The 56,461-nt window shown below is 70.6% G+C and carries 51 protein-coding genes (1 of these 51 cut by a window edge); 25 read left to right on the top strand and 26 right to left on the bottom strand.

The features are described from left to right. The 6 genes from ITJ56_RS18160 to ITJ56_RS00230 form a co-directional block, all read right to left on the bottom strand. Nucleotides 1–285: the 5' portion of a hypothetical protein gene (locus ITJ56_RS18160; RefSeq protein ID WP_228516879.1), read on the bottom strand. 21 nt of this gene lie to the left of the window's left edge; only the first 285 of its 306 coding nucleotides appear in the window; its start codon is at nucleotides 283–285; its stop codon lies off the left edge, out of view. Next, a complete protein-coding gene (locus ITJ56_RS18155) occupies nucleotides 282–671 on the bottom strand; it encodes a SipW-dependent-type signal peptide-containing protein (protein WP_228516878.1) in 390 nt (129 codons plus the stop codon). Before ITJ56_RS18155 ends, ITJ56_RS18160 begins: the two co-directional genes overlap by 4 nt. 123 nt (nucleotides 672–794) lie before the next feature. Then, complete coding sequence (locus ITJ56_RS00245) at nucleotides 795–1,643, bottom strand: carbohydrate ABC transporter permease (RefSeq protein ID WP_194626305.1); 849 nt, start codon at nucleotides 1,641–1,643, stop codon at nucleotides 795–797. Further along, nucleotides 1,643–2,458 carry a sugar ABC transporter permease gene (locus tag ITJ56_RS00240; RefSeq protein ID WP_323749674.1) on the bottom strand — a complete coding sequence of 272 codons (816 nt, stop codon included), beginning with the start codon at nucleotides 2,456–2,458 and terminating at the stop codon, nucleotides 1,643–1,645. Before ITJ56_RS00240 ends, ITJ56_RS00245 begins: the two co-directional genes overlap by 1 nt. Nucleotides 2,459–2,607: 149 nt before the next feature. Then, entirely contained in the window at nucleotides 2,608–3,927 is a 1,320-nt protein-coding gene (locus ITJ56_RS00235) for an ABC transporter substrate-binding protein (RefSeq protein ID WP_194626301.1), read from the bottom strand. Nucleotides 3,928–4,160: 233 nt separating this feature from the next. After that, a complete protein-coding gene (locus ITJ56_RS00230) occupies nucleotides 4,161–5,177 on the bottom strand; it encodes a LacI family DNA-binding transcriptional regulator (protein ID WP_228516877.1) in 1,017 nt (338 codons plus the stop codon). A gap of 202 nt (nucleotides 5,178–5,379) precedes the next feature. On the opposite strand from ITJ56_RS00230, the gene ITJ56_RS00225 reads away from it, so the two are divergent. Genes ITJ56_RS00225 through ITJ56_RS00205 form a run of 5 tightly spaced genes read left to right on the top strand, consistent with a single transcriptional unit; the run spans nucleotide 5,380 to nucleotide 10,417 of the window. Beyond that, nucleotides 5,380–6,615 carry a sugar ABC transporter substrate-binding protein gene (locus ITJ56_RS00225; RefSeq protein ID WP_194626299.1) on the top strand — a complete coding sequence of 412 codons (1,236 nt, stop codon included), beginning with the start codon at nucleotides 5,380–5,382 and terminating at the stop codon, nucleotides 6,613–6,615. Between the two features lie 2 nt (nucleotides 6,616–6,617). Further along, nucleotides 6,618–7,583, top strand: a complete 966-nt coding sequence (locus ITJ56_RS00220; protein WP_194626296.1) for a carbohydrate ABC transporter permease — start codon at nucleotides 6,618–6,620, stop codon at nucleotides 7,581–7,583. Beyond that, nucleotides 7,576–8,451, top strand: a complete 876-nt coding sequence (locus ITJ56_RS00215; RefSeq protein ID WP_194626294.1) for a carbohydrate ABC transporter permease — start codon at nucleotides 7,576–7,578, stop codon at nucleotides 8,449–8,451. The genes ITJ56_RS00220 and ITJ56_RS00215 overlap by 8 nt, the downstream gene beginning before the upstream one ends. 32 nt (nucleotides 8,452–8,483) lie before the next feature. Continuing rightward, complete coding sequence (locus ITJ56_RS00210; protein ID WP_194626291.1) at nucleotides 8,484–9,317, top strand: ThuA domain-containing protein; 834 nt, start codon at nucleotides 8,484–8,486, stop codon at nucleotides 9,315–9,317. Between the two features lie 5 nt (nucleotides 9,318–9,322). After that, nucleotides 9,323–10,417: a Gfo/Idh/MocA family protein gene (locus ITJ56_RS00205; RefSeq protein ID WP_194627399.1), complete on the top strand. Its 1,095-nt coding sequence runs from the start codon at nucleotides 9,323–9,325 to the stop codon at nucleotides 10,415–10,417. A gap of 72 nt (nucleotides 10,418–10,489) precedes the next feature. Here the strand turns inward: ITJ56_RS00205 and opgC are convergent, their stop codons facing one another. The 3 genes from opgC to ITJ56_RS00190 are packed head-to-tail and all read right to left on the bottom strand — an operon-like array spanning nucleotide 10,490 to nucleotide 15,407. Continuing rightward, the gene (gene opgC / locus ITJ56_RS00200; protein ID WP_228516952.1) at nucleotides 10,490–12,976 is read right to left on the bottom strand and encodes an OpgC domain-containing protein; all 2,487 of its coding nucleotides are present in this window, start codon (nucleotides 12,974–12,976) and stop codon (nucleotides 10,490–10,492) included. After that, nucleotides 12,976–13,386 (bottom strand): ATP-binding protein, encoded by a 411-nt coding sequence (locus ITJ56_RS00195; RefSeq protein ID WP_194626287.1) that lies wholly within the window; start codon nucleotides 13,384–13,386, stop codon nucleotides 12,976–12,978. Before ITJ56_RS00195 ends, opgC begins: the two co-directional genes overlap by 1 nt. Further along, on the bottom strand, nucleotides 13,383–15,407 hold the full coding sequence (locus ITJ56_RS00190) for a glycosyltransferase (RefSeq protein ID WP_416354740.1): 2,025 nt from the start codon (nucleotides 15,405–15,407) through the stop codon (nucleotides 13,383–13,385). Before ITJ56_RS00190 ends, ITJ56_RS00195 begins: the two co-directional genes overlap by 4 nt. Before the next feature lie 269 nt (nucleotides 15,408–15,676). On the opposite strand from ITJ56_RS00190, the gene ITJ56_RS00185 reads away from it, so the two are divergent. Continuing rightward, nucleotides 15,677–16,606, top strand: a complete 930-nt coding sequence (locus ITJ56_RS00185; RefSeq protein ID WP_194626285.1) for an NAD-dependent epimerase/dehydratase family protein — start codon at nucleotides 15,677–15,679, stop codon at nucleotides 16,604–16,606. Nucleotides 16,607–16,659: 53 nt separating this feature from the next. Here ITJ56_RS00185 and ITJ56_RS00180 read toward each other — a convergent pair whose 3' ends face one another. The 5 genes from ITJ56_RS00180 to ITJ56_RS00160 all read right to left on the bottom strand — a co-directional run bounded on the left by ITJ56_RS00180 (nucleotide 16,660) and on the right by ITJ56_RS00160 (nucleotide 24,389). Further along, a complete protein-coding gene (locus tag ITJ56_RS00180) occupies nucleotides 16,660–18,009 on the bottom strand; it encodes a fibronectin type III domain-containing protein (protein WP_194626284.1) in 1,350 nt (449 codons plus the stop codon). A gap of 125 nt (nucleotides 18,010–18,134) precedes the next feature. Then, nucleotides 18,135–21,257 (bottom strand): glycoside hydrolase family 38 C-terminal domain-containing protein, encoded by a 3,123-nt coding sequence (locus tag ITJ56_RS00175; protein ID WP_194626282.1) that lies wholly within the window; start codon nucleotides 21,255–21,257, stop codon nucleotides 18,135–18,137. Nucleotides 21,258–21,337: 80 nt separating this feature from the next. Then, entirely contained in the window at nucleotides 21,338–22,156 is an 819-nt protein-coding gene (locus ITJ56_RS00170; RefSeq protein WP_194626280.1) for a carbohydrate ABC transporter permease, read from the bottom strand. Between the two features lie 14 nt (nucleotides 22,157–22,170). Next, on the bottom strand, nucleotides 22,171–23,121 hold the full coding sequence (locus tag ITJ56_RS00165; protein WP_194626278.1) for a carbohydrate ABC transporter permease: 951 nt from the start codon (nucleotides 23,119–23,121) through the stop codon (nucleotides 22,171–22,173). Beyond that, complete coding sequence (locus tag ITJ56_RS00160) at nucleotides 23,118–24,389, bottom strand: ABC transporter substrate-binding protein (RefSeq protein WP_194626276.1); 1,272 nt, start codon at nucleotides 24,387–24,389, stop codon at nucleotides 23,118–23,120. The genes ITJ56_RS00165 and ITJ56_RS00160 overlap by 4 nt, the downstream gene beginning before the upstream one ends. A 126-nt stretch (nucleotides 24,390–24,515) precedes the next feature. Between ITJ56_RS00160 and ITJ56_RS00155 the strand changes: the two genes are divergently transcribed. Both ITJ56_RS00155 and ITJ56_RS00150 read left to right on the top strand, forming a co-directional pair. After that, on the top strand, nucleotides 24,516–25,562 hold the full coding sequence (locus ITJ56_RS00155) for a LacI family DNA-binding transcriptional regulator (RefSeq protein WP_194626275.1): 1,047 nt from the start codon (nucleotides 24,516–24,518) through the stop codon (nucleotides 25,560–25,562). A gap of 130 nt (nucleotides 25,563–25,692) precedes the next feature. Continuing rightward, the gene (locus ITJ56_RS00150) at nucleotides 25,693–27,474 is read left to right on the top strand and encodes a class I mannose-6-phosphate isomerase (protein ID WP_194626273.1); all 1,782 of its coding nucleotides are present in this window, start codon (nucleotides 25,693–25,695) and stop codon (nucleotides 27,472–27,474) included. 76 nt (nucleotides 27,475–27,550) lie between these two features. Here the strand turns inward: ITJ56_RS00150 and ITJ56_RS00145 are convergent, their stop codons facing one another. The 4 genes from ITJ56_RS00145 to ITJ56_RS00130 all read right to left on the bottom strand — a co-directional run bounded on the left by ITJ56_RS00145 (nucleotide 27,551) and on the right by ITJ56_RS00130 (nucleotide 31,264). Beyond that, nucleotides 27,551–28,474, bottom strand: a complete 924-nt coding sequence (locus ITJ56_RS00145; RefSeq protein WP_194626272.1) for an ROK family protein — start codon at nucleotides 28,472–28,474, stop codon at nucleotides 27,551–27,553. Nucleotides 28,475–28,512: 38 nt separating this feature from the next. Continuing rightward, nucleotides 28,513–28,665: a hypothetical protein gene (locus ITJ56_RS00140; RefSeq protein WP_194626270.1), complete on the bottom strand. Its 153-nt coding sequence runs from the start codon at nucleotides 28,663–28,665 to the stop codon at nucleotides 28,513–28,515. 217 nt (nucleotides 28,666–28,882) lie between these two features. After that, entirely contained in the window at nucleotides 28,883–30,709 is a 1,827-nt protein-coding gene (locus ITJ56_RS00135) for a DEAD/DEAH box helicase (RefSeq protein WP_194626268.1), read from the bottom strand. Between the two features lie 90 nt (nucleotides 30,710–30,799). Next, entirely contained in the window at nucleotides 30,800–31,264 is a 465-nt protein-coding gene (locus tag ITJ56_RS00130) for a MarR family winged helix-turn-helix transcriptional regulator (RefSeq protein ID WP_194626266.1), read from the bottom strand. 95 nt (nucleotides 31,265–31,359) lie between these two features. On the opposite strand from ITJ56_RS00130, the gene ITJ56_RS00125 reads away from it, so the two are divergent. Further along, the gene (locus ITJ56_RS00125; protein ID WP_194626264.1) at nucleotides 31,360–33,549 is read left to right on the top strand and encodes an MDR family MFS transporter; all 2,190 of its coding nucleotides are present in this window, start codon (nucleotides 31,360–31,362) and stop codon (nucleotides 33,547–33,549) included. A gap of 82 nt (nucleotides 33,550–33,631) precedes the next feature. Further along, nucleotides 33,632–34,234, top strand: a complete 603-nt coding sequence (locus ITJ56_RS00120; RefSeq protein ID WP_194626262.1) for a TetR/AcrR family transcriptional regulator — start codon at nucleotides 33,632–33,634, stop codon at nucleotides 34,232–34,234. A 296-nt stretch (nucleotides 34,235–34,530) separates the two neighbouring features. Here the strand turns inward: ITJ56_RS00120 and ITJ56_RS00115 are convergent, their stop codons facing one another. Next, nucleotides 34,531–35,289 (bottom strand): SDR family NAD(P)-dependent oxidoreductase, encoded by a 759-nt coding sequence (locus ITJ56_RS00115; RefSeq protein WP_194626260.1) that lies wholly within the window; start codon nucleotides 35,287–35,289, stop codon nucleotides 34,531–34,533. 67 nt (nucleotides 35,290–35,356) lie between these two features. Here ITJ56_RS00115 and ITJ56_RS00110 point away from each other — a divergent pair, with 67 nt between their 5' ends. After that, nucleotides 35,357–35,947, top strand: coding sequence for a TetR family transcriptional regulator (locus tag ITJ56_RS00110; RefSeq protein ID WP_194626258.1), 591 nt, complete (start codon nucleotides 35,357–35,359; stop codon nucleotides 35,945–35,947). Nucleotides 35,948–36,020: 73 nt separating this feature from the next. Here ITJ56_RS00110 and ITJ56_RS00105 read toward each other — a convergent pair whose 3' ends face one another. Further along, entirely contained in the window at nucleotides 36,021–36,962 is a 942-nt protein-coding gene (locus tag ITJ56_RS00105; RefSeq protein ID WP_194626256.1) for an aldo/keto reductase, read from the bottom strand. Between the two features lie 107 nt (nucleotides 36,963–37,069). Between ITJ56_RS00105 and ITJ56_RS00100 the strand changes: the two genes are divergently transcribed. After that, nucleotides 37,070–37,678 carry a TetR/AcrR family transcriptional regulator gene (locus ITJ56_RS00100; RefSeq protein ID WP_194626254.1) on the top strand — a complete coding sequence of 203 codons (609 nt, stop codon included), beginning with the start codon at nucleotides 37,070–37,072 and terminating at the stop codon, nucleotides 37,676–37,678. An 85-nt stretch (nucleotides 37,679–37,763) separates the two neighbouring features. Here the strand turns inward: ITJ56_RS00100 and ITJ56_RS00095 are convergent, their stop codons facing one another. Further along, nucleotides 37,764–38,033: a hypothetical protein gene (locus ITJ56_RS00095; RefSeq protein ID WP_194626252.1), complete on the bottom strand. Its 270-nt coding sequence runs from the start codon at nucleotides 38,031–38,033 to the stop codon at nucleotides 37,764–37,766. Between the two features lie 99 nt (nucleotides 38,034–38,132). On the opposite strand from ITJ56_RS00095, the gene ITJ56_RS00090 reads away from it, so the two are divergent. Further along, nucleotides 38,133–39,008, top strand: coding sequence for a DUF808 family protein (locus ITJ56_RS00090; RefSeq protein WP_194626251.1), 876 nt, complete (start codon nucleotides 38,133–38,135; stop codon nucleotides 39,006–39,008). A 95-nt stretch (nucleotides 39,009–39,103) separates the two neighbouring features. Here ITJ56_RS00090 and ITJ56_RS00085 read toward each other — a convergent pair whose 3' ends face one another. Then, entirely contained in the window at nucleotides 39,104–39,985 is an 882-nt protein-coding gene (locus tag ITJ56_RS00085) for an NAD-dependent epimerase/dehydratase family protein (protein ID WP_194626250.1), read from the bottom strand. 85 nt (nucleotides 39,986–40,070) lie between these two features. Here ITJ56_RS00085 and ITJ56_RS00080 point away from each other — a divergent pair, with 85 nt between their 5' ends. From ITJ56_RS00080 to ITJ56_RS00070, 3 genes are all read left to right on the top strand, one after another. Further along, on the top strand, nucleotides 40,071–40,649 hold the full coding sequence (locus ITJ56_RS00080) for a TetR/AcrR family transcriptional regulator (protein ID WP_194626248.1): 579 nt from the start codon (nucleotides 40,071–40,073) through the stop codon (nucleotides 40,647–40,649). 48 nt (nucleotides 40,650–40,697) lie between these two features. Beyond that, nucleotides 40,698–41,132, top strand: a complete 435-nt coding sequence (locus ITJ56_RS00075; protein ID WP_194626246.1) for a VOC family protein — start codon at nucleotides 40,698–40,700, stop codon at nucleotides 41,130–41,132. 61 nt (nucleotides 41,133–41,193) lie between these two features. Beyond that, nucleotides 41,194–42,591 carry an FAD-binding oxidoreductase gene (locus ITJ56_RS00070; RefSeq protein ID WP_194626244.1) on the top strand — a complete coding sequence of 466 codons (1,398 nt, stop codon included), beginning with the start codon at nucleotides 41,194–41,196 and terminating at the stop codon, nucleotides 42,589–42,591. A 120-nt stretch (nucleotides 42,592–42,711) separates the two neighbouring features. On the opposite strand, the gene ITJ56_RS00065 is transcribed toward ITJ56_RS00070, so the two are convergent. After that, a complete protein-coding gene (locus ITJ56_RS00065; protein WP_194626242.1) occupies nucleotides 42,712–42,978 on the bottom strand; it encodes a hypothetical protein in 267 nt (88 codons plus the stop codon). 216 nt (nucleotides 42,979–43,194) lie between these two features. Between ITJ56_RS00065 and ITJ56_RS00060 the strand changes: the two genes are divergently transcribed. Beyond that, complete coding sequence (locus ITJ56_RS00060; protein ID WP_194626240.1) at nucleotides 43,195–43,875, top strand: hypothetical protein; 681 nt, start codon at nucleotides 43,195–43,197, stop codon at nucleotides 43,873–43,875. Between the two features lie 96 nt (nucleotides 43,876–43,971). Then, entirely contained in the window at nucleotides 43,972–46,395 is a 2,424-nt protein-coding gene (locus ITJ56_RS00055) for an excinuclease ABC subunit UvrA (protein WP_194626237.1), read from the top strand. A gap of 86 nt (nucleotides 46,396–46,481) precedes the next feature. Here the strand turns inward: ITJ56_RS00055 and ITJ56_RS00050 are convergent, their stop codons facing one another. The 3 genes from ITJ56_RS00050 to ITJ56_RS00040 form a co-directional block, all read right to left on the bottom strand. Continuing rightward, nucleotides 46,482–46,637: a hypothetical protein gene (locus ITJ56_RS00050; RefSeq protein WP_155896774.1), complete on the bottom strand. Its 156-nt coding sequence runs from the start codon at nucleotides 46,635–46,637 to the stop codon at nucleotides 46,482–46,484. Nucleotides 46,638–46,872: 235 nt separating this feature from the next. After that, the gene (gene mtnN / locus ITJ56_RS00045; RefSeq protein ID WP_194626235.1) at nucleotides 46,873–47,583 is read right to left on the bottom strand and encodes a 5'-methylthioadenosine/S-adenosylhomocysteine nucleosidase; all 711 of its coding nucleotides are present in this window, start codon (nucleotides 47,581–47,583) and stop codon (nucleotides 46,873–46,875) included. A gap of 57 nt (nucleotides 47,584–47,640) precedes the next feature. Next, the gene (locus ITJ56_RS00040) at nucleotides 47,641–48,570 is read right to left on the bottom strand and encodes a serine hydrolase domain-containing protein (protein ID WP_194626233.1); all 930 of its coding nucleotides are present in this window, start codon (nucleotides 48,568–48,570) and stop codon (nucleotides 47,641–47,643) included. Nucleotides 48,571–48,636: 66 nt separating this feature from the next. On the opposite strand from ITJ56_RS00040, the gene ITJ56_RS00035 reads away from it, so the two are divergent. The 7 genes from ITJ56_RS00035 to ITJ56_RS00005 all read left to right on the top strand — a co-directional run bounded on the left by ITJ56_RS00035 (nucleotide 48,637) and on the right by ITJ56_RS00005 (nucleotide 55,868). Beyond that, nucleotides 48,637–48,969, top strand: coding sequence for a hypothetical protein (locus ITJ56_RS00035; RefSeq protein ID WP_194626231.1), 333 nt, complete (start codon nucleotides 48,637–48,639; stop codon nucleotides 48,967–48,969). 56 nt (nucleotides 48,970–49,025) lie between these two features. Continuing rightward, nucleotides 49,026–49,862 (top strand): GNAT family N-acetyltransferase, encoded by an 837-nt coding sequence (locus ITJ56_RS00030; protein WP_194626229.1) that lies wholly within the window; start codon nucleotides 49,026–49,028, stop codon nucleotides 49,860–49,862. A gap of 132 nt (nucleotides 49,863–49,994) precedes the next feature. Further along, nucleotides 49,995–51,089, top strand: coding sequence for a fatty acid desaturase family protein (locus ITJ56_RS00025; protein ID WP_194626227.1), 1,095 nt, complete (start codon nucleotides 49,995–49,997; stop codon nucleotides 51,087–51,089). Between the two features lie 543 nt (nucleotides 51,090–51,632). After that, complete coding sequence (locus ITJ56_RS00020; protein ID WP_194626225.1) at nucleotides 51,633–53,045, top strand: sugar porter family MFS transporter; 1,413 nt, start codon at nucleotides 51,633–51,635, stop codon at nucleotides 53,043–53,045. Nucleotides 53,046–53,086: 41 nt separating this feature from the next. Further along, on the top strand, nucleotides 53,087–53,860 hold the full coding sequence (locus ITJ56_RS00015) for a DeoR/GlpR family DNA-binding transcription regulator (protein ID WP_194626223.1): 774 nt from the start codon (nucleotides 53,087–53,089) through the stop codon (nucleotides 53,858–53,860). A gap of 41 nt (nucleotides 53,861–53,901) precedes the next feature. Further along, nucleotides 53,902–54,951: an SIS domain-containing protein gene (locus ITJ56_RS00010; RefSeq protein ID WP_194626221.1), complete on the top strand. Its 1,050-nt coding sequence runs from the start codon at nucleotides 53,902–53,904 to the stop codon at nucleotides 54,949–54,951. Nucleotides 54,952–54,971: 20 nt separating this feature from the next. Further along, entirely contained in the window at nucleotides 54,972–55,868 is an 897-nt protein-coding gene (locus tag ITJ56_RS00005; protein WP_194626219.1) for an ROK family protein, read from the top strand. Nucleotides 55,869–56,461: the final 593 nt, after the last annotated feature.

The raw sequence follows: 56,461 nt of genomic DNA, 5'->3' as shown, positions 1-56,461 counted from the left end.
CTGCCACGCGGGAGCCGCGGTCCGGCCCTGCAGCGCGTCGATCGTCGTGCCCGACGGCAGCGTGGGCGACCGTGGCAGCGACACCTCGAAGCAGTAGACCTGCGTCGACCCGGCGGCCGCGGCGAGCGGCTGCGCGGCGGAGCCGGCGGTCGTCGCGAGCGGGCCGTCCGCGACGACGTTCGCGGGAGTGGCGAACGCGGTCGCGTCGCACGCGGCGGCCGTGCTCGTCGTCGCGGCCACCCGGACGCGCAGGGCGTTCCAGAGCAGGTCGTCGTCGTCCGTCACCGTGACGGTGGACGCCGGCACCGCGGCCCGGAGGGCGAGGTCGCCCGCGATCGAGTCTGCGGTGGTGCGGAGCGCGACGGGGCGTAGGTGGCGGTCCCAGGCGAGAGCGCCAGCGCGTCGATGGTGAACCGGAGCGCCTGGCCCGGGTTCGTCGCGTCCGATCCGAAGTCACCAGTGGCGAAGGGCGCCGTGACGTTCTGCTCGACGTCGAACCCCGAGGTGCCGACGGCCGGCCCACCCGAGTCGGTGCCGCCGAACACCCACTCGGTGTCCGTCCACGAGGCGAGTGTGTAGCCGGCGCCCCCGATGACGAGGACCCCTCCGGCTGCGAGGGCGAGGGCTCGGTTCCGGCGGCGGGCGCGCGGACGTGCTGTGGTGTCAGCCATTGACGTGTCTCCTGATCCGAGACGCCGGTCGGTTGGGACGACGGCCGGGGTGGTTGGGCCCGGCCGTCGTCACCGGCGTCTGACCTGATCCTCGCGGAATCTTCCTGAGGAATCAACAAGGTGTCAGCCCTTGACTGCTCCCGAGGTGAGGCCCGACACGATCGAGCGACGGAACACCAGCACCAGGATGACGATCGGCACCGTCGCCGCGACGCTCGCTGCGAAGATCTGCGCGAACGGCACCGTGAACTGCGTCCCGAAGAGCGCGATGCCGACCGGGATCGTCCGGAACGAGTTCTCGCTGTTGAACGTCAGTGCCATCAGGAACTCGCTCCACGAGGCCGTGAACGTGAAGACGCCGACCGTGAACAGGCCCGGCTTCGCCATCGGCAGGATCACCGAGAGCACCGTGCGCCAGGCCCCGGCGCCGTCGATCTCCGACGCCTCCTCGATCGTGGACGGGATCCCCTGCAGGTAGTTCCGCATGATCCAGATGGCGAACGGCAGGTTGAACGCGACGTACGGCACGATCAGACCCGGGTACGAGTTGAGCAGGCCGAGGTTGCGCTCGAGCAGGTACAGCGGCGTCAGGACCGCGATCGCCGGGAACACCGAGAGCATGAGCAGCGAGGTCATGATCGCCGTGCGGCCACGGATCCACCGACCGGCCAGTGCGTACCCGGCCAGGAACGCCAGGGCGAGCACGATCACGGTCGTCGACACCGACACGATCACGCTGTTCACCATGTACCGGCCGAGCGCGTTGTCGCGGAAGGCCACCACGAAGTTGTCGAGGGTGAACGACCGCGGCCAGACGGTGGGCGGTGACTGCCCGATCTCGGCCGCCGGCTTGAGCGACGTCGTCACGAGCCAGTACAGCGGCAGTGCGGTGAGCACCGCGATCACGACACCGCTGACGTTGACGGTGTTGATCCACTTCCGCCAGCCCTTGCGGACACGGTGACGGGGCATCAGTCGTCCCCTCCCTTCGCCTGGTTCCGGAACGCCCGGAGGAACAGCAGACACCCGGCCGCGACGATGATCGCGGTGGAGGTCGCGATCGCCGCGCCCGGTCCGATGTTGATGTCCTGGAAGAGCACCTTGTAGCCCATGATCGCGAGCGACTGGGTGGCGGTCCCCGGTCCGCCGTTCGTCAGCACGAACGGCAGGTCGAAGACCCCGAACGCCTGCAGGATGCGGAACAGCACCGCGATCGTCAGGGTCGGGGTGAGCTGCGGGAGCACCACGCGCCAGAACGTCTGCCAGGTGCTCGCACCGTCGAGCTCGGCGGCCTCGTAGTGGTCCTCCGAGATCTGCACCAGGCCGGCGAGCAGGATGATCGCGACGAACGGCGTGGTCTTCCAGATGTCCGCGACCATCAGCCCGGTGATCGCGGGGACCGGTTCGCCGAGGATCACCGGGGCGTCCCCGAACAGGCCGAAGAACCACGTCGCGACGCCGTAGGTGCTGTCGTAGATGTACTTCCACAGCTGCGCGTTGACGATGGTGACGAGCGACCACGGGATGAGCATGAGCGCGAGCATCCAGCCGCGGGTGGCCCCGAGCCGCTCGAGCACCAGGGCGACGAGCATGCCGAGCACGAGCTCGATCGAGACCGTCACGACCGTGTAGAGCACGGTGAACCCGAGCGCCCGGTACCAGTCGGCGCTCTGCAGCAGGGCTGCGTAGTTGTCGAGCCCGAACGACTGGATGGTGAAGCCCTCGTAGCCGACCTCGACGTCCGCGAAGCTCAGGACCACCGAGTACACGACCGGGAAGATCGTCACCGCCGCCACCACCAGGAGCGCCGGGGCCGCGAAGCCCCACGCTCCCCGCGCGCGGATGCGATCGAGTCGTGACCGCCCCGTCGGCCGGGGCGGCGGAGCGACGCGCCCCGCGCCTCCAGGCCGTGTCGGTCGTGTGGCCGTGCCGGCGCTCACAGCGCTGCCCCCTGCAGGGCCAGCGAGATGGCGGAGGCCATCGCACTCGTACCGCCGTCGACGGACGCCTGTCCGCCGAGGATGCTGTTGCCGTTCTGGTACACGCCCTGCGAGACCTTCGGGTAGTACGCCGTCGACGTCGGGCGGGGCACGAGCGTGATGCCGGCCGCCGTGTCGTACGTGGGCCGCTCCTGCCGCTTCGCGTCCTCGCTGACCAGGCTCGCGGACCGGGCCGGCAGGACGCCGCCCTCACGCGTCAGGAACTGCTGCGCGGGCTCGCTCGACATCCAGCTGGCGAAGGTCAGCGCCGCCGCGGGCTGCTGGGTGTGCGGGTTGATGTAGTTCCCCCACCCGCCGATCGTCGAGTGGTGCTCGTCCATGCCGTCGAACGTCGGCCGGGCTGCGAGACCGACCTTGCCGGCGACCTGGCTGTCCGGCCCGTTCGCGATCCCCCAGGCGTACGACCAGTTGCGGAGGAACGCTGCGCGCCCGCCCGAGAAGGCGTCGTTCGTGTCCTGTTCCTGGTAGGTCAGGGTGGCGCGTGGGGACGCACCCGACGTCACGAGCGAGCGCATGAACTCGAACGCGCGCCGCGTCTCCGAGCTCGTGGTCGCAGGCGCCGTCAGGTCGTCGTTGAGCAGTGACCCGCCGGCATCGGCGACGAACTCGGTGACGTTGCAGGTCAGGCCCTCGTAGACGTCCCCCTGGAACGCGAACCCGTAGCTGACGTCACCCGTGTCGACGAGCTTCGCGGCGGTCTCGCGGACCTCTTCCCACGACCCCGGCACCTGCAGGGAGTGCTTGGCGAGCAGGTCCTTCCGGTACAGGAAGAAGGACTCGTCGATGTAGAGCGGGAACATGTAGTAGGTCCCGTCGACGCTCGCCGCCGACCGGAGGCCCTCCGGGAACTGCTCGAAGAAGTCCTCGCCGACGAGCTGGTTCACCGGGGTCGCGAGCTTGTTCTTCGCGAACTGCCCGGGCCAGGCGACGTCGCCGAGGTACACGTCCGGCGTGCTGCTGCCCGCGGCGATCTGCGTCGTCAGGCTCGTCCGGTTCGTGTCGGTGTCGCTCGGCGCGCTGACGATGCGCACCCGGATGTTCGGGTGCTCCTTCTGGAACTCCGCGATGAGTCGGCGGCGCAGGTCGCCGCCGTCCTTCGACGCAACCTGGCCCGCCCACCAGCTGATCGTCGCCTCGCCCTCCGGCGGTTCGGTGGGCCAGTCCTCGACCCGCGTGCGCTCGGGTCGGGTGGAGCAACCGGCGAGCAGCAGCACCCCCGCTCCCCCGAGCAGGAACATCCTCCGGTCGATGGCCATCCGTCCTCCTCGACGTGTGGTGCTGCGAACCTGTGCATCCACACAACCAGGCGGAGCCTGGTCTGTCCGCCAGGCGGCGGTGGTGGCGGACCGCGTCGCCGTCGCGAAAGCGACACCCTGCCACGGAACGTCAGCGGGGATCTGTCGCTTTCGCGGGTGGGCTCGTGGGGCCGCGGGGCGGCGGCCTGGAGGCCCGTGGCGGGGTCGACCCGTGCCTCCAGGCCGGCAGGTGGTCAGGCGGGGGCGGGGGCCGTGGAGTCGGCCAGGTGCAGCGCGCACGGGATGAGGGTGTGCGTGCGCTCGGTGGTGGTGCCCTCGAGGCGGTCGACCAGTGACTCCACCGCCAGGCGTCCGAGCGCCGGGCCGGGGGCGTTCAAGGTCGTGAGCACCGGCTCGGTCGCGGCACCGGCCCCGTCGGACGAGACGATGGCGATGACCGAGACGTCCTCGGGCACCCGTCGCCCGGCCGCGGTCAGCCCGCTCACCAGGCCGAAGTTCGAGTCGTCCTTCATGATGATCGCCGCGGTGACGTCCGGGTCGCGGTCGAGCAGGTCGCGTGCCGCCTGCCGGCCGCCCTCGGCCGAGGCCCCGGCGGCGACGACCGTGCCCGTCAACCCGCGGCGGACCGTGGACGCGCGGAACGCCGCCTCGGACCGGACCTTCGGGCCGTAGTCCGCCATCGCCGTGCCGTCGAGGTCCTCGACCACGAGCCCGATCCGACGGTGCCCGAGCCCGGCCAGGTGGTCGAGGGCGTCCTCGACGGTGCGCTCGAAGTCGATGTCCACGAAGGAGATGTCGAACGGGTCGGCGGTCCTGCCGATGGACACGAACGGGACGTCCAGGTCGACGAGCCGCTCGATCCGCGGGTCGTGCATGGTGACCTCCATCACGACGACGCCGTCGGCGAGACCGCCGGAGATGAGCTCCTCGACGTCGTCGGCCGTGGTCGCCGCAGGCCAGAGCACCAGGTGGTACCCGAGCTCCGAGGCACGGCTCGCGGCGTTCGTGAAGAACTGCATCGCCGTCTGCCCCAGGCGGTGCTCGAGGACCGGGAACAGCAGTGCCAGGATCCGGCTCCGGCGCGATGCGAGCGCCCGCGCGACCACGTTGTTGCGGTAGCCGAGCTCGCGCATCGCCGTCCGCACGCGTGCCCGGGTGTCCTCCGCCACGCGCTTGTTGCCGTTGACCACGAACGAGACCGTCGCGATCGAGACCCCCGCGCGGTCGGCGACCTGCTGCATCGTCGCCATGCCGACTCCCGTTCGTGTGCTCCGCTCACTGTAGCGCGGTCGTTGCGCAGAAATGTTCGTCTAAGCGCTTTACTGTCGAAGCGCTTAGATGCTAGCTTCACAGCACTCGGGACGCGACGGAGCGGTTCTGGTCCGGTCGTCCCCGATCCACGAGCGACACGTTCGACTCGTGTCCGGCAACCATCCAGAGAAGAGCGAAGCAATGAAGCCTCGACACCGCAGGACGCCTCAGGTCCTCACCGCGGTCGCCATGCTGGCGGCCGTCCCCCTCGTCCTCGGCGGCTGTTCCGGGGGCTCGTCCGCGAGCTCCGGCGGCAAGGTGGACTCCATCACCGTGCTCGACTACTACAACCAGGGCAACGACAAGAAGGTCATCGGCGAGTACCTCGACAAGTGCGGCGCCGAGAACGACGTCACCATCAAGCGCAGCCTGGTGCCCGGCGCGTCCCTCATCCAGAAGGTCCTGCAGCAGGCGTCGTCGAAGACCCTGCCGGACGTCCTGATGCTCGACAACCCCGACCTGCAGCAGATCGCCGAGACCGGAGCGCTGTCACCGCTCTCCGACTACGACATCTCGACCGACGGCTACGCGAAGGGCGTGCTGCAGGCAGGTACGTACGAGGACAAGGTGTACGGGCTCGCCCCCACCGTGAACACGATCGCGCTCGTCTACAACAAGAAGGTGCTGTCCGACGCCGGCGTCACCCCGCCGAAGACGTGGGACGAGCTGGAGGCCGCCGCGGCGAAGCTCACCGAGGGCGACCAGTACGGGTTCGCCGTCGACGCGAACGCCACGTACGAGGGCACCTGGCAGTTCCTGCCCTTCATGTGGTCGAACGGTGGCGACGAGAAGGACATCGCGACGCCGGAGACCGAAGAGGCACTGTCGCTCTGGAAGAACCTGGTCGACGACGGCTCGATGTCGAAGAGCGTCGTGAACTGGACCCAGGCCGACGTGAACGACCAGTTCATGGCGGGCAAGGCCGCGATGATGATCAACGGCCCGTGGCAGATCCCCGGTCTGAAGGAGTCGAAGGTCGACTACGGCATCGCGCAGATCCCCGTGCAGTCCGCCAGCGACACTGCCGTGGCCCCGCTCGGTGGCGAGGTCTGGACCGTCCCGAACACCGGTGACAAGGCGAAGCAGGAGGTCGCCGCGAAGATCGTCGACTGCATGAACAGTGACGAGAACCAGCTCGCGATGGCGAAGCTCCGCTACACGATCCCGTCGAAGACGGCGGTCGCGCAGCAGTTCGGCGAGGACGTCCCCGAGGAGCAGGTGTTCGTCGACCTGGTCGCCGACGCCCGCGCCCGCACCGGCGAGCTCGGCGCGGACTGGCCCAAGGCCGCGACGAAGATCTACACGGCCGTGCAGTCGGCGCTGACCGGCCAGGACTCCCCGGCGGACGCCCTGAAGAACGCCCAGTCGAGCAACTGAGCATGACGAGCACCGCGACCCCCGTCGCCCCACGGCGGGCCGCCGGGGACGGAGCACCCGCTCCGTCCCGGCGGCCCCGCCCGGGCCGCTCCCTGCGCTTCGAACGGATCGCCCAGCTGCTGTTCCTGCTGCCGGCCGTCCTGTTCCTGCTGCTGTTCTTCGGCTACCCGGTGGTCAAGAACATCGTCATGAGCTTCCAGGCGTACACGACGTCGACGTTCTACACGGGCGAGGCACCGTGGGTCGGCCTGTCGAACTACGTCTCGGTCGTCTCGTCCCAGCTGTTCGGCACGGCCCTGCTCAACACCGCGCTGTTCACGATCGGGTCGATCGTCGGCCAGTTCGTGCTCGGGCTGCTGCTCGCCCTGTTCTTCCGGCGGAACTTCCCGCTGTCCGGGCTCCTGCGCTCCCTGCTCCTGCTGCCCTGGCTGCTGCCGCTCATCGTCTCCAGCGCCGTCTGGAAGTGGATGCTCGACCAGGACTCCGGCGTCGTGAACCAGTTCCTGAACATCTTCGGCATCGCGTCCGTCCCGTGGCTGACCAGCCCCGCGGTCGCGCTCATCACCGTCATCGCGGTGAACATCTGGATCGGGATCCCGTTCAACACGACGATCCTGTACGGCGGCCTGCAGGACATCCCCACCGAGCTGTACGAGGCCGCGGCACTCGACGGAGCGACGGGGTGGAAGGCATTCTGGGCGATCACGTGGCCGATGCTGCGGCCGGTCGTGAGCGTCACCCTCGTGCTCGGCGTCGTCTACACGATCAAGGTGCTCGACATCATCCTCGGGTTGACGAACGGTGGGCCGGCGAACGCCACCCAGACCATCGCGACACAGTCCTACGACCTGTCGTTCAAGCAGTTCGACTTCGGGCAGGGTGCGGCACTGAGCAACATCCTCATCGTGATCTCGGCCCTGTTCGCGATCGTCTACCTCCATCTCAACAGGAAGGCCGTCGATGACTGACAGCGCCGCCCTCCGGACCCGCGCGGTCGTCACCCGTGGCGCCCGACGCCCCGTCCGCCCCACCAGCGCGAAGCAGTGGGTGCTCTCCGGCATCGGGATCCTGATCCTCGCCGTGATGCTGTTCCCCGTCTACTGGATGATCAACATCTCACTGCAGCCGGCCGGCTCTGCGATCGAGGCCGCCTGGTTCCCGTTCCACGCGCAGCTCGGCGGCTACGCCCAGGCGATCGCCGACCAGGGCGGTGCCCTGGTGACGAGCCTGGTGATCGCGCTCGGCAGTGTCGTGGTCAGCCTGATCATCGCGACGCCGGCGTCGTACGCGCTCGCCCAGTTCAAGGTCAAGGGCATCAACGCGGTGCTGTTCGGCATCCTCATCTCGCAGATGATCCCGGGCATCGTCGTCGCGAACGCCCTGTACGCCGCGTACAACGACCTCGGCCTGCTCAACACGGTGCCGGGGCTGATCCTGGCCGACAGCACCGCCGGCGTGCCCTTCGCGATCCTCATCATGCGGGCGTTCATGCAGAACATCCCGCCGTCGATCATCGAGGCCGCGAAGGTCGACGGGGCCGGCAACTTCCGGGCCTTCCGGTCGGTCGTCGTGCCGATCAGTGCCAACGCCCTGATCACCGCCGGGCTGTTCACGTTCCTGTTCACCTGGAGCGACTTCCTGTTCGCCCTGACCCTCACCACCACCGAGGACGTCCGGCCGATCACGCTCGGCATCTACAACTACATCGGCACGTTCACCGCCGACTGGTCGACCGTCATGGCCGCCGCGGTGATGGCGTCGATCCCCGCCATCGTGCTGCTGCTCGTGGCACAGAAGTTCATCGCCGCCGGGGCCACCGGCGGTGCCGTCAAGTGACCGGGTCCCACCACCCCCGAAAGGCGCACACCATGACCACCACCCCGCTCCGCATCACCGTTTGGGGCGAGAACGTCCACGAACAGGTCGAGCAGCACGTCGCCGAGCGCTACCCGGACGGCATGCACGGCGCGATCGCCGACGGCATCCGCGAGCACCTGCCCGAGGCCGTCGTCCGGACCGCCACGATGCAGGAACCCGAGCACGGCCTCACCGACGAGGTCCTGGCGAACACCGATGTCCTCACCTGGTGGGGGCACGCCGCGCACCAGGACGTCGACGACGCCGTCGTGGACCGGGTGCACAAGCACGTGCTCTCCGGGATGGGACTGCTCGTGCTGCACTCCGGCCACTGGTCGAAGATCTTCGGCAAGCTGATGGGCACCACGTGCACCCTGCGCTGGCGGAGCGAGCACGACCAGGAGCTCGTCTGGACGGTCAACCCGCAGCACCCGATCACCCGCGGCGTGCCGAACCCCATCGTCATCCCCGAGCAGGAGATGTACGGCGAGTACTTCGACGTCCCGACGCCCGACGAGCTCGTGTTCATCTCGGGCTTCACCGGCGGCGAGGTGTTCCGGAGCGGCATGACGTACCGCCGCGGCCTCGGGAAGATCTTCTACTTCTCCCCCGGTGACCAGGACTTCCCCGTCTACCACCACCCGGACGTCCGCCGCGTGATCGCGAACGGCGCCGAGTGGGCCCGTCCGGAGCGCGAGCGGGAGATCCCGACGCTCCGCCGCTACGACCTGGGCGAGTACTTCGACGGTCAGCACTACCGCGGCCCGTTCGACGACGCCGAGCCCGCTGCCGAGCCCGCGACCGACGCCGAGCCGGCGATCGAACGCGACGGGGCACAGGCGTGAGTCCCTTGCGCGTCATCCAGGTCGGCGCCGGCGGGATGGGCCGGGCCTGGCTCGCCACCGTCGCCGCCGACCCCGGGGTCGAACTCGTCGGCATCGTCGACCTCGACCTCGACGCCGCCCGCGCCGGAGCCGAGGTCGCCGGTGACCCGTCGATCCCGGTCGGCACGGACCTGACCGTCCTGGCCGCGGAGACCGGTGCCGAGGCCGTCCTCGACATCACCGTGCCGGTCGCCCACCACCCCGTCACGCTGCAGGCGCTCCGTGCCGGGCTCCCCGTGCTCGGCGAGAAGCCTGCCGCGCAGACCGTCGCCGAGGCACTCTCGCTCGCCGCCGCCGCCCAGGCCACCGGCAAGCTGTTCATGGTGTCGCAATCGCGCCGCTACAACGACCAGCTGGTCGCGTTCCGGCAGCACGTCCGCGACCTCGGCACCGTCGGCGGCCTGAGCACGCGTTTCGCGAAGGCCCCGCACTTCGGCGGCTTCCGCGAGGAGATGGACGACGTCCTGCTGCTCGACATGGCGATCCACGCCTTCGACTCCGCCCGCTACGTGCTTGAGCGCGACCCGGTGTCGGTGTACTGCGAGTCGTGGAACCCCTCGTGGTCCTGGTACCGGGGCGATGCGGCGGCTGCGGCGGTGTTCACCTTCGAGGACGGCGTCCGCTACGTCTACGACGGCTCGTGGTGCGCGCCGGGCGCGGAGACCTCGTGGAACGGCGACTGGCGGGCATCCGGCGCGGCCGGCACCGCACTCTGGGACGGTGACCACGATCCGTCGAGCGACCTCGACGGCACACCGGGCACTCCGTCGGCGGCGCCGTCGGTCGGGCACGAGATCGCCGGGGCGCTGACCTCCTTCGTCCGCGCGGTCCGCTCCGGCGGGACACCGGACGGCGAGGTGCACGGCAACGTGATGAGCCTGACGATGGTCGACGCGGCGATCGCGTCGGCCAGGAGCGGCCGCCGGATCGTCATCGACGAGGTCCTCGAGCAGGCCCACCGGGACGCCCTGGCCGCCGAACGGGACGAGGCGATCCGCGACCGCCTTGCCTCGTGGAACTCGGTCCGCGGTGCGCTGAGCGAGCGCCTGCCCGCGTCCTGAGAGGCGACCGCAGAGCGGACGGGAGGCCCGTGGCGACACCGCCACGGGCCTCCCGTCCGCTCGTGCGCGCGATCAGCGCGGGATGACCGAGAACAGGAACTTCTTGCGGACCATGTACCAGGCCAGCAGGATCAGCGCCGTGTGCACGACGAAGCCGATCCAGAAGTCGCCCCAGGGGACGCCGGGGATCGACGCGATCGCCAGGGCGAAGAACACCTGCCAGACGAAGACGTACAGGCTCGCCTGCCCGAGCGGGATCCAGAGCCAGCCGATGGCCGCGGCGATGGGCTTCCAGAACACCGTGAGGATCGCGTAGGACACGATCGCGAAGAACGCGATGTCGACCAGACGGCCCCACTGCAGGTCCACCCGCTGGTACGCCGTGTTGTACAGCGACTGGTACATCGATTCCGGGAACGGCACCGGGGTGAACCCGAAGTGGTCCCCCGCCCAGACGTAGACCAGGAACGCCGCGTACCCGCCGACCGCGATGCCGACCAGGACCTTGCCGAGGCGCCCGGTGAGCGCGCCGACGATCTGCCGCCGGTAGTAGCCGAGCACGAGCCCGTGGGTGAACACGACCTGCCAGGTGAACAGGGGGAACACCGCCTCGAACTGGGAGTTCAGCGGGCGGAAGTCGGGGTTGAGCGCCTGGAACACGTACAGCGCCCAGCTCACGGCGAGCAGCGCCCACCAGAAGCCGCGGCGGATCACCCAGACGAGCGCCGGGATGAACAGGCTCAGCACCACGAACAGGCCCATGATGTTGAACGGCCACGGGCCCATCTCGAGCAACAGGAACTGCCGGATGGCGTACCAGGGCGGTGGGTACGCGAGCAGCTGCATAGCGTTCGGGTACAGGTCGTAGACGCGTCCCTCGGCGTCGACGCCGCCGATGCCGGTGCCCCGGTCGGTGAACGTCGTGATGGCGTCGGTGTTCAGGAACGGCACGAAGCTCAGCGCGAAGACGACCGCGATGACCACGAGCGTGACGACGTACTGCTTCCGCGCGCGCTTCCACGCCCCGATCGCCGCCGCCCACTCGCCGAACTTCTTCACCGCGAACGGGTACGTCATGCCGAGCACCATGCCGGACAGGAACACGAACATCTCGGCACCGGTGATCGCGCCGACGGCGTGCAGGGTGATGTACGAGTACGGTCCGCCGATCTCGATGTGCGTGATCACCACGGCGAGGATGATGAACCCGCGGAACAGGTCGAGCCGCAGGTCACGGCCGGGCTTGCCGTCGTCGGGGTAGCGCCAGCTCGGCAGGAGCCGGCCGAACACCCCGCTCAGCAGGAACACGATCGCCAGGCCGGCGGCCAGCCAGACGATCCACGCCATCTGGTCGCCACCGGTCTCGTACTCCTGGGAGATCGCGGCGTTGCCCTGCTGCACGGTCACGCGATCGGTGACCGGGCCGAAGGCGAAGTCCCCGGACCGTTCGAGGTCGCTGCGGAAGGCCTCGGCGACGCCCGGTTCCGCGGTGAGTCGCCAGTCGGCCACACGGTTGCCCGCCTCGGGCTCGCGTCGCTCCGCCTCGAGCACGGTGATGCCCTGGATCAGCGGACGCTCCTGCACGGCGGCGAGCACCTGCCGCCACCAGCTCCGCTTGACCTCGAGCTCGGCATCGCCCTGGAGCTCTCGGTTGTACAGGGCACCGGTGTCGAGCAGCATCGGGCGGTCGTCGGCCGCGGCGAACCGGTCGTAGAACGTGCCCGACTGCGGTTGGTCGTAGCCCCAGTCCTCGTCGAACCGGGCCTCGACCTCGCCGCTCCGGGTGAGCGGCACGGCGCGACCGGCGGCCTCGGTCGGGTCGCCTTTGCCGTACGAGAACATCGACAGCCCGACCCAGTCGACGGCCTCGGCGCCCGGCCAGTAGGGGCCGTACGGGTCGTCGGCGCCGGTGAGCTGCCCGTCGCCGTTCGTGTCCGCCTTCGCGACGTCGACCGCCGACAGGTTCCGCAACCGCCCGGCGGACTCACCGAACGGGTACCCGGCACCGTACCCGGGCGACCAGACCATGAGCGCGTCCGACGTCCCCGCGTGCACGGTGGTGCCGAGCGCGCGGAACGCCCGGACGAACTCGGTGGGCTGCTGGCCCCAGCGGACCCACGTGCCGTTCATCTGCGGGGCGAACCGGACGAGCACCTGCGTGTCGTACTGGTCGTGCAGGTCCTCGAACACCGTGTTCGCGGCGCGGGCGTCCGCGGTGTCGAGCGACCCCAGCGACCGGTCGGGCTCGAGGCTCACGACGAGCACCGCGCCCTGCGTCGCCGCCGCACGCGCCGAGCGGAGGAGCTCCTGCTCGGCGGTCCGGTCGAGCGGGTAGTCGACGGAGACCCCGTACATCGAGGGGGTCGCGCCGAGCCGACCCTCGTAGCCTTCGGGCGAGTCACTGGCCCAGTCGAGGTCGGGGCCGAACCAGGTCGTGCCCTCGTCCGGCTGCACGGCGGCGGCCGGGTGCACCGAGGCCGCGGACGCCGGCAGGGCGCCACCGAGCAGGAGCGTGGCGATGGTGACGAGGAGCGCAACCGCTCGGGCCACCGGGTGCATCACCGGTCGCACGCAAGGATCCAGACGTTGTGGCCGGACTCGTGCAGGTGCTCGAGCCGATCGAGCGCGGCGATGGCGAGTGCGAGGCCGCGCCCGCTCTCCTGTTCCACGTCGGCCATGGTCACCGCACTCAGGTCGATGTCGGCGGGCATGCCGTTGTCGGTGAGCACCGCCGTCAGGGCCTGCTCGGTGGCGTCGAGGTGCACGCTGTAGCGACGGCCGGTCCCCCGGTCGGCGCGGACGGTGTGCTCGACGATGTTCGCGGCCACCTCGGCGAGCGCGGTCTCCAGCGCGAAGCGGAGCCGCACGTCGTCGATGCCGAGGCTGTCCCACCACGCAGCGAAGCGGTCCTGCACCTCGTCGAGGGAGTCGGGCGTCGCGGCGACCTCGAACGTGGTCTCGGTGCTCACAGGGGTCCTCCGGCCGTGCTCGACTCGTGATCGGACTGGGCCGGGGTGGCCGGGCCGCGGTACCGTACGGCCCGGATCACGATGCTGAAGATGAACAGGTCGAAGATGACCCACGCGGTGTTCACGAGCGGCGCGATCCCCTCGGCCTGGCCGGTCAGGTAGCGGATGCCGATCATGACCAGGGCGGCGACCAGGGCGCCCATCGCGTAGAGCTGCGGCTTCACGAGGTCCCAACGCGGCTTCTGCTCGGTCTGGTCGCGCACCTTCGGGGTGACGCGGAAGCCGAGCGGCTTGCCCCGGAAGACGTTCTCGAAGGCGCTGGTCACCGCCTCGATCCAGACCGGGAACAGGGCGAGCGAGTACTGCTGCCCGCGCCAGGTCGGTCTGCCGGCGGCCACCACCCAGAACAGCAGCTGGTTGAACACCAGGAACGGGATGAGCCGGGCGAAGAAGTCGACGCTGTAGGCCTGCACGGGGACCACCCCGAACGACAGGCAGAGCACGGGTGCGGCGATGTAGACGATCGCGGCGAACCCGGACAGGTAGCTCCACATCGTCGAGAAGTACATGAGCCGCTGCCCCCACGACAGGCCCTTCTGCACCAGGGGGTTCTCGCGGAAGAACACCTGCATGGTGCCCTGCGCCCAGCGGAGGCGCTGCACGAGCATCGTCGGCAGGTCCTCCGGTGCCAGACCCGTCGCCAGGATCTCGTCGTGGTACGCGGACTTCCAGCCGAGGCCGTGCAGGCGCATCGCCGTGGCCATGTCCTCGGTCACCGAGATGGTGGCCAGCGGCATGATCGGCTGGGCCTCGTCGTCGCGGTTCACGTCGAGTGCGCGGGCGAGGACCGCGATCGACTCGATGGCCGCGACCGGCGAGGCGTCGCGGCGCCCGAGCACGTCGAGCGCGGCGTCGTCGAGGCCGGCGAAGGTGTTGGCGTCGGTGGACATCGCCGCGAGCTCCTGCAGGTCGTTCCGCACCGACTCGAGGTCGGCGGCGGCGAACCGGAACGCGATGGCATCGATCCCGCGCTGGAACGCGTAGGTGACGTCGCCGAGCGGCTCGCCCGCGCGGACCTGGTCGCGGGCGCGGTCGACGACGGCCTCGGCCTCGTCGAGGGCTCCGAGGATGCGCGCATCGCTCTCGGTCTCGCGGGAGCGGGCGAGGAGTGTGCGCGAGGTGGCGATGGTGCGCTGCACGGACGCCTCGACCTCGGCGACGTAGCGGGAGATCCCGAGCTGCATGAGAGCCTCGCGGCGCAGGATCGCGTTCGACCCGCAGAAGAACGCGGCGTTCCAGCCGTCCTTCGACTGCTGGATGGGGCCGTAGAACAGCGGCGCCTGGCTGCCGAGGGGGTCGTCGTCCGGCACGTTCTCGAACCACTGCGGCGTCTGCACGAGCGCCATCTGCGGGTCCTTGAAGTAGCCGAGCGTGCGGTCCAGGATCGCCGGGTCCGGCACCTGGTCGGCGTCGAGGATGAGCAGGAACTCGCCCTGGGTCGCGAGCAGGGCGTTGTTGAGGTTGCCCGCCTTGGCGTGCCGGGGCCGGTCGACCCAGTCGGCACCGCGGGTGATCACCCCGATGCCGAGCGCGTCGGCCGCCGCGCGCATCTCGGGGCGGTTGCCGTCGTCGAGGATCCACGTCGTGTGCGGGTGGGTGATCGCCTTGGCCGCGCGGGCGGTGCGTTCGACGAGGTCGACCGGCTCGTTGTAGGTCGTGATGAACACGTCCACGGTCACGTCGGCGGACGGCTTCGCCGGTGGTTCGCCGCGTTCCCGCAGGCGCCACGCGCCCATGGCGAAGAGCAGCGAGTCGATGACGCTGTACGTCTCGGCCAGGATCAAGGGCACGGCGATCCACCACGAGTGCCAGTTCACCGAGGCTGCCCAGCGCCAGACGATGTAGTCGATGCCGGCGAGGGACGCGAGGAGCGCCACCGTCCGGACCGTGACGAGCCGTCGGCGGGCGGTCCCGGTGGTCAGGCGGCGGCGGTCCTGTCGGCTGACGTCGAGCGCGGTCACCGGGAGTCCCGGTCCGCGGCGTCGCCGGACGTGCTGCGTCGCAAGCGTTCCTCCTGATCCGCTGTACGGGGCGCCGCTCCGGTCGTTGGTCGCGACCACGGCGTAGTGACCTGTCTACCCCAGCCACGGGCCTCCTGTCAGTCCCCTGCCCCGATCTGGGGACGGACGGGACCGCACGGGACGGCGCGCTCGCGTTCCCGCCGACGGCAGGGCATGCTGCTGCCGGGGGACCGGTGGTCGCCCGGCCCGGACCGACGGAAGCAGGACCCATGTCGCAGCACCACCTCGTGATCGGCGCCGGCCCGGTGGGCCGCCACGTCGCCGCCCTGCTCGCGGAGCGCGGCGAGCGGGTCACGGTGGCCACCCGCTCGGGTCGCGACACCGGCCTGGAGGCTGTTGGTCACGTCGCCCTCGACGCCTCCGACGCCGACGCGCTCACCCGTGCAGCCGACGGCGCCGCGGTCCTCTACAACTGCGCGAACCCCGGCACCTACCCGGAGTGGGAGCGGGCGTGGCCACCGCTGGCCGCCTCGCTGCTCACCGCGGCCGAACGGACCGGTGCGGTGTACGCGATCACCGGCAACCTGTACCCGTACGGCCCGGTCACCGGCCCGATGCACCCGGGCCTGCCCGACGCCGCGACCGACCACAAGGGCGTGCTCCGTGCCCGGCTCTGGGCTGATGCCCTCGCGGCGCACCAAGCCGGTCGGATCCGCTCGGTGGAGGTCCGCGGGTCGGACTACGTCGGCCCGGGCATCGGCGCCAACGGGCACGTCACCCGGGTGCTGCCGGCGGCCCTGCGCGGGAAGCCCGTGACGATGATCGGCCGGACCGACCTGCCGCACACGTTCACCGACGTGCTCGACGTCGCACGCACCCTGGTCACGACGGCGGAGGACGACTCGGCGCACGGCCGGACGTGGATGGTGCCGAGCAACGCACCGCGCACCCAGCAGCAGGCGGTGACCGAGGTGCTCGCGGCCGCCGGCAAGTCCCCGGTGCGGGTGCGTCGCCTGGGCGTCGGAGCGGTGCGTGCCCTCGGGCTCGTGTCACCGATGCTGCGCGAACTCGCCGACCTGGGGTACCAGTGGACGGCCCCCTACGTGGTCGACGACACCGAGACCCGTTCCCGTTTCGGCCTCGAGCCCACCCCGTGGGACGAGGTGTGTCGGAGGACGGTCGCCGGCCTGACCGCGTGAGGACGGGGCGGGACGCACCGTTGCGTCCCGCCCCGCCCTGCTCGTGCCGCGGCTCAGGACACCAGGAGCCGCGAGTACTGCGCCGACGAGAGCTGCTCGGCGGCGCCGCCGTCGGCACCCACTCGCCACAGCCCGGGCGTCGGACCGCCGTCGATGACGACGAACACGTCGCCGGCTTCGTCCGCGGCACCCACGAATGCACCGCGGCCGTTCGCGGTCGCGCCGCTCATCGTGTGCTCGGTGAGCGTCCCCGCGGCATCGCGGGTGACCAGGTGCGTCAGGGTCTGGTCGACGTGGCAGCCGGCCGGGCTCCCCTCGCTGGCCGCCGGGCACCACTCCGCTGACTGCAGTTGCGAGAAGTGGGTCGAGTTCACCGCGGCGTACTGGTAGGCGGTGCGGGGCTCGAACAGCGTGATCGTCGTCGACTTCGCGGCGATCGCGTACCAGCCGGAGTACCCGGATCCGCCGAACGCCTGGTAGCTGACGTAGAGCGTGCCCCGGCCGTCGGCGAGCAGGCCGTTCAGGTACCCGAGCCCGCTGCCGTTCGGTGCGATGACCGTGCGCTTGGTCACGGTGCCCGCCGGGCTGGCCGTGTACACCGAGCCACCACGGTTCGTGCTCGAGTACGTCGAGACCGTCCCGTCGCGGCCGACCGCCCAGAGCGTGCGCGTCGCGGAGCTCTCGGACGGTGCGAAGGTGACCACGGTGGCGACCGCGCCGCCGCGCACGGACAGCTTCTGCACCGCCCCGGACACGGAGTCGAGCCAGTACAGGTTGCCCTCGGCGTCGGAGCGCAGGTCCGCGGTCAGGTGCAGGCCGGTCGCGATGGTCTCGGCCGCTCCGCCGTCGGCCGGGTGCAGCACGATCGCGGTGCGGTCCACAGAGGGGGTGAAGACGTCACCGTCGCCGTTGGCCGTGAACCCGTCGCCGTCGGTCGCGACCGTGGTGGCCTCGTCCGTGCCCGCCGTCGAGAAGCGGACGACGTCACCGGAACCGTCGAGCGCGAACAGCGACTGCGTGGTCTCGGGCGCGGGGGCGGGGGGCGTGGTGTACCGCAGGGTGATCGTCCGCCCGGTCCCCCGCTTGCCGACGGCGCGCACCGAGAACCGGTAGGTCGCCGCGGGCGTGAGCTCGTCGAAGCGATCGGAGCGTGCACGAGCGTGGAGCCGGTCGACCTGACGGTCGTGTCGGTTCGCGACGGCGGCCATGGAGACCTTCCAGCCGGCGACCTTCGCGCCGCGCTTCGGGCTCCGCCAGGTCAGGATGGCTCCGTCGGAGTCCGCGGTGACCCGGACGGATGTCGGTGCTCCCGGCACCGACGAGGAGGCGTGCGCCGTCGCCGGCGCTGCACCTCCGAAGACGAGCGCCGCGGCGGCCACCACGGTGACGAGTGCTCGGTACACGATCGATCCCCTGCTCTCTCCGCGGCTCCCTGCGTCACGGCTTCCGCCATCACAGCACCGTGTGGATTCGAGGGGAATGCATGCAGCCAGGATGTGCGGTTCTCCGCATGCTCACGCCGAGGGCCTCACCGCCGGGTCACGCGCACCGCGACGGCCTCGTAGGGAGCCAGCCCGAGGCGCAGGGTGCCGCCGTCCAGATCGACCATCCCCCGCGCCGGATCGCCCAGGTAGGTGGTGCGTTCCGCGGACGAGAAGTCGACCGCGGCGTGCAGGGACAGTTCGACCGCTTCGCTGGTGACCGACTGCAACCGGATGATCGATTCCCGTTCGTGCCCGCCGGCCACGACGGACACGAGTCGGACACGGTCGTCGTCGAGGGTGAGCAGGTCCCCCGATGGGGCTCCCGGCTGGCGTCCCGACGCCGGTACCGCGCTGAGCGGCCGGACGAGGTCGGCGGTCGTCCTGAGGGCGACGGCTTCGACCGACTGCTCCGGGACGGTCCGGACCCCGACGGCGTACTCGAAGGTGGCAGTGAAGCCCTGCTCGATCGGGAAGTTCGTGTCCCAAACGTTGTTGTGGAGCCACGAGTAGACCGTCGCCGAGCGTGTCGGGCTCGTGCTGGCCGGGAACGGGGCGTAGGGCAACGAGATCGTTCCGGGGTGGACCAGGGGAGCGTCCTTCGTGACCCACACGACGGCGTCCCCATGGTCCTCCAGGCTGACCCAGTTGCGGATCGCGCGCATGTGCTGCGGTGCCCCCGGGATGTGCGGCAGGCCGTCGCCGGTCACGCCGCCGGATACCTCGTAGCGGACCACGGGCTCGTCGGCGGCGAACGGGAACGCGAAGAACGCGCTCTCCTTCGTGCGGGTGGCCGGCTTCTCGAGCCGGTTCGCGATGCGCAGGCGCGGTTCACCGTGCCGGAGGCGCAGGGTCACGGTGACCGCGTCGACGCCTGCCGCCGCGAACCGGTACACCAGCCGCTCCTCGACGGCGTCCGACACTCGTTCGACGAGGACGGCCGGCCCGCCCGTGGTGCGGGAGGCGAGCAGCTCGAGGCGGTCCGAGCTCCACAGCTTGTTCGAGAGGTGGTTCACCCCCGCCCCCGACGACCCGTACTCGTCGTAGACGTAGGCGTTGAAGCCCGCTGCCGTCTGCTGTTCCACGATCTCGCGCCCCGTCGCCAGCTCGACGATCGACTGGATCGTCGATGCGCGAGGGTCGACGACCACCCGAAGGTACTCGTTCTGCAGGGTGAACAGCTCGGACATCGGGGTCGCCAGGACGTCGTGCTGACGGGGCGGCTCCGGCGCGTTCTGACCGGGGAACACGTCGAGGCGGACGAATCCGAACGCCGGCACGTCGACCAGCTGCGTGCTGACCCACCGGCCGGACTCGCGGTGCAGGACGTTCGACTGTGCTTCCTCGACGACCGCGAGCTCCCGGCCATCCCGCCCGTCGCGCAGGACGACGTGGGCGTCGAGCGGCACCGACGACTCCTTGAGGAGGAACCGGACGATGCCGGTACGGGGAGCACCGGAGGCGTTGGCGACGACGATCGACGTGACGGCGTCCGCCGGCGCCGACACCGCGTCGGCGAGGTAGACCAGGGCGTGCTCCTCGAAGTCACGACCGCGCTGGTGTGCGGTCAGGGCCTGTGCGACCTTCCACTGCCACTGCCGCTCGCCGGAGTCGTAGCCCTCGTCGCCGTGCGTCCAGGAGTTGCTCGCGCCCCAGGTGTGCTCGTTGAACATCGAGATGGCGTCGTACGCGGCGTCCGAATCCGCCTGCTCCGTCGGCACGGCCTGTCCCCCGAGCCAGGCTGCCGCTTGGCTGAAGGACCGGGCGTCACTGACCGTCGCCTGCGCTTCCCGGGTCAGCGCGAGCGGCACCGCGGCGGAGCCGACCCCCTCGACCCACCAGTCGCCCCAGTCCCCCTCGACGGTGGTGAGTTCGTCGCCGTGTCGGGCCTCCGCCTCGGCGAAGAAGTCCTCGTTGGTCGACACACGGAGTGTCGGCGAGGTCCAGGTGTCGTTCCAGCGGCGCACGAGCTCGGAGAGGTGCAGACGAGCCGGACCGTTGTCGCCCATGAAGCCCTGTGTGCGGAGGTGCAGGACGTCCCACGGGTAGCCCGGTCGCCCTTCGGCCTGTTCGCCGTGTGCGCCGAACACACCGGGCGGGAACGGGTACCCGCGGGTGGCGAGTGCGGTCAGGTAGGCGGGCAGGTAGGTCTCCGCCGTCTCGTACGACTCGGTGAGCCCGACCATCGGACCTTCCATGTAGGCGAGCCCGTGCGGGCTGTCGGTCATCCAGACGACGACCGAGTTGCCGGCGGGCGTGCGCCAGCGGAACATGCGCGGCAGGTCCAGCGCGCCGTTCTGGTGCGGCATCGACCGGCCAGCCCAGTTGTGGGCGACGGCGAGGTAGCGCACGCCGACCTCGTGGAGCGCGTCCGGGAGACCAGCCACCTGTCCCGGGACGTCCGTCTGCATCGCCGTGGTGAAGTCGATGCCGTACCGGTCGCGGATGCGCCGCGCCTCGCGGAACAGTTCGTGCAGCTCCTCGGTCGAACACGTGTCGGTGTGCAGGTTGTACGGCATCGCGCTGAGCCCGATCGAGCCTTCGTGCACGAGTCGGACGAACTCCTCGACCTTGGCGGCGGGGCGGTGCCGTTCCCAGTCCGCGAAAGCCCAGAGCGCCTCGACGTTCCACCGGAAGCGCGATGCTTCGGGCCACTCGCGTGTGGCGGCCGCCAGCTCGACGGCGGAGTCGAGGTAGGACCGCTGCGACGAGATCACGGTGGTCTGCGGGTCCGTGTACCCGAAGTCGAAGTGCGAGTGGTGCACGACGTGCACCGACCACCGGCGCTGGGGCAGCAGCGTGAACGGAACGGTCTCGGTGCCGGCGCCCGGCACGGCGAGCGTGACCGCTGTCGGCTCCTCGACGCTGCGGACCAGCAGGCGGATCGAGGTGGGGTCAGGGGCCGGGGCGCGGTTGACGACCCGGTCCCCCTCGTCGTCGACGAGCGTCACCGGACCCGCACCCGCGGCCGCCGCGGCCTGCTCGTCGTCGAACAGGAGCCGGACGCTCTGGACCGGCGAGCCGTCACGCTCGGTCTGCAGCGGTTCCGGGACCACCCGGACCCGGCTGCCGCCGATCGTCGCGGTGGCGACGGCGGCGCGCTCGAGGAGGCCGGCACGGGCTTCCAGGTGGGACCAGGGCTGGGCGGAGACGAGGGCGGGTTCGGTCATCGGAGGGATCCCCTTCGGTGTGGAGGTCAGGTGTGTCGAGCGGGACGGTGCGGGTTCGGGTGTCGAGCGGACGGTGCGGGTCAGGCGGTCGGGTTCAGTCCCCGGGCGAAGAACCGCTGGAACGCGAAGAACACGATGATCGTCGGGAGCGACGCAACGAGCGCCCCGGCGAGCGCGACCGGCGGGCCGTAGGTCGAGTAGTTGCCCGTGAGGTCGGCGAGCGTCGCCATCACCGGGCGGATGTTCGGGCTGGACGAGAGCGTCAGGCCGAAGAGCAGGTCGTTCCAGATCCAGGTGAACTGGAAGACGAACGCGGCGAGTAGTGCACTGGTCGACAGGGGGAGGTGGACCTGGAAGAACATCCGGCCCCACCCCGCTCCGTCCAGGGCGGCCGCTTCGCGGACCTCCACGGGAAGCCCCGTCATGTGCCCGCGGACGACGAAGAACGCGAACGGGATCGTCAGCGCGATGTACACGAGCAGCATGCCGTACTGCGTGTCGAACAGCGACGCAGCCGCGAACCCGGTGAACAGCGGTGACAGGAACGCCTGCAGCGGCAGGATCGTGCCGATGTAGATCACCCAGAACCAGAGGGTCGGGCGCTTCACCGGCATGATCGTCACCGCGAACGACGCCAACGCTGCGATGAACACCGCGGCACCGGCGCCGACGACGGAGTAGATGAGACTGTTCAGCATGCCCTGACCGACGTTCGCGTTCTGGAACGCGATGACGATGTTGTCGAAGAGGGACCACGACGTCGGCCACCAGGACGGTGTACCGGAGTAGTCGGCACCAGCGGTGAACGCGTTGACGACGAGCAGGTAGGACGGGATCAGCCAGATCAGGGACACCGCCGTCAACACGACGGCGAGGATGCGGCGGGAGGTTTTGGTCATCGCGGGCTCCAGCGCTATTCGGTCGGACGGAGTTGACGGCGGAGGTAGGCCCACGAGGCGACCACGACCACGACGGTGAGGAACACGGCGACCGCCGCACCCGCGCCGTAGCGGGAGAGCGTGAACGTCTCGCGGTACATGGTGAGCGCGAGCGTCTCGGACGCGGTGCCCGGGCCGCCGTTGGTGAGCAGCAGCACCTGGTCGAAGACCTTCAGGCTGCCCACGATCGAGATCCCCACGACGACCACGGTCATCGGGCGGAGCTGTGGGAACGTGACCGACCAGAACAGCCGCCAGCCGGAGGCGCCGTCGATCTGGGCGGCTTCGAGCGTGTTCGGCGGGATCGACTGCAGCCCGACGAGGAACAGGATCACGCACGCTCCGGTGGCCTGCCAGGTCGTGGCGATGATCATCATCACGGTGTTGAGCGGCCACTGCAGCAACCACTGCGACACCAGCGGGTCGAGACCGACCTGGCGCAGCAGGGTGTCGAGGCCGCCGTCCGTGGTGAGCATGAACGTCCAGACGACGGCGGTCGCGGATCCGGAGATGGCGTACGGCAGCACGATCGCGAACCGGGCGAGCCCGCCCAGCCGCAGCTTCCAAGTGCCGACCGCGATCGCGAGGCCGATCGCGACCGGCAGCAGCAGTGTGCCGACGACCCACATGAAGGTGTTCAGCACCGACTGCCCGAACGCCGGGTCGGCGAACATCGCCCGGTAGTTCTCGAGCCCCACCCAGCTCCGTGTGAAGCCGTTGTCGTTGAAGAAACTGCGGTAGATCGTGAACGCGAAGGGGACGACGAGCAGCAGGACGACGAGCACGACGGACGGGGCGAGGAACAGTCCCCCGGTCAGGCGGGCGCGCAGTGGCGTCCGACGCGGCTCGGCGGGGCGGCGCTGTCGCGGTGCAGAGCCGCCCGGGTCGACGGCGGCCTCGGGCACGGGCGGTTGTGTGAGCGTCATGCGGCGTTCCAGATCTTCCACTCGGTCCGGGCGCGGTCTTCCATCGACCGCAGGGTGGCGGCGCCGTTGCCCTTCGACGGGTTCACCATGAAGGCGCCGAGGTCGGCGACGTTCCCCTCGACGAGCGGTGTCGGGGAGGCTTCCCAGTAGCGCGTCAACTCGATGGGCTTGGTGGCGGCGATGTCCTTCGCCAGGTCCTTCACCAGGTCGGACTTCGGCAGCGCGTGCGGGTTCGGGCTCGTGTCGCCGAGGAACCCGACCCATGCGGTCTGCACGTCGGTCGCGAGCCAGTTCTCGGCGACCTCGACGGCGGCGCGGTGCCGGTGCGCCTTGACGGGGACCGAGAGCGACCCGCTCTCGACGACGACCGCCGGGTCGGTCGATCCCCGCGGCGGGACCCGGAAGAACCCGATGTCGTCGTCCGTGAGCCCGGCGGCGAGCAGGGTGTTCGCGAACCATGTGCCGTAGAGCATCATGCCGAACTGCCCCTTGCTGACCAGGCCGGGCAGGTCGTTCGACGTCACGTCCGGGGCCGAGAAGAACCCGTCGGCGTACATACCCGACCACAGGTCCATCGCCTGCACCGCGGGGTCCTCGGTGTAGCTCGCCCCGTTGGTGGTGACGGCCTTGTAGTAGTCCGGGTCGATCGACGCGAGGAGCTGCATGAACCAGATCTCGGCCTCCCACGTCGTGGCACCGGGCGACAGGAACGGGGTGATGCCGGCGTCCTTGAGCTGCTGAGCGGCGTCCATGACCCCGTCGAAGGTGGTCGGCACGTCGATGCCGTTCTGCGCGAACGCCTTCTTGCTGTAGAACACGGCGTAGTAGCTCTTGTAGAGGGGGACGCCGAAGGCCCTGCCCCGGTAGCTGAACGACTCCCGCTGCGCCGGGTCCACCCACCCGCGTTCGGTGACAGCGTCCCACACCGGGTTGAGGTCGGTGAGGATGTCAGCGCGCGCGATGTCCTGCAGCCGGTACCCGTTGGTCCACTTGATCAGGTCCGTCGTGCTGTCGGTCTGCGCCGTCATGCGGATGACCTGCCCGTAGTTCGCGACGCTCGCCACCGAGCGCGACGTGATCCGGTACCCGATGCGCTCGGCGAGCACGGCCGAGGCCGCGGTGTACCCGGGGCCCCACGTCGGGTTGTCGCTGTTGAGCGTGACGGTTCCGGCAGCGGACGGCTTCGTGTCGGAGCCCCGTGCGCACGCAGCGAGCGCCGTCGCCAACAGGCCACCGCCACCGACCGCGAGCGCGGTACGACGGGTCACGGCTGACCCTCGAGAGATCGGATCGGGCATCGTTCGTTCCATTCGCCAGTGAATTGATAACGTTACCAAGCAGAGCATACACACCGGATCCCCGTTCGCAAGGGGTCCGTCCGGTACAACTGACACATGGAGTCAGCCGAGGATCAGGGACTGGACGCGACTCCGACCCGCCGCGCCGCACTGACGGTCAAGGACATCGCGCGCGCCGCCGAGGTCAGCCCGATGACCGTCTCCCGGGTCCTGTCCGGCGGCAAGAACGTCCGCCCGGCGCTGCGCGAACACGTCGAGCAGGTGATCGCCGACCTGGGGTACCACCGCAACGAGAACGCGCGGAGCCTCCGCCCCGGGCAGCGCTCGGGGCTCGTCGGCGTGCTCATCACGAACATCGGGAACCCGTACTACGCCGGCGTGGTGCAGGGGATCGAGCAGGTCGTCGGCGCCACCGGACGCCGCATCCTGGTCGCCACGACGAACGAGGACGGCGACCTCGAGCGACAGCTGCTGTCCGACTTCCTCGGCCGCCAGGTGGAGGGGCTCATCGTGGTGCCCGTCGGGCAGGACGGCGAGCGCTTCGCGGCCGCACGACGCAATGACGTCCCCCTGGTGCTCGCGTCACGGACGGTTGCCTCCGTGGCCGCCGACGCCGTCCTCATCGACGACGTCCGCGGCGCACACGAAGCAACGACACTCATGCTCGAGGCCGGACATCGACGGATCGCCTTCCTCGGCAACAAGGTGTCGGTCTCGACCGGACAGCGACGTCTGCGCGGCTTCCGTGGCGCGTTCGCAGACCACGGGTCGGTGCCGGACGAGGACCTCGTCGTCCTCGGACTGCAGGACACCGCGACCGCCGAGACCGCGATGCGGGAGCTACTCGGCACCCCGGACCGCCCCACTGCGGTGTTCGCCGCGAACAACCGGATCAGCATCGGTGCCATCCGGGCTATCGCGAAGGCCACTGCCGATGGGTCGCTCGAGACGCCGCCGCACCTGTCCGCGTTCGACTCGTTCGACTTCGCCGACATGGCGCCGATCCCGCTGTCCGTGATCGACCACGACCCGTCAGAGCTCGGCAGGGTCGCCGCACGGATGCTGCTGTCCAGGATGGACGGATCGGCCGACGGTGCAGCACCACGACTCGTGGAGCTCCCCGTGCACCTCGTCCACCACTGACCGAGTCGACCCACGTCGCAGTCCTGCCGGACCGCCCCCCGCGCGGGAGGCCCGGGTTGCGTTCTCCGATCAGGTCGGCCATAGTGTGGTCACGTTGCCTTGGTAACGTTATCAGGACGAAAGGGGTCCCATGTCCACCCTCTTGCCCCCCGGCGTGACGGCCGGCCAGTACGACAAGACGCCGGTGATCGATCTCCCACCAGGACATCCGGTCTGGTCCGGTACGGAGGCGTGGGAGCACCTGGCGTCGTTGCTCACCGACCCGGCACCGACCGCCCTCGCCGTCGACACCTACCCGGGCAGCGACCTCGACGGTCTGCGCCGCGAACTCGCCGCAGCAGCACCGGACGCCCTCCTCATCGACGTCGAGGATGCCGCCGCGCTCCCGAACGCACTCATCGAGGAGCGCATCGCCGCCAACCTGACGGACGACCGGGTGTTCGGCGTCCTCGGACACCAGGTGCTCGCCGACTTCTACGACGGCGACCACCTCGCCGCCGTCGCCGACCGCGTCCGGGCCGCCGACGGCCCGGTCGTGGTCTACGGGTGGGGGGCCACGCTCGTTCCCGTCGACTTCGACACCGTCGTGCTCGCCGACCTGGCCCGCTGGGAGATCCAGCGCCGCCAGCGAGCCGGTGCGCCGAACTGGCGCGCGGACAACGGCGACGAGGACCAGCTGCGCAAGGTCAAGCGGGGGTACTTCGTCGAGTGGCGCGTCGCCGACCGGCACAAGCGCACCCTGTTCGACCGGATCGACCTGCTGCTCGACGCGAACGGTTCGATGGCCGAGGCCAAGCTCATCGAGGGCCGGACCTTCACGGATGGTCTCGAGACGGCGAGCGGGCGTCCGTTCCGGGTCGTGCCGTTCTTCGACCCCGGGGTGTGGGGCGGCCAGTGGATGAAGGACGTCCTCGAGATCGGGGACGCCGACAACTACGCCTGGTGCTTCGACTGCGTTCCGGAGGAGAACAGCCTGCTGTTCCGCATCGGCGAGACCGTCGTCGAGCTCCCTGCCCTCGACCTGGTCTTCCGGCACCCTCGCGAGCTGCTCGGACGGAAGACCTTCGCCCGCTTCGGTGCCGAGTTCCCGATCCGCTTCGACTTCCTGGACACCATGTCCGGGGGCAACCTCTCGCTGCAGGTGCATCCCCTGACCGACTACATGCAGAACGTGTTCGGGATGCCGTACACGCAGGACGAGAGCTACTACATGCTCGACGCGACCGATGACGCAGTGGTGTACCTGGGCCTCCGTGACGACGCCGACCCCGAGGTCGTGCGGTCAGCGCTCCGGTCCGCCTCGAGCGGCGAGGCCCCGTTCGCAGCCGACCAGTACGTGAACACCTTCCCCGCTGCCAAGCACGACCACTTCCTCATCCCCGCCGGCACCGTGCACTGCTCGGGCGCCGACTCGATGGTGCTCGAGATCTCGGCCACGCCGTACATCTTCACCTTCAAGATGTGGGACTGGGGCCGACTCGGACTGGACGGCGTGCCGCGGCCCGTCCACCTGGACCACGCGTTCGAGAACATCCAGTGGGACCGCCGGACGGACTTCGCGCGTGAGCAGCTCGTCAACCAGGTGACGGAGGTCGCGCGCGGGGACGGCTGGGTCGAGGAGCGCACCGGCCTGCACGAACTCGAGTTCATCGAGGTCCGGCGGCACTGGTTCGAGAGCGCGGTCCCGCACGACACCGACGGCACCGTCAACGTCCTCAACCTGGTCGAGGGCGCCGAAGCCGTCGTGGAGAGCCCCGACGGGAGCTTCGAGCCGTTCGTCGTGCACTACGCAGAGACGTTCATCGTCCCGGCGAGTGTCGGTCCCTACACGATCCGGCCGTGGGGGCGCGGCGAGGGACAGCGGCTCGGCACCGTGAAGGCGTCCGTCCGTGGGACCGGTCTCAGCGACTGACGCCGCGACCGCACGGACGAGGACGCCGTCACCAGCATCCGGTGACGGCGTCCTCGTCCGTGCGCGGCACGACAGGTCATGCCTCCGCTCCCCCGCGTTCCCACCGGACGGCCGCGCCGAGCAGCGGCGCGCGTGCCCCGAGGGCCGCGGGCACGACGGAGACCACGGGGCCCGCGACCCGGAGGCCGTCACGCACGGGCGTCCCGATGACGTCCCAGGACCGAGCGATCGAGCCACCCACGACCACGGCGTCGGCACCGAAGCCGTGCACCCACGGTCCGAGTGCCGTGCCGAGCGCGTGCAGGGCGGTGTGGACGACCTCGACGGCGACGGCGTCCTCGCTGCGAGCGAGCGCACAGATCTCCTCGACCGAACGATCCTGCCCCGTGCGGTCGCGGAACGCCCGACGGAGGGCCGGTGTCGACATGGTGTCCTCGAGCGGGTCTCCGTCGATCGCCAGCCGGTGCACCTCGCCGTGCGGCGGGACCGATGCGCCGGACACGACCTCGACGCCGTCCTCGAGGAACGCCGAGCCGACCCCGGTGCCCAGGGTGATGCAGACCATCCGGCGGGTGCGCCTCCCCGCGCCGACCGCCCATTCCCCGAGGGCGTAGGCCACTGCGTCGTTGCAGAACCGGACGTCCGCCGGTACCACGCCGAGTCGTCCGGCGAAGGCCGCACGCAGATCGACGCCGGCGAGCGACGCGAACTTGTCGACGCCGGCGAACGACCCCGTGCCGGCGCCGTAGTCGAACGGGCCGGGCATCGCGACCACCCAGCCACGGACCGCCCCCGCGCGAGCGCCGGCAAGCAGGTCCGTGATCGCGCGGCCAGGTGCGGTGAGCTGCTCGAGCAGGACCTCGAGCGGAGCGTGCGGATCGACGACCGCGGCCCGCTCAGTCAACGGCCGCCGAGCCTCGACGCCTGCCGCCCCTGTTGCGGACGCGAGCGCCACGGAGTCGACGACCGCAGCCGTGACGTGACTCCCACCGACGTCCATGACGCCGACGGGAGCTCGTCCGGTCCGGAGCGCCCCGGTCAACTCACCTGGCCGAGCCGGTCGGTCGTCCACCCGAGGATCGCGAACACCTGCACCACGACGGCCTGGTCGAGCATCGCAGCGTCTCGGTTGCTCCGCCACGTCGCGGCGGCGCACTGCTCGATCGCTGCGCGGTACGAGGGGTCGTGCACCGTGGGTGTGGAACGTGCTCGTAGAGAGCTGAGCATCGTTGCTCCCTTCTTGTTGGTATCGTTACCATAAGGCAAGAACGACCAGGACACCAGTGCCCGCCGTGACGTGCGGAACGAGGTCGCGCCGGGACGCGAGCCCTCCACCGACAGGAGGCCCGTTGCCAGCTGGCAACGGGCATCCCGATCGAGAGGGGCCGTCTCTCGGACGCGGGTCGCGTCAGGAACGCGGCGTGCGCTCCGGACGGTCGTCGCGGTCACCGCGCGGGGCGCGGTCGCGGTCCTCGTACCGGCGGCCGCCGCCACGGCGGTCCGGCTTGATCTCGATGAGCTTGCCGCTGATCCGCGTGTCGGTCAGGCGGTCCAGCACGCCGCTGTCCATGTCGGCCGGCAGTTCCACGATGGAGAAGTCCGGCTGGATGCGGATCGCGCCGAAGTCATCGCGGCGCAGACCGCCCTCGTTCGCGAGCGCACCGACGATCTGTCGCGGCTCGACACGGTGACGGCGACCGACCTCGATGCGGTAAGCGGTCATCGGCTGCGAACGGCGCGGGGCGCGGTCGCGGTCGCCGCCACGGTCACTCCGCGGGGCGCGGTCATCGCGCCCGCCGCGGTCATCGCGTCCGCCACGGTCGTCGCGCTCGCCACGGCGGGCATCGCGTTCCATCTGCGTGCGGAGCGCGTCGTCGGCCGCGGTCAGGAGCAGCGGTGAGTCCCCCTGCGCCACGACGGCCAGGGCAGCAGCGACGTCGTCCGAGGGGACGTCGTGGTGCTCGACGTAGTGCGCGATGACGTCGCGGAAGGCGGCGATGCGGCCCTGGTCCTCGAGCGCCGCGGTGATCGCGTCGTCGAACCGGGTCAGGCGCGTCTCGTTGACGTCATCGATGGTCGGCAGCTGCATCTGGGTGAGCGGCTGCTTGGTGTGCCGTTCGATCGCCGACAGCAGGCGACGCTCGCGCGGGGTGACGAAGCTGATCGAGTCACCCGAGCGGCCGGCACGACCGGTGCGGCCGATGCGGTGCACGTAGGACTCGATGTCGACCGGGATGTCGAAGTTCACGACGTGGGTGATGCGGTCGACGTCGAGGCCACGGGCGGCGACGTCGGTGGCGACCAGGATGTCGAGCTTGCCCGACTTCAGCTGGTTGACCGTGCGCTCACGCTGGGCCTGCGCGACGTCACCGCTGATCGCGGCGGCGGCGTACCCGCGGGCACGGAGCTTCTCGGCCAGGGTCTCGGTCTCGCTCTTGGTGCGGACGAAGATGATCATGCCCTCGAAGTCCTCGACCTCGAGGATGCGGGTGAGCGCGTCGACCTTCTGCGGGTACGAGACCATCAGGTAGCGCTGCGTGATGTTCGCGGCGGTCTTCGTCTTGGTCTTGACGGTGATCTCGGCCGGGTCGGTCAGGTACTGCTGCGAGATGCGACGGATCTGCGAGGGCATCGTCGCCGAGAACAGCGCGACCTGCTTGTCGTCCGGGGTGTCGGCGAGGATCGTCTCGACGTCCTCGGCGAAGCCCATCTTGAGCATCTCGTCGGCCTCGTCGAGCACCAGGTACTTCAGCTCGGACAGGTCGAGCGTGCCCTTCGCCAGGTGGTCCATGATGCGGCCGGGGGTGCCGACGATGACGTCGACGCCGCGGCGCAGGGCGGACAGCTGGACGCCGTACGCCTGGCCGCCGTAGACCGGCAGGACGTGGACGTTCTTCATGTGCGACGCGAACTGCTCGAACGCCTCGCAGACCTGCAGGGCGAGCTCGCGCGTCGGGGACAGCACGAGCGCCTGCGGCTTCTTGCTGCCGGACTCCATGCGGGACAGGATCGGCAGTGCGAAGGCCGCCGTCTTGCCGGTTCCGGTCTGCGCGAGGCCGACGACGTCGCGGCCGGCCAGCAGGGTGGGGATGGTGGCTTCCTGGATGGCGGAAGGGGTCTCGTAGCCGATGTCCTTGACGGCCTTGAGCACAGCATCGCTCAGGCCGAGGTCGGCGAACGTCACCACGGGCCCGTCGTCGAGGGTCTCAGTGGTGGGGGTGGTGTCCGTGCTCATACCACCAACGGTATCTCGAATGCGCGCTCCGCAGGGACGGGAGGCCCGTGGCGGGCGCCGCCACGGGCCTCCCGGCTCCCCCTGGTCACGTCACGGACGCGTGGCGCCGATCCCGAGGACCGCGTCAGCCCGGTCGTTCAACCGCGTGAGCATCTCGGCGAGCGAGCACAGCTCGTCCGAGGCGAACTCCTCGGTGAGGTCGTCGAAGACCTCGGCGCCGGCGGCGTCGAGCTGGTCGAGCAGGCGCCGACCGGCCGGGGCGAGCGACACGAGGGTGGCGCGGCCGTCTGCGGGATCCGGCGACCCGACCAGGTGCTCGGCCTCGATCAGCGAGGCGACCCGGCGGCTGATCACCGGGCGGGACAGCCCCGTCGCGTCGGCGATCGCGGTCGCGCGGACCGGGCCGTGGCCGGCGACGGCTCGCAGGATCACGCGGGCGGTCGGGTCGAGCCCACCCTGCGACTCGATGAGCGAGGAGCGCAGGGTCTGCCGGACCCACAGCCGGTCGAGCTGGGATCGCAGGAGTCGCTCCGCTGCACGCCGGTCGTCGGTCACGGGCTCAGCGTAGTGGCACATTTAGTTGCTTGCCGGAAGCAACAGATGTATCGTTGCGCGGTCTGCAAAGTTTCACAGCCCGAAAAAGGAGTTCGATGACCGCCACCGCACCCGTCCCGGTGCAGCACGGCCGGCACACCGCCGAGGCCCCCGCGGCCTCCGGAGACGCTGGCCAGCAGCCGCTGATGACCCACCGTCAGATCCTCCTGGTGATCTACGGCCTGATGGCGGGCATGTTCCTGTCCTCGCTCGGCCAGACGGTGTTCGGCACGGCGATCCGCACGATCGGCGACGACCTGCACGGCCTCGACCAGCAGGCCTGGGTGACGACCGCGTACCTCATCACCTCGACGATCGCGACGCCGATCTACGGCAAGCTCTCCGACATCTTCGGCCGTCGCCCGCTCTACATCTTCGGCATCGTCGTGTTCATCCTCGGCGCCGTCCTGTCGTCGATGTCCACCTCGATGCTCATGCTCGCCGCCTTCCGCGCGGTGCAGGGCATCGGTGCGGGCGCGCTGATGTCGCTGCCGCTCGCGATCATGGGCGACATCCTCGCGCCGCGTGAGCGTGCCAAGTACCAGGGGTACTTCCTCGCCGTGTTCGGCATCTCGTCCGTCATCGGCCCGCTGATCGGTGGTCTGCTCGCCGGTTCCTCCGAGATCCTGTGGATCACCGGGTGGCGCTGGGTGCTGCTCATCAACGTGCCGATCGGCATCGCGGCCCTCCTCATGGTGATCGTCTTCCTGCACCTTCCGAAGGTGCACGGCGCCGACGACGCGAAGCCGAAGGTCGACTGGTGGGGCGCGACCTCGGTCATCGTCACCCTCGTGCCGCTCCTGCTCGTGGCCGAACAGGGCCGCATCTGGGGTTGGGGCTCCCCCGGCGCCATCGCCTGCTACGTCGTCGGTGTCGTCGGCCTGATCGCGCTGCTGCTCATCGAGTCGAAGATGGGCGACGCGGCGATCATCCCGCTCAAGCTGTTCCGTTCCGGCACGTTCTCGATGGCGACGGTCATCGGGTTCCTCGTCGGCTTCGCGATGTTCGGCGCGATGCTCACGATCCCGCTCTACCTGCAGATCGTCGTCGGGCTGACCCCGACCGAGTCCGGCTTCGCGACCCTGCCGCTCGTCGGTGGCCTGATGATCGCCTCGATCACCTCCGGGCAGATCGTCGCCCGCGTCGGCCGCTACCGGATCTTCCCGGTCATCGGCACCGCGCTCGTCTCCGCCGGCTACGTCGTGCTGACCTTCATGTCGATCGACAAGCCGCTGTGGTTCCTGATGATCGGCATGTTCCTCATCGGGCTCGGCCTCGGCTCGGTCATGCAGTCGCTGACCCTGGCGTCGCAGGGGTCCGTCCAGGCCCGTGACATGGGCGTCGCCACGTCGTCCGCCACGTTCTTCCGCCAGATCGGCGGCACGCTCGGCACCGCCGTCCTGCTGTCCATCCTGTTCTCGGTGATGCCGGCGAACATCCTGCACGCGACCGCGAACGAGAAGGACCTCGGCCCGGCGCTCGACGCCGCGCTGAACCCCACCGTCGCCAGCGCGAAGGCGAACCAGGGCGCGATGGACAAGATCTGGACGCCCGTCGTCACTCCGCTCACGAAGACCGTGCAGTCGCAGCTCGACGCCGCCTCGACGAAGGCGAAGCAGGCCGCCGACGCCGCGGTCACCGAGCAGGTCACCGCGGCCGTGCAGCAGCAGGTCGCCGCCGGTGCGGTGCCGACCGCCGCGGCGCAGACGGTCATCGACCAGCAGGTCGCCGCGGCGACGCCGGCGGCCGAGCAGTCCGCGCTCGAGCAGGTCGCCGACCAGGCGCACGCCAGCGTGCAGGACGGCACCGTGTCCGTCGACTGGTCGAACGCCGCGCAGCGCTCGTACTGGGTCGACGAGCTCACCCCGGAGCTGGCGAAGAAGATCGACGACGGCAGCTCCACGAGTGACAGCGCCACCAGCACGAACGACACCTCGTTCCTGACCGGTGCCGACAGCCGTCTGACCCGACCGTTCATGGCGGGCTTCAACGCCTCGTCCGTGACGATCTACTGGGTCGGTCTCGGCGTCATCCTGCTCGCGTTCGTGCTGACCTGGTTCTTCCGGGTGCCGCCGCTGCGCCAGCGTTCCGCCCTGCAGGAGCGTGCCGACCTGTCCGCCGAGGCACAGCTCGAGGCCGAGGCCGGTCTCGCCGCCGCCGAAGCGGGCTCCTTCACCGGGCCGATGACCGGGTCGGTACCGACCGGATCCACATCGACCGGATCAACGCCGACGCGACGTCGGTGACCGACCAGGCCGTCCGCGCCGTGCCCCCTTTCCGGCACGGGCGGCCCACCACCCCCACGACCTGACACCCCCAGGAGCACACGTGCCCACCACCGCAGCACCGCCGGTCCCCGAGACCCCGGGGTCCACTGCCCCGTGCACGCTGCGGGAGCGGAAGAAGCAGCAGACCCGGCAGGCCCTCCACGACGCCGCGCTGACCCTGGTGTCCGCGCACGGCCTTGACGGCGTCACGGTCGAGCAGATCTGCGCCGACGCCGACGTCTCCCCCCGCACCTTCTTCAACTACTTCTCGTCGAAGGCGCACGCGGCGCTCGGACTCGACTCGGTCGAGGTCCCGGAGCGCTCCGCGGCCTGGTTCACCGAGGCTGACGGCGCCCTGGTCGACGACCTGTGCACCCTGGTCGCGGCGACCGTGCCGCTCTCGCAGGACCGCCGCAGGATGAAGGAACTGCTCGTGCTGCGGCCCGAGATGTCGTCGATGGTGATGCAGTGGATGGCCGAGTCCCGCCAGTCCCTGCTCAGCGTCGTCGGCACGCGCACCGACGCGCAGACCGCCCGCACCGCCGTGACCCTGGTGATGTCGGCGCTCAGCGAGGTCGCGCACCGCGACACCGTGCGCAGCAACGACGAGCTCGCGGACCGGCTCCGGGCGGTCGTGCGCGAGATGGTGGCGCTGGTGTCCTGACGCGGGGCCCTTCGGGCGTACCTGGTCGAATCGGGCGTACCAGGCAGGAACTTCCTGCCAGGTACGCCCGATTCCGCTTTCCAGTGCGCGTGCTCTGGGAAGGAACGTCACGTCGTCGACGTGAGCGAAGGGCGGACGGGAGGCCCGAGGCGGCGCCGCCACGGGCCTCCCGTCCGCACCGTGGCCAGGTTGCGAACACGCCGTCGTGTCAGTCAGACGCCGCAAAGTCGTCGAGACGCCCCCGTTCCCGGAGGCGTCTCGACGTGACGACGGCGTCTCCCAGCCGCAGCAACGGATCAGACGACGGACCAGCCACCGTCGCTCGGCAGCACCGCACCGTTGACGTTCGCCGAGTCGTCGCTCAGCAGCCAGGTGATGGCGGAGGCGAGCTGCTCGGGCTGCGCCACCGGCGGGATCGTGGTCTGCATGATCGGACCGACCCGGCGGGCCGCGTACTCGCTGCGCATCGGTGCCTCGATGTTCGTGGCGACCGCCCCCGGGGCCACGGCGTTCGCGCGGATGCCCTGCGGGCCGTGGAAGAACGCGACGCTCTTGGTGTACCCGGCGATGGCGTGCTTCGACGAGGTGTAGGCGGCGCCCGCGGCCGAGGCCTTCAGCGCTGCCTCGGACGCGACGTTGACGACGGCCCCCTTGCCGGCGGCGATCATCAACGGCAGCACCGCACGGGTCAGGCGCATCGGGCCGGTGACGTTGACGCTGAAGACGCGCTCCCACATGGCGTCGTCGACCTCGTCCGGCGGCAGGAACGCGTCCATGATCCCGGCGACGTTCGCCAGGCCGTCGATCCGGTCGCCGGCGGCGGCGATGATCGCGTCGATCGTCTCGCTCGCGGCCACGTCACCGACGACGGTCTCGAGCGCGAAGCCCTCGAGCTCCGAGCGGAGCGCGTCGAGCCGCTCGGCCACGACGTCGGTCGCGATGACGCGCCCGCCCTCGTTCGCGATGCGCGTCGCCGTGGCGCGCCCGATGCCGGATCCCGCACCGGTGACGATGATGGTCCTGCCGGTGAACCGTCCGGCGGTGGTGTCGGTCATGTGGTCTCCTCACTGAGAGGCGCTCGCTGCGCCACTCCGTTATAGCACTCAGTGCCGAAAGGTCCCCATGCGCTCGACGAACGACCGTCCGACGGGGCGCCCGCGCACCATCGACCCCGACGCCGTGTCCCTCGTCGCACTCCGACTGTTCGACGAGCAGGGGTTCGACGCGGTGTCCATGGACGACGTGGCCGCAGCGGCCGGCGTGAGCCGCCGGTCACTGTTCCGGCTGTTCCCGAACAAGGCGGCCCTGGTGTGGGGCGGACTCGACGAGTTCGCCGCACGGTTCCGCCAGGCGCTGCGGTCCCGGCCAGCCGACGAACCCTCGGCGGTGGCACTCCGGGCGGCCTACCGGATCGGTGCGACGTTCCCCGACGACGCCGTCGAGGTCACCCGCCACCGCCTCCGGGTCATCCGCGCGAACCCGTCGCTCGAGCACGTCGGCGCCGCGACGGTCACCGCCCTGACCGACGAGGTCCTGCGGTTCGTGGCCGAGCGGACCGGGGCCACGGCCGACGACCTCGCCGTCGCGGTGCGCGCCCACACGCTGGCCGCGGCGGCGAGCGCTGCCCTGACCTGGTGGGCGATCCACGGCGAAGGACGTCCGGAGGACGCCGTGGACCGGGCGATCGCGCTGCTCGACCGACGGGCGGACTGACGCACCGAAGGACTCACGAACGGGAGGCCCGTGGCGGGCCCGCCACGGGCCTCCCGTCCGCCGTGGTCCGGACTCAGCCCATCGCGCGCTTGCCGCGGACCTCGCGCGACAACGCGTCGATCCGCGCCACCTCGTTCTCCGTCAGCTCGACGTCACCGGCGGCGACGTTCTCGGCCACCCGCGACGGGTTCCGCGATCCGGGGATCGGCACGACGTCGTCGCGCTTCGCGAGGATCCACGCGAGCGCCAGCTGCGAGAGCCGGAGCCCCTTCGCCTCGGCGATCTCGGTGAGTCCGGTGGTGACACCGACGTTCGCGTCGAAGTGCTCGGGCGCCCACCACTCCAGCTGGTGACGGATGTCGTCGGCGGCGTAGGCGCTGCGCGGCCGGACCGCGCCGCTCAGGAACCCGCGGGCGAGCGGCGAGTAGGCGACCACGCCGATGCCGAGCTCGTCGACCGTCGGGAAGAAGGCTTCGGACTCACGGGAGAACACCGAGTACTCGGCCTGCAGCACCGAGATGGGGTGCACCGCGTGCGCGCGGCGGATCTGCTCGACGTCGGTGTTGGACAGCCCGAGGTACCGGACCTTGCCGGCCTGCACGAACTCCTGCATGGTGCCGACGACGTCCTCGATCGGGACCGTCGGGTCGTGGACGTGCTGGTAGAGCAGGTCGATCGAGTCGGTGCCGAGGTTCCGCAGGCTCGTGTCGACCACCTGGCGGATGTGCTCCGGGCGTGAGTTCGGCGCGTAGGTCTCCGGCGTGAACCCGAACTTGGTGGCGATCGTCACATCGTCGCGGATCGGTGCGAGGGCCGCACCGAGGAGGCGTTCGCCAGTGCCCCATCCGTAGAGCTCGGCGGTGTCGAAGTGGGTGACGCCGAGATCGTGCGCGGCGCGGATCGCGGCGATCGACTCGGTGTCGTCGCCCGGCCCGTAGGCGAACGTGGTGCCCATGGCGCCGTAGCCGAGGGCGCTGGCGGTGAGGCCCTGCTGGCCGAGGGTGCGTTGCTGCATGTTTCGTCCCTTCGTGACGTGTCGAGGTCATGCAGATGGCACTGTACGCCATGACTGTCAGTGTCTGACAATGCCGTCTTCGTCTGTCGTCGCGGTACCATCGTCGGGTGAACGAGAGTCGGACGAGCGCCGTCGCGAAGCCAGGCCTGCGGGACATCGCGCGTGACGCCGTGCGCGCGCGCATCGCCGCCGTGGCCCTCGCCCGCTTCGACGCGGACGGATTCGAGCAGGTCACCGTCGAGCAGATCGCCGCCGACGTGGGCATCTCGGCGCGGAGCTTCCACCGCTACTTCCCCGCGAAGGAGGACGCGGTCATCGGCGACCCGGCGCGGCACCGCGAGGCCCTGGCATCGGCCTTCCGAACGCGACCGGCGGACGAGCCGGTGTGGACTGCGCTGCGCGAGACCTTCGCGGACATGGTCCGGGACAGCGGCGGCGAGGACGCCGAGACCGCCCGCCGATCGATCAGGGTCATGACGAGCACGGCGTCGCTCCGGGCCCGCAACCTCGAGAAGCACCACGCCTGGGCGGACGTCCTCGTCCCCCTGGTGTCCGGGCGACTGCACGGGGCCGACGTCGACCTGCGCGCCCGGACCCTGGTGCAGGCGGCGCTCGGCTGCTTCGACGTTGCGATCGCACACTGGGCAACGGGCAACGAACCCGACGCGGTGCGGATCCTCCGGCGCACCTTCGACGTCATCCGCCCGGGGGACTGAGCGGGGCGGGGCGGGGGTTCGCCCGTGCCGACCGCGGGAGTACCTTGTCGGGCATCGACGCCACCCGACCCGCGCCCGTACTCCGCTACTGCTGGTCGGACGGCAGCAGGGGCGCCCAGAAGGCGCCGGGACCGTCGGCCTGCACGGCGTCGCGCTCGAACCGGAACCCGTAGTCCCGAACGAAGTCGAGCGCCGCGGCCTGCTCGTCCTCGGCGTCGTCGTGGTCGGCGTCGAACAGGTACACGCCGTGTCCCATCGCGACACCGGCGTCGCTGATCACGGAGAGGTCCCAGCGCCCCTGCTCGGCACGCTCGATCCGGACGACGGCGGCCTGGGATGCGGTGAAGTCAGCCATGCCGCGAGCTTACGGACGGCCGCGAGCTGGCGTTCAGGATGCTCCGCGCCCACTACGCTGTGCACGGTCACAGGTCAGGACGAGCGGAGAACGAAGCCCATGTCAGTCGGATTGCTCGCCGTGGTGGACGACATCCTCTCCGCAGCCCTCAAGGCCAGCGCGAAGACCGCCGGTGTCGTCATCGACGACGCGGCCGTCACCCCCCAGTACGTGCAGGGACTCGAGCCCGCCCGCGAGCTGCCGGTCGTCGGGCGCATCGCCCTCGGCAGCCTGTTCAACAAGTTCATCATCATCATCCCGCTCGCACTGCTGCTGACGGCCTTCGCGCCCTGGGTGCTGCCGTGGCTGCTGCTGCTCGGCGGCACGTACCTGTGCTTCGAGGGCGCCGAGAAGGTCACCGAGTGGTTCGGCGTCCACCACGAGGGCGGGGCCGACGCCGCCGTCACGGAACCCAAGCTCGTCTTCGGGGCCATCCGCACCGACCTCATCCTGAGCACCGAGATCATGCTCATCGCGCTGGCGGGTCTCGACCCGGACCTCGGACTCTGGCCGACGCTCGGCGCCCTGATCGTGATCGGTCTGGTCATGACGGCCGTCGTCTACGGCGCCGTGGCACTGCTCGTGAAGGTCGACGACATCGGTCTGCAGATGATGAAGAACCCGGTCCGTCGCACCCGTCGCGCGGGCGCCCGCATCGTCCGTGCGATGCCGACGGTCTTCCGGGTGATCAGCGTCATCGGCACGGTCGCGATGCTCTGGGTCGGTGGACACCTGGTCATCGCGAACCTCGCCGAGACGTTCTGGCACGGCCCGTACGACCTGCTGCACGTGATCGAGCACGCGATCGAGGCCACCGGCCCCGTCGTCGTCTGGATCGCCGACACGGCCGTGTCCGCCGTGGTCGGCCTCGCGCTGGGCATGGTCGTCGTCGGCATCGTGCTGGGCTTCGGGCGCCTGCGCGGCAAGCAGCACTGACGCGGCTGCACGGCGGACGGGAGGCCCGTGGCGGTCCGGCACCGCGCCTCCCGTCCGGCGCACCGTGCGCCCACCGCTGACGGTGCGAGCCGCGCTCAGCGCTGCACGTTCTCCAGGTCCTCGAGCAGGCTGGGGTGCGTCGGCACCCAGCCGAGCGCTTCGCGCGTGTGGGCACTCGACGACGGCTGGTCCATCGCGAAGATCGGCGCGAACGCGCCGAACGTCTCGTCGGCCACCCGCTCGACCGGCAGGCGGAGCCGGCGCCCGATGACCTCGGCCAGGTCGCGCACCCGGTCGCCCTCGTCGGCGACCGCGTGCCAGACGGTCCCCGCCGGTGCACCCTCGAGCGCGAGCCGGAACAGCACGGCGGCGTCAGCGGCGTGCACGGCCGGCCACCGCTGTTCACCGTCACCCGGGTAGCCGGCGACGCCACCCTGCCGGGCGGTCTCGGTCAGGATGCCGGCGAACCCGCCCGCGCCGTCAGCGTGCACGGTGCGGGGCAGCCGGATCGCCGAGACCCGGACACCCCGTGCCGCCAGTTCGAGGGCGGCGAGGACGGATCGGGCTCGACCCGCGACCGGCCCCTCGAGCGGGAGCGGGTCGGTCTCGACCGAGGCCCGGCCGGGCTCCCACGGCGTGCCGGATACGACGACGAACGGGCGGTCGCTGCCGACGAGTGCCTCGCCGAGTGCGGCCATGGCCGCGCCTTCCTCCGCGATGCCCCGCTCGAGCGCCTCGGCCGAGCTGAAGTCGTTCGAGAACGCGAGGCTGATCACGCCGTCGGCGCCGCGTGCGCCCTCGCGCAGGACGTCGAGGTCGGTGAGTGCACCGCGCGCGGGGGTCGCCCCCGCGGCGACGAGGGCAGCGGCCGACCGGCCCGACCGGGCCAGGGCCGTGACGGTGTGCCCGGCGGCGATGAGTTCGGTGACGACCGCGGTGCCGATGGTGCCGGTGCCGCCGGTGACGAAGACGTGCATGGGTGCTCCTCAGAAGTGATGGGACTTTTGTACCGTCACCGTACACCCGCGATGGGACAATTGTCCCGTCGCGTATGATCGTCCCATGGTGCGATGGCAACCCGGGGCCCGGGAACGACTGGTCCTGGCCGCGGTCGACCTGTTCTCCGAGCAGGGCTACGACGAGACGACCGTCGCGCAGATCACCGAGCGCGCCGGTGTCACGAAGAGCACGTTCTTCCGGCACTTCCCGGACAAGCGCGAACTACTCGTCGCCGGGCAGGAGACCCTGAGCCGACTCCTGGCCGAGGGGATCACCGGTGCACCGGCCGGCGCCACCCCGCTCGATGCCGTCGCCGCCGGACTGGAACGGGCCTCGGACGAGATGGGACCGCTCAACCGCGAGCTCGGACCACGACTGCGTGCGGCCGTCGCCGCCAGCGCCGAGCTGCAGGAGCGCGACGCCCTGAAGAGCGTCGGGATGGCCGCGGCCATGACCGACGCCCTGGTCGGCCGCGGTGTCCCCGACGCGCCCGCTCGACTCGCCGCGGAGATGGGTGTCCTCGCCTTCAAGCAGGGCTTCGAGCGGTGGTCCGGTGTGGGGCGCGCGGACGACGACCGGCTGGCCGACCACGCCACGGCCGCGCTCGCCGAGCTCCGGGCCGCCGCCGCCCAGCTCGGTTGAGCGGACGCTGAGCGGACGCCGGTCGTGCATCGTCGTATCCTCGGCGCCATGGCAACGGTGCGACAGGTCCAGGTGACGTTCGACTGCGCCGAGCCGGAGCGTGTCGCCCGGTTCTGGTGCGAGGTCCTCGGGTACGTGGTGCCGCCGCCCCCACCGGGGTTCGCCGACTGGGACGCGTTCGACCGGTCGCTGCCGCCGGAGCACCAGGGATCGGCCTTCGCGTGCGTCGACCCGGTCGGCGCCGGGCCCCGCCTGTTCTTCCAGCGCGTCCCCGAGGGCAAGACGGTGAAGAACCGCGTGCACCTGGACGTCCGGGTCGGTACCGGGATGACCGGCGCCGAACGGCTCGCGGCCCTCGACGCCGAGAGCGCCCGACTGGTCGGACTCGGCGCCACCCAGCTCCGGCGCATGACCGCGAACCAGGTCGACGAGTCGTGCATCGTCATGCAGGACGTCGAGGGCAACGAGTTCTGCCTGGACTGACCGGCGTATCGTCGATGCACCCGAACCGCACCGCCGCGCCCCGGAAGGACCCTCACCCCGCATGACCGTCACCGCCGCATCCGACACCGCAGCCGACGCCACCGCCCTCGAACACCTGCTGGGGTCCAACCAGGTGCTCCGCGACCCGGAGTCCCTCGAGCGCTACCGCCACGACGACGCCGAGTGGGCCGACTCCACTCCACCGCTCGCCGTGGTCCTGGCACGCAGCACCGACGACGTCGTGACCGCCGTCCGCTGGGCAGCCGCCGCCGGTCTCCGGGTCGTCCCTCGCGGTGCCGGCACCGGTCTGTCCGGCGGCGCGAACGCGATGGCCGACTCGATCGTCGTGTCGCTCGAGCGGATGAACCGGGTGCTCGAGGTGAACACCGACGAGCGGTACGCGGTCACCGAACCCGGCGTCATCAACGACGCACTCCGCGCCGCGGTCGCGGAGCACGGCCTCTGGTACCCGCCGGACCCCGCGAGCTCGGCGATCTCGACGATCGGCGGCAACGTCGCGACGAACGCTGGCGGCATCTGCTGCGTCAAGTACGGGGTCACCCGCGACTACGTGCTCGGCCTGACCGTCGTGCTGGCCGACGGGTCGGTGGTGGAGCTCGGCCGCCGAACGGCGAAGGGCGTCGCCGGGTACGACCTCACCGGACTGCTGGTCGGTTCCGAGGGCACGCTCGGCATCGTCGTGTCGGTCACCGTGAAGCTGCTCCCCCTGGCCGGCCGTGACGAACGGGCGGTGATCGGGTACTTCCCCTCCCTGACCGCGGCGGGAGACGCCGTGGCCGCGATCTCGCGCGCGGGGATCATCCCCGCGGCACTCGAGATCGTCGACCGCACCTGCCTGCGAGCCGTCGACGACTGGATGCACCTCGGGCTGCCGGCGGACGTCGACACCCTGCTGCTCGCACGGATCGACGAACGCGGTGCGGCCGGCGACGAGATCGGCGACCACGTCGCGGACGTCTTCGCCGAGGCCGGTGGCACGGACGTCGAGCGGGCCACCGAACCCCGGGACATCGACCGGCTGTTCCAGGCCCGCCGACTCGCCTACCCAGCACTCGAACGGCTCGGTCCGGTGCTGACCGAGGACATCTGCGTGCCGCGGAGCGCGGTGCCCGAGATGCTCCGGCGGATCCAGGTGACCGCGGACGCGCAGGACGTCACGATCGCCAACATCGCGCACGCCGGCGACGGCAACCTGCACCCGCTGATCATCGCGCCCGAGGGCGACGACGCCGCGAAGGCCCGCGCGAAGACCGCGTTCGACCAGATCGTGGCGGACTGCCTGGCGCTCGGCGGGACCGTGACCGGTGAGCACGGCGTCGGGCTGCTGAAGCTGCCGGGCCTGCGGGTCGAGCTCGGCGACCGCGTGCTCGCGATGCACCGCTCCGTCAAGGACGCGCTCGACCCGGCGGGGACCCTGAACCCGGGCAAGGCGTTCTGACACGAGCAGACGACGGACGGGAGGCCCGGTGCCAGCTGGCACCGGGCCTCCCGTCCGTCAGGTGGTCGCGTCCAGCGACCGGTGTGCGTCACGCAGGAGCGCGTCCGCACGCACGCCCGATCAGTGGCGACGGAAGTACCCGTTCGCGCCACCGACGTACATCAGGATGGTCGCGATGAGCACCGCGACGCCACCGATCCAACCGAAGGCGTTGCCACCCGACGCCGCGCCGCCGACGAGCGGGGCGGTGCCGACGTCCTGTGCGGCGGAGGAGCTGCCACCCGAGACCAGACCGATGATGCCCTGCAGGATGTTCGCCAGGACCACCACCAGCCAGATGACGAACGACACGGCGACGGAGGTGGGACGACTGGACGTCGATGCCATGACCGCTGTCCGGATGAGCCCGAAGGTCACAGAGCGGTAACGACGGCAGATCCGTCCAAACCCTTCGCCGCAGGGTGCCGAATCACCTGCAACGACCGGGAACCACCGGGAGCGCTCACCAGCCGCACCACGCTGGTTCTCCACCCTCCTCCAGGGTGTGTTCGGCGCGCACACAGCAGCCGCGCCGAGCGCGACGACAGCAAAGGACTGATCACGATGCGCAAGAGCCTCAAGACCTCCATCACCCTCGCCACGACCGGCGCCCTCGTCCTCGGTGGCGCCGCGTTCGGGATCTCCTCCGCCCAGGCCGCCACCCCGAACGTGCACACGGTGTCGTCGTCCTCGTCGGACATCCCCGCCCCCGTCGCCTCGGTCCCCGAGGTCCTCGGCGGCTCCACCGCCGTGCAGCTCGACTCCGGCTTCACCGACGCCCTCACCGCCCTGAAGCTCACCCCCGGCGTCTCCGGCGACGCGACCCTGGAAGACGGGTCGGTGTCGTTCCCGATCACCGCCGGGTCGGTCACCTACTGGTCGCCCGACGGCGACTACCGCCCCTACGTGCAGGGGCTGCTGAACCACGACGACTCGGGTCTGACCCTCAAGGCCGGCGACACCACCGTCACGTTGGAGAACTTCGTCGTGAACCCGGGCTCGTCGAAGCTGTACGGCGACGTCCTCGTCAACGGCAAGGTCGCCGCGGCCAACGCGTTCCTGTTCGAGCTGCACGGTGGCTCCCTCAAGCCCCTCCAGCTCGAGGGCGACAACGCGATCCTCACCGGCACCACCGTCCACATCAGCGAGGACGCAGCCGGCCTGCTGAACAAGACCTTCGGCACCGACGCCGTCAAGCGCGGCCTCCTCGTCGGCACCGCCACCATCACCGCACAGATCAAGTAACACCCGCCGCACTGCCACGAACAGCGCCCCGTCGACCACGACGGGGCGCTGTCGCGCGCACCCGTCCTCCCAGTGGCCGCGCCTACGATCGGGCGAATGCCCACTCCTCGCCCGACCGCTCCCGACGACCGCCCGGGGCCGGACGACTTCATCCGCGTCCGCGGTGCCCGCGAGAACAACCTGCGCGCCGTCGACGTGGACATCCCCCGCGACCGGATCGTCGCCTTCACGGGCGTCTCCGGCTCCGGCAAGTCCTCGCTCGCGTTCGGCACCGTCTTCGCCGAGGCCCAGCGCCGGTTCCTCGAGTCCGTCGCCCCGTACGCGCGGCGGCTGATCGCGCAGGGGTCCACCCCGCACGTCGACTCGATCACCGGGCTGCCGCCCGCCGTCGCCCTGCAACAGCGTCGCGGCGCCCCGAGCTCCCGTTCCACCGTCGGCACCATGACCACGCTGTCGAACTCGATGCGCATGCTCTACTCGCGTGCCGGCACCTACCCGTCCGGCGCCGACCGGCTCGAGTCGGACTCCTTCTCGCCGAACACCGTCGCCGGCGCCTGCCCCCGGTGCCACGGCATCGGGACCGCGCGCGAGGTCACCGAGGCATCGGCCGTGCACGACCCGTCGCTGAGCATCCGCGACGGCGCGATCACCGCCTGGCCCGGTGCGTGGCAGGGCAAGAACCTGCGCGACGTCACCGCCGTGCTCGGCTACGACATCGACCGGCCCTGGCGCGAGCTCCCGCGTGCGGACCGCGACTGGTTGCTGTTCACCGAGGAGCAGCCCGTCGTGCAGGTGCACCCGAAGCGGGACCGCGTCGCGAAGCCGTACAAGGGACGCTTCTGGAGCGCGCGTCAGTTCGTGCTGCACACCTTGGCCGACTCGCAGAGCGAGACGCAGCGGAAGAAGGTGCTGCAGTTCGTCGAGTCCGGCCCGTGCGGGCTGTGCGGCGGCACCGGCCTGACCCGAGCCGCCCTCGCCGTCACGATCGGCGGCAACTCGATCGCCGAGCTGAACGCCCTGCCGCTGACCGGCCTGGCCGACGTCCTGCGCCCGATCGCGGCGATCACCGACGCGGCAGCGGCGACGTCGCGAGCATCGTCCGGCGAGCACACCGAGGTCGCCGTGGCGATCTCCCGCGACCTGCTCACCCGCGTCGAGGTCCTCGTCGGTCTGGGCCTCGGCTACCTCGCGCTCGACCGCGCCACCCCGACGCTCTCCCCCGGCGAGACCCAGCGGCTGCGGATCGCGACGCAGCTGCGCTCCGGGCTGTTCGGGGTCGTCTACGTCCTCGACGAACCGAGCGCCGGACTCCACCCCGCCGACGCCGAGTCCCTGCTCGACGTCCTGGACGACCTGCGCGCGGGCGGCAACAGCGTCTTCGTCGTCGAGCACGACATGAGCATCGTGCGCCGCGCCGACTGGATCGTCGACGTCGGCCCGCGTGCGGGCACCGGCGGCGGCACCGTGCTGTACAGCGGACCGGTCGCCGGGCTCGCCGAGGTCGAAGCGTCCGTCACGCGGCGGTTCCTCGAGCCCCGACAGCCGACGACCGACCGCTCCGTGCGCACCCCGATGGGCACGCTCGAGCTCCGCGACCTCACCCTGCACAACCTCCGCGGGCTGAACGTGGACCTGCCCCTCGGCGTCCTCACCGCGGTCACCGGCGTCAGCGGCTCCGGCAAGTCATCGCTCGTCGGCGGCGTGCTGCCCGGGGTCGCGACGTCCCACCCCCTGATCGACCGTGTCGTGCAGGTCGACCAGAAACCGATCGGCCGCACCCCGCGCTCGAACCTCGCGACCTACACCGGCCTGTTCGACGCCGTGCGGGCCGCCTTCGCCCAGACCGACGACGCGAAGACCCGCGGCTGGACCGCCGGACGGTTCTCGTTCAACGTCGCCGGGGGCCGGTGCGAGGTCTGCCAGGGCGAGGGGTCCGTGTCCGTGGAGCTCCTCTTCCTGCCCGGCAGCTGGGCCCCGTGCCCCGAGTGCCACGGCTCGCGGTACACCGCCGAGACGCTCGAGGTGCGGTGGAACGGCGCCTCGATCGCGGACGTCCTCGGCATGACCGTCGACGAAGCCGCACCGTTCCTGGTATCCCTGCCGACCGCCGGACGCGGGCTCGAGACCCTGCGCGAAGTCGGCCTCGGCTACCTGCGGCTCGGCCAGCCGGCGCCGGAGCTGTCCGGGGGCGAAGCCCAGCGCATCAAGCTCGCCACCGAACTGCAGCGGGCACGCACCGGCCACACGCTCTACCTGCTCGACGAGCCGACCACGGGTCTGCACCCGGCCGACGTCGAGCTCCTGACCGCCCAGCTCGCCCGCCTGACCGACGCCGGCAACACCGTCGTCGTGGTCGAGCACGCGATGGACGTCGTCGCCAGCGCCGACCACGTCATCGACATGGGGCCCTCCGGCGGCGGCGACGGTGGCCGCGTGGTCGCGTCCGGCACACCGGCCGAGGTGGCGGCATCGGAGACCAGCCGGACCGCGCCGTACCTGCGGGAACAGCTCGGACGCTGACCGGGCGCAGGACGGACCCGGACGCGCGAGTGCCCGCCAGGACCGTTCCTGGCGGGCACTTCCTGACTGCCGCTGGTTACCGCTGGTTACCGCTGGACAGCTTCCGGGGCGTCGTCACGGAAGAAGTCGCTCCCGCTGTGGGTGTAGCCGACCTCACCCGTCCGACGCCACTGCTTGCGGACGCGCTTGAAGGTGGTGATGCGTGCAGGTTCGACGTTCTCGTCGCTGGTGTAGGCGCTCATGGCTGATCTCCCTGTGTGACTGGCCGTGGTTCCGTGACCCCCCGAAAGGGAGGCTAGCGAGCGACTCGGCGTCGGGTACGCGATTCGTCCCAGAAGGTCGGAGAACGTCCGTGGAACGCAATTCCGGGACGGCAGGGGGCCGTCGGACGACGACGGCAGTCGGACGGGAGGCCCGGATCACCGTCGGCGGACCGGCGGCGGCGACCCGCGCCTCCAGACCGACGAACGGCTGGACTCAGGAACGCAGGCCGAGGACCACGTCGTGCACCACGCGCGCGGCGCGCGCGGCCGCGCCGTCCAGGTGCTCGCGGAACTCCGCACCGTCCGGCGCGCAGAGGTCGCTGATGCACCGGACCGACACGAACGGCATGTCGTGCACGTGGGCGAACTGCGCGATGGCGGCTGACTCCATGTCGACCGCCGCCACCTCGGGGAACGCGACCCGGAGTGTGCGAGCGCGGCCCTCGGTGACGAAGACCTCGCTCGACCCGATCGTCGCCGATCGCATCCGGTACCCCGCGTCCGTACCCATCGCGAGGTCCACCAGGCCGGCGTCCGGGGCGTACCCGGTCGGCATCCCGGGCACCTGGCCCAGGGCGTAGCCGAACGCCGTGGCGTCGGCGTTGAGGTTGACGTACCGGTCCCCGACGACCACGTCGCCGATCTCGACGCCGTGCATGAGTCCGCCGGCGGTCCCCACGCTGATCACCGGGATGCCCGGTCCGAAGTCGTGGAAGCCGTGCGCGACGGCGGCCGTCGCGTTGGTGAACCCGATGCCGCTGCGGCGGACGGCGACCGTTGCGCCACCGATGTCGAGAAGCCGGTGCGGGTCGTGTCCGCCGACGGGGCCGTCGAGGATCGGGACCCCACCGAACAGGTCGGCGAAGGCCGAGACCTCTTCGCTCATGGCCGCGATGATGATCGCGACGGGCGCTTGCTGCTGCACTGATCGATCCTCGCACGCTGGGGACGCGCGGGCGTGCAGGTCAGGTCGTCGGCGGCGCTACCGGAGGGGGTGTCGCCGGGCCAGCTCGTCGGCGACGAAGGCGGCGAGCGCGTCGGCACCGAAGTGGTCGTCGGCGGTGATCGTGACGACGGTGCCGCCTTGGTCGGTGCCGGCACCGGCCTCGTCGAACAGCAGCATCTGGCCGTACGCGCCGTGCAGCCGCCAGAGCCGCCCCGGGCCACCCCACCCGGCCATCGCGTACCGCTCGTAGCCGGGCCCGCTGCCCTCGCGCTGCACCCAGTCGGTGTGCATCGCGTCGCACCACCGCGAGCTGACGACCCGCTGCCCGTCGACCACCCCGCGGTCGCGGATCAGGCGCCCGATCCGGGCGAGTTCCTCGGTCCGCAGGGCGATCCCCTCGCCAGCGACGACGTGGCCGTTCGGGCAGCGCTGCCAGTCCACGCCCTCGATGCCGAGCGGTGCGAACAGCCGCTCCGACACGAACGCGCCGACGTCGCCGATCCGGGTCTCCAGCACGCGCATCGCCGTGTAGGTGCTGGCGTTCGCGTACTGGAACACGCGACCGCGCGAGGGCCGCCGGAGGAACTCCGCCGCCAGGTCCGGCCAGTCCGTCAGCTCCGTCGCCGACCAGGGCATGTCGATGCCGCTCGTCATGGTGAGCAGGTGCCGGAGCGTGACGCCGTCCACCCCGTCGCCGAGCACGAGATCGCCGTCCGGCAGGTACAACGCGATCGGTTCGTCGACGTCGACCAGGCCGTCGTCGGCGGCGATGCCGGTGGCGAGCACGCAGACGCCCTTGGCCGCCGAGTGGACCTCGCGACGGACGTCGGTGGTCCAGTGGTGCTCGGCGGTGTCCGTGCCGTCGGTACTGCTGGCACCTGTCCGGACGTGGACGCCGTGCGCGTGGAAGCCGGTCGCGTCGACGTGTCGGACGACGGCGTCGAGGATGGTCGTCGCGGTGTGCACACCCCATCCTCTCGTGGGACCCGGACCTTGCGGCATGAGCAGGACCCGACGCGTACCGTCCCGGTCGTGTCCGACGAACAGCCCCGCCGCCCAGATCCCACCCGCGTCGGCGACCAGCCGGCACTCCGCACCGCATCCGGCTCGAACTGGCTCGTGTGGGGCGGCGTCACGACCGTGATCGTCGCGGCGGTGATGGTGCTCATGGCGATCCGTGCGCCCGGGATCGGCTGGCCGGCGCTGGTGCTCGTCGTCGTCCTGTTCACCGCGATGGTCGTGCTCCGGAACGCGGTGCGGCCGCAGCGCGCGCGACTCGTCACGCTTGCCGTCCTCGACCTCGGCATCGTGGTCGTCGGGCTGGTGGCGGTGCTCGCGGTGCTGTACTCGACGCCGACGGGCTGACGGACCCGACACCGTCCTGATGGCGGACAGGCTGGCCGCACTGCGGTTGACCGGTCGTGCTCCGGTCCGGTCTCGCACGGGGAGCCGCACCGCTGCCGTTCCCCTTCGTCGGGCCGCTCGTGTCGGACGAGCTCCTCGTCCCGACGTTGCGCGACTTCCGGTGGTGGCAGGTCCGCCATGCCGTACCGGTCGCCCGCTTCGACGTCGGACCGGGGCTCGGGGACGCCTCCGCCGCGCTGACGAGCGCGGGAGTTGAGTGGACGACTGACCGGACGGACGTCGTCGACCTGACCGACGCCACGCCCGAGACGCTCGTGCCCTCGATGAAGCGAGGCGCACGGCAGGCGCTCCGAGCTGCTCAGCGCAACGGGGTGGAGGTCAGGCCGGCGGTTCCCGGAGAGGTCGCCACGCTCCTCCCGCAGGTCCTCGACGAGTCCTACTCGAGCCGTGGGGTGCCGTCGCCCTACCCTGGCGGGGTCGGCGAACGAGTCGAACGCTGGGCATCCGGTCGCGACGACGTCTACGCTGCCACGGCGCTCGTGGCAGGAGAACCCGCCGGCGTCATCGTGGCGTTGGCGAACCAACCCGTCGTCACCGGATGGGCCGGCGGGACGCTCCGGGCGTACCGCTCCGCCAACCCGAGCACCGTCCTCTACCACGACCTCCTCCGATGGTCGCTCGACCGAGGTCACACCGCCGTCGACCTGGTGGGCCACGTCGACGAGGGCATCAGCAGGTTCAAGAAGTCGCTCGGCGCGACCGAGAAGCCGTACACCAGCGTCGTCTCCTCACCCCTGCCCCACGGAGCGCGGGCCGCTGCCCTGTCGCTGGTGCACTCGCCGGACCGCCTCCTGCGGTCGAGACGCGTCGCCGTAGCCCCACGCGTGCTCTGACCAGCGCGCGATCGGTCCCATTCCCCGGTAGAGTCCGCTGCGCCGACCTGCCGCCGTTCTCACCTTCCTGTGGTTCTGTGTGAGTCACCAGGAACGGCGCGCAGTGGACGCTGCGGGAGGGACGGAAAGACCATGACGGAGACCACACCGATCGGGTACACGCGCACCCGGCCCGCCCCGGCCGGATCGCACAGTGGCACCTCGAGGTACTCGGGTCTGCTGAAGCAGGTGAAGGCGCGTGGCCTGCTGGAACGCCGCACCGGCTACTACTGGTCGGTCTTCTCCGTGCTCATCGTGACCCTCGGGCTCGCGTGGACCGCGTTCGTGTTCCTCGGCGAGTCGTGGTGGCAGCTGATCGTCGCCGGCGTGCTGGGCGTGCTGTTCACCCAGTTCGCGTTCCTGTCCCACGAGGCAGCCCACCGCCAGGTGTTCGCCTCGAACCGGTGGAACGACCGCACCGCCCAGTACGCCGGGACGTTCCTGGCCGGGGTGAGCTACTCGTGGTGGATGAACAAGCACACCCGGCACCACGGCAACCCGAACACGGTCGGGAAGGACCCGGACGTGTCCTTCGACGCACTCTCGTTCCGGGAGGAAGACGCTGCGAAGCGCCGCGGGTTCCTCCGCGTGCTCGTCCGTGTCCAGGGGTACGCGTTCTTCCCGCTGCTGCTCCTCGAAGGCGCCAACCTGCACTGGCAGTCCGCGAGGGTCCTCGCCAACGTGAAGGAGATCCGGGGACGCCGCATCGAGGCGGCGCTGTTCCTACTCCGCTTCTGCGTCTACCTCGGCGTGGTGTTCTGGTTCCTGCCCGTCGGGATGGCGTTCGCGTTCCTCGGCGTGCAGCTCGCCGTCTTCGGCCTGTACATGGGTGCTTCGTTCGCGCCGAACCACAAGGGCATGCCGATGATCCCCCACGACCAGAAGGTCGACTTCTTCAGCCGTCAGGTCCTCACGTCCCGCAACATCCGGGGCGGCTGGTTCATGGCGCACTTCATGGGTGGACTGAACTACCAGATCGAGCACCACCTGTTCCCGAACATGCCCCGACCGCACCTCGCTGCCGCTCGCCGGATGGTCCGGGACTACTGCGCCGAACACGATGTCCCGTACACGGAGACCACGCTGATCAACTCGTACCGGATCGTCGTGACGTACCTCAACCGCGTCGGACTCGCCGCACGGGACCCGTTCGACTGCCCCCTCGTGGCGGAACGGCGCATCCGGTAGCAGGGTGCGCTGCAGGCGAGCGTGGGTCCCACCTTGGTCGCATCGTGGACCCGGCCGCGCGCCGGACGCGCCGGGTCAGCCCAGGGTGGGACGGGCCTCCCGAGTTGCTCGCTGCCACGGCTGCCTCCCTGGCGGCACATCGGGCGAGGAAGACAAACTGACCGATGAGCTCAGCGCGGGTTGGGGTTGCCCCGTTGAGAGGCACCTACCAGCGCCAGTCAGCTCTTCAGCGGACGCACAGTGGTGGCAAGACTTCGAGGCTGCGGCACCGGCGATCTGACGGGCCTTCACGTTGTGCAGGGGCGCCTCGCCTCGCCTCGCTGACGCGCACGTCCAGCACCGAACTCCGCGGTGGAACGGCGGGATCTTAGGCCGTTCGCGGTTTCCGATGTGTTGCAGAAGCGTGCACGGATACGTGCACGGTTCACCCCTTGTCTGCGCATTTCCGTGCACTGAAACTGTGTGAGCACCGCCACCCCATCAGGAGCTCTCCGGGGGTACCCACTCTCTCCCACACACGTGAACGGGCAAGGACGACCTCACATGACAAGAACCACTGCGGTGCCGCGCACCCGCGACCGCATGACCGGCTACGTGTACGTTGCCATCGCGGTCAGCACCCTCGGCGGACTCATCTTCGGCTACGACATCGGCGTCTCCGGCGGTGCTGGCGGGTTCGTCGCCAGCGATCTCCACCTCGGCAGCTTCCTCCAGGGTGCCGTCGTGAGCGGCTCGACGCTCGGTGGGGCGATCGGCGCGCTCGCGGGCGGCCCGATGGCCGACCGCTTCGGACGACGATGGACGCTCCTGCTCTCCGGAGTCCTGTTCAGCCTCGGTGCCCTGGTCTCCGCAATCGCCCCGGACCTGTCACTCCTCATGCTGGGCCGGGTGGTGGTCGGACTCGGCGTCGGCGCAGCGTCCGTCCTGGTGCCCGTCTACATCGCAGAACTCGCCCCGTCGCGGGTCCGCGGCGCACTCGTTGCCGGGTTCCAGTTGCTCACCACGCTCGGGATCCTCGTCGGTTACGGCGTGAACGCCTCACTGGCGTCCACCGAGGCATGGCGCTGGTCGCTCGGTCTCGCCGCGGTGCCCGGGATCCTGCTCGCCCTCGGCGTCCTGCTCATCCCGGAGTCACCACGATGGCTCGTCGTGCAGGGACGGCACGACGACGCACTCCGCGTCCTGCGCCGGATCCGCGGCCGAGACGACGTCTCCCACGAGATCGACGAGATCGAAGCGATCAACCGCGAGGACGCATCGACGCACCGCGGGCAGTGGCGGGACATGTTCCGCGGGTGGGTCCGTCCGATGGTCGTCGTCGGCATCCTCGTTGCGTTCTTCGCGAACGCCTGCGGCATCAACCTCATCGTCTACTTCGCCCCGCAGATCCTGCAGTCCATCGGCATGGGGGCATCCGCCTCGCTCCTCGCAACCGTCGGGCTCGGCGTGGTCAACGTCGTCTTCACCGGAGTTGGCATGGCACTGGTCGACCGCGTCGGTCGCCGGCCGATGTTGCTCGTGGGCGCGGTCGGCATGACCGTCTCGCTCGGCGCACTCGCGATCCTGCTCGCGTTCCCCGTCAACGGCAGTACGGCTGCGCTCTCGTTGATCTGCCTCGCGCTGTACATCGTGGTCTACGCGGTGAGCCCCGGCCTCGTCGCCTACGTGGTGATCTCGGAGATCTTCCCGCTGCACGTCCGCGCCAAGGCGACAGCCGCGGCCACCTTCGTGATCTTCGCCACGAACCTGGTCATCGGGGTGTTCTCGCTGCCGCTGCTCGACTCCTTCGGAGCACCGGCAACGCTCTCGATCTTCGCCGTCGTCTGCCTGGTGTTCGTCTTCTTCTGCCTCAGGATGCCCGAAACGAAGGGGAAGACCCTGGAGGAGCTCGAGGAGCACTTCCGCACCGGATCCCCCCGAGCCGTCACCGACGGTGAGATCCGCGTCGACGCATGACTACGATCGAAGCACCTGCACCATTCTCCTGGGGGTCGTCGATGCCGCAGACACCGGCCGAGCGCCGCCAGGCGATCCTCGACCAGGTGCGCGGCAGCGGGTACGTCCGCGCGGTGGATCTCTCCTCCGCGCTGCACGTGGACTCCTCGACCATCCGCCGGGACATGGAGCGCCTCGAGCGAGCCGGTCTGATCCGTCGGATGCACGGTGGGGCGCTCCCCGCTGACCCTGCCGACACGATCGACACCCCGTGGGAGGTCCGGCGCTCCCAACACCTCGCCGAGAAGACCGCGATCGGTGAGGCCGCGGCGGCGCTGGTCGAGGACGGCCAGACCGTCCTCATCGACAACGGGTCCACCGCCCACCAGGTAGCGGCTGCGCTCTCTGACCACCGAGGACTCACGGTCGTCACCAACGACCTCATGGTCGCGCTGTGCCTCCGCAGCCAGGGTGTGCACCAGGTGCACGTCACGGGCGGACTGCTGCTCGACACGGTGTTCACGCTGGTCGGACCGATCGCCACCCAGGCGGTCGAGAGCATGCACGTCGACTGGGCCTTCCTCGGTGCCGAAGGCGTCGAGCCCGAGGCCGGCATCACGAACATCAACGTCGTGGAGATCCCGCTCAAGCGGGCCATGCTCGCGGCAGCACAGAATGCAGCAGTCGTCGCGGACAGCTCGAAGTTCGGGCGGCGATCGCTCGCGACGGTCTGCACGCTCGACGACCTGGACGCCGTGATCACCGACGACGGCGTCCCGCTCGAGGACCGCGGGGCGTACGGCGCGACGCTCCGTTGCGTCCCTGTCGCACGCTGACGACCCACCCCACCCGTCCCAGAACCAACGAGGGAACCATCATGTCCAACGGCACCGCCGAGACCTCTTCCTACATCGACGACATCAAGGAGCAGCCCGCAGCGCTCCGCCGGCAGGCCGAGGCTCCACTGCCCGCGGCACTCCGCGACGTCGACCTCCGCGACCACGACCGGATCATCCTCACCGGCATGGGGTCGTCGGACTACGCGACGATCCCGATCGAGCGGGCGCTCGCCGCAGCGGGCCTCCCGGTCGTCCGGATCGACGCCGGGCAGCTCCTCGACGTGCCCGAGCGCGTCACCAACCGCTCGGTCGTGTGGGCGACGTCCCAGTCCGGCCGGAGCGGCGAGGTCGCAGCCCTCGCCGACCGCCTCACCGGCTCCTGCAGGCCGGCGCTGACGATCGCCACCACCGACGACACCACGAGTCCGCTCGCCGGCATGGCCGACATCGTCCTCGAACTCCACAGCGGTCCGGAGGCCACGGTCAGCACGAAGAGCTACCTCAACACGCTGGCGGCGCAGCACCGCGTCCTCGCGCTGCTGACCGGCGGCGACGTGGCAGCCGTCGAGGAGGACGTCCGTCAGATCGCGGACGAGGTCGCGGACCTCCTCACCGCATGGCCGGAAGCGGACGGCTTCGCCGAGCAGGCCTGGAACGCCCCACGCGCGCGCTTCGCGTACATCGGCATCGCGGACGACGCCGCGACCGCGCTCACCGGCGCACTCATCACCAAGGAATCGGCGAAGGTCCCGGTGGAGGGGTTCGTCGGCGGCGCGTTCCGTCACGGTCCCTACGAGCTCGCGGGCCCTGGACTGACGGCGGTGCTGTTCGGCCCGGGCGGGCAGGACGACCCCTTCCTGCCCGGACTCGCCCGTGACCTGACACGATCGGGAGCAACCGTCCTGACGATCGGCCCTCGTGCGTACGACGGCACCGGGCTGCTGTCCACCCCGAGCCGGGACAGCGCGCTCGCCCGCCTCGCAGTGGGATCGGTCCGCACGCAGCTCCTCACCCTCGCCTTCGCGAAGGCGACGGGCGAGGTGGCCGGTCGCTTCCGGTTCGGCCAGAAGGTGACGGCAGCCCTGTGAACGCCGGGAGCACCTGTCGCGTGGGCATCGACCTCGGTGGGACCGGCTCGCGCGCGATCGGGATGGTGGGGGACGAGGTCGCAATCGCCGTCGACGTCCCGACCAGAGAACTCGGTGCCGGGTCGGAGACCGAGCGCGTGGAACGGCTCGCCCGCCTCGTCGAGAGCGTCGTGCCGGTCGGGACGGAACTCGCCGCAGTCGGCATCGGGGCGAGCGGACCGGTGGACGTCGATGCGGGGGTCATCCACAACCAGGCGACCCTGCCGTGGTTCACCGGCTTCCCCGTCGCCGGCCAGCTCCGGAACCGCATCGGTGTCCCCGTGAGCATCGACAACGACGCGGTCGCCGCCGCGTTCGGCGAGCACCGCGCGGGTGCGGGCGAGCAGTCCGACCGTCTCCTCATGGTGACGCTCGGAACCGGTGTGGGCGTCGCGATGCTGGTCGACGGACGCCCGGTCCGCGGGGCGGACGGAGCGCATCCGGAAGGCGGACACATCCCGATCACGAGCGACCCGCAGCGCTGCTACTGCGGTCTCACCGGGTGTTTCGAACAGGCGGCGTCACGCTCGACGCTCCAACAGAAGCTCAGCGAGGCAATGGGCGGCGCGACCATCGGCCGGCAGCTCATCGCGGCCGGGATCACCAGGGCGGCGGACGACGAACGGATTCGTGCGGTCTTCCAGGACTACGCCGTTGCGGTCGGACGAGGTCTTGCCGCCCTGCACACGCTGTGGCAGCCACGAGTGACGGTCATCGGGGGGAGCGCGGCTGTCAGCCTGCCGCTCATCCGCGAGGACGTCCTCCGCCAGCTCGACCGGTCCCAGGACTACCGCATCGACGTCGAACTGCGCGAGGCGACCCTCGGCGACAATGCCGGCGCGATCGGCGCTGCCCTCGCCATCACCGCGACCGCGTAGTAGCCGCCGTCGACGAGAGCGGGGCACCGCGCCCCGCCGGTATGCGTCATCGATCGAGCACGCGGAGGGATGCCGGTCGTGGAGTGGACGCGTTCTCGAGGAAGCGCCGACCGGGTGCGAGTTCACTCGGCGGGAGCCGACGTCGGAGCGAACGTCGGCTGCGCCGGCGCGAACGAGGAATCGGCGTTGCTGATTACCGCAAAGTCACTGAGGAACCATCGTGTCCGGCGACTGTCCGGCAGTACGGTCCGGGAGCAGCCTGACCCGAGGCTGCGAGACGGCTTCGCGCCTCCGCGTTCAAGAAGCATCTCCGCGAGCAGTTCACCGATGATCCCCGGCCGACAGGTCCGGCCCAGGCCACGCCGCTGTCCGAGTCCGGCCCGGACCTCGGCACTCCCGCCGCTGCGTCCCTCGGTGCGCGAGCAGCGAAGTGGGCGGAAGCGCGCCGGGGACGGGCTGGCACCGGCACCCCGACCACACAGCTCCCCGGCGCGGGAAAGGCGAGTGCCACGCGCGCGCACATCGCTGACGGCTCGACAGGGGTGTCCCGCGCCGGCCGGGGTGTCCTGATCAGCTGCGAACTCACGCGCACG

Source organism: Curtobacterium sp. VKM Ac-1376, from assembly GCF_015351025.1.
Taxonomy (GTDB): Bacteria; Actinomycetota; Actinomycetes; order Actinomycetales; family Microbacteriaceae; genus Curtobacterium.
Note: the sequence above shows the minus strand (reverse complement) of the source record. Positions and strands in the feature narration are given on the sequence as shown.

Excerpts from the sequence above, each read along its gene's own strand:
- ITJ56_RS18155 (WP_228516878.1), bottom strand. The coding sequence starts at position 671 with ATGGCTGACACCACAGCACGTCCGCGCGCCCGCCGCCGGAACCGAGCC.
- ITJ56_RS00245 (WP_194626305.1), bottom strand. The coding sequence starts at position 1,643 with ATGCCCCGTCACCGTGTCCGCAAGGGCTGGCGGAAGTGGATCAACACC.
- ITJ56_RS00235 (WP_194626301.1), bottom strand. The coding sequence starts at position 3,927 with ATGGCCATCGACCGGAGGATGTTCCTGCTCGGGGGAGCGGGGGTGCTG.
- ITJ56_RS00230 (WP_228516877.1), bottom strand. The coding sequence starts at position 5,177 with ATGGCGACGATGCAGCAGGTCGCCGACCGCGCGGGGGTCTCGATCGCG.
- ITJ56_RS00225 (WP_194626299.1), top strand. The coding sequence starts at position 5,380 with ATGAAGCCTCGACACCGCAGGACGCCTCAGGTCCTCACCGCGGTCGCC.
- ITJ56_RS00220 (WP_194626296.1), top strand. The coding sequence starts at position 6,618 with ATGACGAGCACCGCGACCCCCGTCGCCCCACGGCGGGCCGCCGGGGAC.
- ITJ56_RS00215 (WP_194626294.1), top strand. The coding sequence starts at position 7,576 with ATGACTGACAGCGCCGCCCTCCGGACCCGCGCGGTCGTCACCCGTGGC.
- ITJ56_RS00210 (WP_194626291.1), top strand. The coding sequence starts at position 8,484 with ATGACCACCACCCCGCTCCGCATCACCGTTTGGGGCGAGAACGTCCAC.
- opgC (WP_228516952.1), bottom strand. The coding sequence starts at position 12,976 with ATGCACCCGGTGGCCCGAGCGGTTGCGCTCCTCGTCACCATCGCCACG.
- ITJ56_RS00185 (WP_194626285.1), top strand. The coding sequence starts at position 15,677 with ATGTCGCAGCACCACCTCGTGATCGGCGCCGGCCCGGTGGGCCGCCAC.
- ITJ56_RS00175 (WP_194626282.1), bottom strand. The coding sequence starts at position 21,257 with ATGACCGAACCCGCCCTCGTCTCCGCCCAGCCCTGGTCCCACCTGGAA.
- ITJ56_RS00170 (WP_194626280.1), bottom strand. The coding sequence starts at position 22,156 with ATGACCAAAACCTCCCGCCGCATCCTCGCCGTCGTGTTGACGGCGGTG.
- ITJ56_RS00165 (WP_194626278.1), bottom strand. The coding sequence starts at position 23,121 with ATGACGCTCACACAACCGCCCGTGCCCGAGGCCGCCGTCGACCCGGGC.
- ITJ56_RS00155 (WP_194626275.1), top strand. The coding sequence starts at position 24,516 with ATGGAGTCAGCCGAGGATCAGGGACTGGACGCGACTCCGACCCGCCGC.
- ITJ56_RS00150 (WP_194626273.1), top strand. The coding sequence starts at position 25,693 with ATGTCCACCCTCTTGCCCCCCGGCGTGACGGCCGGCCAGTACGACAAG.
- ITJ56_RS00145 (WP_194626272.1), bottom strand. The coding sequence starts at position 28,474 with ATGGACGTCGGTGGGAGTCACGTCACGGCTGCGGTCGTCGACTCCGTG.
- ITJ56_RS00135 (WP_194626268.1), bottom strand. The coding sequence starts at position 30,709 with ATGAGCACGGACACCACCCCCACCACTGAGACCCTCGACGACGGGCCC.
- ITJ56_RS00125 (WP_194626264.1), top strand. The coding sequence starts at position 31,360 with ATGACCGCCACCGCACCCGTCCCGGTGCAGCACGGCCGGCACACCGCC.
- ITJ56_RS00115 (WP_194626260.1), bottom strand. The coding sequence starts at position 35,289 with ATGACCGACACCACCGCCGGACGGTTCACCGGCAGGACCATCATCGTC.
- ITJ56_RS00110 (WP_194626258.1), top strand. The coding sequence starts at position 35,357 with ATGCGCTCGACGAACGACCGTCCGACGGGGCGCCCGCGCACCATCGAC.
- ITJ56_RS00105 (WP_194626256.1), bottom strand. The coding sequence starts at position 36,962 with ATGCAGCAACGCACCCTCGGCCAGCAGGGCCTCACCGCCAGCGCCCTC.
- ITJ56_RS00095 (WP_194626252.1), bottom strand. The coding sequence starts at position 38,033 with ATGGCTGACTTCACCGCATCCCAGGCCGCCGTCGTCCGGATCGAGCGT.
- ITJ56_RS00090 (WP_194626251.1), top strand. The coding sequence starts at position 38,133 with ATGTCAGTCGGATTGCTCGCCGTGGTGGACGACATCCTCTCCGCAGCC.
- ITJ56_RS00085 (WP_194626250.1), bottom strand. The coding sequence starts at position 39,985 with ATGCACGTCTTCGTCACCGGCGGCACCGGCACCATCGGCACCGCGGTC.
- ITJ56_RS00080 (WP_194626248.1), top strand. The coding sequence starts at position 40,071 with ATGGTGCGATGGCAACCCGGGGCCCGGGAACGACTGGTCCTGGCCGCG.
- ITJ56_RS00075 (WP_194626246.1), top strand. The coding sequence starts at position 40,698 with ATGGCAACGGTGCGACAGGTCCAGGTGACGTTCGACTGCGCCGAGCCG.
- ITJ56_RS00070 (WP_194626244.1), top strand. The coding sequence starts at position 41,194 with ATGACCGTCACCGCCGCATCCGACACCGCAGCCGACGCCACCGCCCTC.
- ITJ56_RS00065 (WP_194626242.1), bottom strand. The coding sequence starts at position 42,978 with ATGGCATCGACGTCCAGTCGTCCCACCTCCGTCGCCGTGTCGTTCGTC.
- ITJ56_RS00060 (WP_194626240.1), top strand. The coding sequence starts at position 43,195 with ATGCGCAAGAGCCTCAAGACCTCCATCACCCTCGCCACGACCGGCGCC.
- ITJ56_RS00055 (WP_194626237.1), top strand. The coding sequence starts at position 43,972 with ATGCCCACTCCTCGCCCGACCGCTCCCGACGACCGCCCGGGGCCGGAC.
- ITJ56_RS00050 (WP_155896774.1), bottom strand. The coding sequence starts at position 46,637 with ATGAGCGCCTACACCAGCGACGAGAACGTCGAACCTGCACGCATCACC.
- ITJ56_RS00025 (WP_194626227.1), top strand. The coding sequence starts at position 49,995 with ATGACGGAGACCACACCGATCGGGTACACGCGCACCCGGCCCGCCCCG.
- ITJ56_RS00020 (WP_194626225.1), top strand. The coding sequence starts at position 51,633 with ATGACAAGAACCACTGCGGTGCCGCGCACCCGCGACCGCATGACCGGC.
- ITJ56_RS00015 (WP_194626223.1), top strand. The coding sequence starts at position 53,087 with ATGCCGCAGACACCGGCCGAGCGCCGCCAGGCGATCCTCGACCAGGTG.
- ITJ56_RS00010 (WP_194626221.1), top strand. The coding sequence starts at position 53,902 with ATGTCCAACGGCACCGCCGAGACCTCTTCCTACATCGACGACATCAAG.